The organism is Leifsonia poae (genome assembly GCF_020009625.1).
Classification (GTDB): Bacteria; Actinomycetota; Actinomycetes; order Actinomycetales; family Microbacteriaceae; genus Leifsonia; species Leifsonia poae_A.
Map to the genome: position 1 here is coordinate 115344 of NZ_JAIHLP010000002.1, position 55665 is coordinate 171008.

The window sequence follows — 55665 nt, forward strand, 5'->3', positions numbered from 1 at the left end:
GACGCCAACCAGCGCGCCGCCGCCGAGCGAGCGCTGGAATACATGGATCTCGAGGCCGGGACGCCGATGAAGAGCATCCCCGTCGATGCCGTGTTCATGGGTTCCTGCACCAACAGCCGAATCGAAGACCTGCGGGCATTCGCCTCGATCATCAAGGGGCGCAAGAAGGCCGACGGTGTTCGCGTCATGGTCGTGCCCGGGAGCGCCCGGGTGCGCATCGAGGCCGAAGCAGAGGGCATCGACAAGATCGTCGAAGAGTTCGGTGCCGAGTGGCGGTTCGCCGGCTGCTCCATGTGCCTCGGGATGAACCCGGACCAGCTCGCGCCGGGGGAGCGCTGCGCATCCACCTCCAACCGCAACTTCGAGGGCCGTCAGGGCAAGGGCGGACGTACCCACCTCGTGTCGCCGCTGGTCGCCGCGGCCACCGCGGTGCGCGGAACCCTGTCGAGCCCGTGGGATCTCGACGACGGCCCGCGCGGCGACACGCCCGGACAGGACTTCTCCGATACCCGCGCTGGAGAGAAGGTGGGCGCCTGATGGACAAGATCTCGACCGTGAGCGGCGTGGCCGTACCGTTCCGCCGCTCCAATGTGGACACCGACCAGATCATTCCTGCAGTGTTTCTCAAGCGCGTCACCAAGACCGGATTCGACGACGCGCTGTTCTACGCCTGGCGGCAGGACCCGGAGTTCATCCTGAACCAGGAGCCGTACCGGGCGGGCAAAATCCTTATCGCCGGCGCCGACTTCGGCACCGGATCCTCGCGCGAGCACGCCGTCTGGGCCCTCAGAGACTACGGTTTCACAGCGGTGCTCAGCCCCCGCTTCGCCGACATCTTCCGCGGAAACGCGGGCAAGCAGGGGCTCCTCGCCGGCCAGATCAGCGAAGAGGACGCCGAACGCCTCTGGGCTGTCATCGAGGCGGAGCCGGGAATAGAAGCGACAGTCGATCTGGTTGCGAAGACTGCAAGTGTCGGTGAACTCACGGTCTCCTTCGAGATCGACGATTACACTAGATGGCGTTTGCTCGAAGGGCTGGACGACATCGGCCTGACCCTGCGCGACGAGGCGCACATCACAGAATTCGAAGCCCGTCGCGAGAGCTGGCGGCCCAAGACGATACCGGTGAAACTTTGACCTCACTTCTTCAGGACGCCCAGGCGGCAGGAGCCCACGTCGGCCTCAAAGGCGATCGCATCGCGATCAACGGAGGCATCCCCCTCCGCGGCCGGATCGAACTGAAGGGGGCGAAGAACCTCGTCACGAAGGCGATGGTCGCAGCCCTCCTCGGAGAGGGGCCGAGCGTGCTGCGGGACGTCCCCGACATCAGTGATGTGCGCGTCGTACGGGGCCTGCTGGAGATCCACGGCGTCAAGGTCACCGACGGAGCGGACGAGGGCGAGCTGCTGCTCGACCCGAGCAACGTCGAGAGCGCCCACATGGCCGATATCGACGCCCATGCCGGCTCCAGCCGCATCCCGATCCTGTTCTGCGGGCCGCTGTTGCATCGCCTCGGCGAGGCGTTCATCCCGGACCTCGGCGGCTGCCGCATCGGCGACCGGCCGATCGACTACCACCTCGAGGTGTTGCGCAAGTTCGGCGCCATCGTCGACAAGCTGCCGACCGGCATCCGGATGACTGCGCCGAACGGGCTCACCGGCACCAAAGTCGAGCTGCCCTACCCGAGCGTCGGCGCCACCGAGCAGGTTCTGCTCACGGCGGTGCGCGCTGAGGGCATCACCGAGCTGAAGGGTGCGGCCATCGAGCCGGAGATCATGGATCTCATCAACATCCTGCAGAAGATGGGTGCGATCATCACGGTCGACACCGACCGCGTGATCCGCATCGAGGGTGTCAAGAAGCTCGTCGGGTTCAGCCACACCGCGCTGTTCGACCGCAACGAGGCCGCCAGTTGGGCCGCGGCCGCGCTGGCGACCGGTGGCGACATCTACGTGGGTGGTGCCCGCCAGCCCGAAATGCTCACCTTCCTCAACGTCTTCCGCAAGGTCGGCGGCGCGTTCGAGATCCACGACGACGGCATCCGCTTCTTCCACCCCGGTGGCGAGCTCAAGCCGGTCGTAATCGAGACGGATGTGCATCCCGGCTTCATGACCGACTGGCAGCAGCCGCTCGTGGTGGCCCTGACGAAGGCCAAAGGCGTGTCGATCGTGCACGAGACCGTGTACGAGCAGAGGTTCGGCTTCGTGGATGCGCTCGTCGAGATGGGCGCCACCATCCAGATCCACAAAGACTGCCTGGGCGGTCACCCCTGCCGGTTCGGTCAGCGCAACTTCAACCATTCGGCGATCATCGCCGGTCCTACGCCGCTGCACGGGGCCGACATCGTGGTTCCCGACCTGCGCGGCGGCTTCAGCCACCTCATCGCGGCGCTCAGCGCCGAGGGGCGGTCGACCGTCAGCAACGTGGGGATCATCAGTCGCGGCTACGAGAACTTCATCACCAAGCTGGAGCAGCTGGGAGCCGACTTCGTTCTCGAAGGATAATAGGGACGTGTCCCGACCCTCTTCAGAGCAGAAGCCTGCGCCCGCATCCGTGAAACTCCCCCGGAAAGAGACGAGCCGGCCCTCGATCTTCTGGGTGCTCGCCGGTATTGTCATCCCGATCATGAGCATCGCCGTGCGTTTCACGGTGATCGACGGCGAGAAGCTTCCCCGACGGGGCGCGTACGTCGTCTCGCCGAACCACTACAGCGAGATCGATCCCGTGATGATCGGTATGGTCAGCTGGCACCTGGGCCGGATGCCGCGGTTCCTCGCGAAGGGGAGCCTGTTCACAGTTCCCGTGGTCGGCTGGCTGCTCCGCAAGTCCGGACAAGTTCCGGTGGAGCGCTCGGGTGGTCGGGGGGCGGCGCCCCTCCAGGCCGCGCAGAAGTTCGTCGACGAGGGCGGGATCATCATCATCTATCCCGAAGGCTCGCTCACCCGCGACCCCGACCTCTGGCCGATGCGAGGCAAGACGGGTGCCGCGAGGATGGCCCTCGAACACGATATCCCGGTCATCCCCGTCGCCCATTGGGGAACACAGGCGGTCATGGCGCGCTACGGCAAGAAGATCAGCTTCTTCCCGCGTAAGACGGTCACGGTGAAGTTCGGCGATCCCGTCGACCTCTCGGCGTTCCGGGGACGCAACCTCGACGCAGCGACGCTGAACGAAGCGACGGCTGTAATCATGGACGCCATCACAGCGCTGCTGGAGGACCTCCGTGGCGAGAAAGCTCCCGAGACCCGGTGGAACCCTGCCGAGCACGACCAGAAGGAGACGGGCCGCTTTGAGAGCTAGCTCTGCCAGAAGGCCCGCGGTCGCGCCGCGCCGGGTCGCCGTTCTCGGTGCCGGCAGCTGGGGGACGACGTTCGCGAAGATCCTCGCCGACGGCGGCTCGGATGTGGCGCTGTGGGCGAGGAGACCTGAGCTGGCTCGGGAGATCAACGAGGTCAAACGCAACAGCGACTACCTCGAGGGGATCAATCTGCCGCGCAACCTGCGGGCCACATCGAAACTCGGCGACGCGATGAACGGCGCGGAGGTGGTGTTCATCTCCATCCCGAGCCAGACCCTGCGCTCCAACCTCGAAGCGATCACGCCTTATCTGGGACCGTCGACGATCGTCGTCAGCCTCATGAAGGGCGTGGAGAAGGGAACCGGCCTGCGCATGAGCGAGGTCATCGCCCAGGGGCTCCCGGTGGAGGCCGAACGCATCGCCGTCGCCTCCGGCCCGAACCTCGCTCTGGAGATCGCGCGGGAGCAGCCGACGGCCGCTGTCGTGTCGTCGGTGAGCCTGGAGACCGCCCAGACGGTGGCGATGGCGGCGACGAACCGGTATTTCCGCAGTTTCGTGAACACCGATGTGATCGGCACGGAGTTCGGCGGAGTGCTCAAGAACCTCATCGCCGTCGCGATCGGCATCGTCGACGGTGTCGGCTACGGCGAGAACACCAAGGCGTCGATCATCACCCGCGGGCTCGTGGAGATGACCGACTTCGCGGTCGCCTATGGAGCCGAGGCGGCGACGCTGTCCGGCCTGGCCGGTCTCGGTGACCTGATCGCGACCTGCGAGTCGTCGCTCAGCCGCAACAACACCGCTGGACGACTCCTCGGCCAGGGCTACAGCTTCACGGATGTGGTGAAGCAGATGAACCAGACCGCGGAAGGTCTGGCGTCGGTGGCGCCCATCCTGAAGCTCGCGGAGGCGCGCGGCGTCGAAATGCCGATCGTGCGACAGGTGAGCCAGGTGCTGGCCGGTACGCTCGACCCGAAAGACATCGCTCCCCACCTCACGACGGATTCGGGGGAGCCGCAGGGCGAAAGGACATTGGATGACGGACAAACTCGTGGTCGCGCTTCTCTTCGGGGGGCGATCAAGCGAGCATTCGATCAGCTGCGCGACGGCGGCCGGAGTTCTGGCCGCGATTGACCGCGCACGCTACGACGTCATCCCGATCGGCATCACCGCGGACGGCGCTTTCACCCTGCAGCCGGACGATGCGGCCCGGTTCGCACTGAACACCGAGGAGCTCCCGACCGTCGAAGACAACGCGACGCGGGTGCACTGGCCCGAGAACGCGAGCTCGCACGAGTTGACCGTGACCGAGGGTGGAGTAACGCGCTCGCTCGGCCGGGTGGACATCGTGTTCCCGATCCTGCACGGCCCCTGGGGCGAAGACGGCACTGTCCAGGGGATGCTCGAACTCGTCGACCTTCCGTACGTCGGAAGCGGCGTGCTCGCGAGCTCCCTCGGCATGGACAAGCACTTCACCAAGAGTGTGCTGCAGCAGGCGGGCATCCCCGTCGCGCCGTGGCGAACGGTGACCGCGTACGAGTGGCGTACCGATCCGGATGCGGTTCGGGCGGCCGCCGCCGAGCTCGGGCTTCCCTCGTTCGTGAAACCGGCGCGTGCCGGTTCGAGCGTCGGCGTGAGCAAGGTCAAGGAGGCCGCCGACCTCGACGCCGCCATCGAGATCGCCTTCGCCGAAGACGACCGCATCCTCATCGAGTCGGGTCTCGTGGGCCGCGAGGTCGAGATCGCGGTGCTCGGTGGCCGCCCCGGCGAAGCCACCCGCGCCTCGGTGGCCGGAGAGATCGTGATCTCCGGTCGGGACTTCTACGACTTCGCCGCGAAATACCTCGATGCCCCCGGGATCGACCTCGTATGCCCGGCCGACCTCAACGCCGAAGAGCTTGCGACGATGCAGGCCCTTGCGACGACGGCGTTCGATGCGATCGGCGGAGAGGGGCTGGCCCGGGTCGACTTCTTTCTCACGGCGGACGGTTTCGTCGTGAATGAGCTCAACACCATGCCGGGCTTCACGCCGATCTCGATGTTCCCCCGCTGCTGGCAGGAGTCGGGTCTCAGCTACCCGGCGCTGATCGACGAACTGATCTCGGTGGCGCTGGCCCGCGCGTAGGTCAGTTCGACGGCGTGGGCGTCGGCGTCTGGGTCGCGGTCGGCGAGGAGGCCGGGTCGGCATCCTTCGTCGCGAGGCACTTCTGAGTCTGTTTCACGGTCGCGATCGCGCTGGCCAGATCAGGGAGCACGACGGTGTCAGAGACGCCCGACACGTGATTGATGATCACCTCGGTCGCCGGGGTGCGACCGAAGGTCTGGTAGACGAGCGACTTGTCGGCCGGATCGTTCATCAGCACCCAGTCCACGCCGTTCACCGTGATGCAGGGTTTGGTGGTCGGCCCGATCGGGGGAACCCCGCACCGCAGGAGGATGACCGCCGGATCGCCCCAGGCGCTGGTGGCCTGCGCATCCGTCTCCCGCTGCGCTTCACCGCCGACCGTGTCCGGCAGGCGCACGCTGATCTCGGCGCAACCCACTGCGTTGGAGCCGGCCGCTGCGTCGAGCGAGACGATGGGGGTGCATCCGGTGAGGGCGAGTACGGCGGTGGCGAGGATCACTGCGAGGGCGGTGTGGCGACGGCGCGCGCGGGGGAAACTGGACATCGGATTCAGGCTACCGTTTGATGCATGACGATGTCTGGGAGTGCCGCCGGTGGAACGACGCTGGGGGAGGCATCGGAGCGCGAGACGCTGAAATGGATCTTCCCGCGGCTTCCCGCGGCGAAGTCCGCGCTGCTCGGCCCGGGCGACGACGCTGCCGTGCTCGCGGCGCCGGACGGACGATACGTCGTCACCACCGACATGATGATCCACGGCCCCGATTTCCGGTGGGCGTGGTCGGCGCCGTACGACCTGGGCTGGAAGGCCGCCGCCACCAACCTCTCCGATGTCGCGGCGATGGGGGCGGTGCCGACCGGTCTGGTGGTGGCCATCGCGGCGCCGTCGACGACCCCTGTCGACGATCTGCTCGCCGTGGCCGACGGACTCCGCGAAGCGTGCGCTGCGCTCGCGCCGGGCTGCGGCGTGGTGGGCGGCGACCTCTCTGTTTCAGACACGTTCACCATCGCGGTGACGGCGTTCGGCGATCTGCAGGGCCGCGCCCCGGTGCTGCGGAGCGGTGCCCGGCCGGGGGAGACCGTGGCGGTCTCCGGCGTGCTCGGTCAGGCAGCGGCCGGGCTGCGTCTGCTGTTCGAGCAGGCGGTGGATGCGTATGGTGAGCCCGATCGAGCGAGGTTCCACGCGGTGCTGCGCGCGTATCCGGGGCCGGTGACAGCCCAGCTCCGGCCGTCACCGCCGATCGCCGACGGCCCACTCGCCGCGGAGGCGGGTGCCACCGCCATGCTCGATCTGAGCGACGGGCTGGTACTCGACGCGCGCCGGGTGGCCGAAGCGAGCGGGGTCGGAATCGATCTGGATCCTGCGGCGCTCGGCGAGGACATCCGAACGGCGCTCAGTGGCGGCGAAGATCACAGTCTTCTCGCCACCTTCCGCCCCGGGACGCGGCTGCCGGGAGGATTCCGTGCCATCGGCCGAGTCACCGACGGTTCCGGTCTCACCGTCGCCGGGCGTCCGTTCGACGAGCGCGGCGGCTGGGACCCGTACGAGGGCTGGGACGGCAATGCAGGCTGACGGCACCACCGGCGGATGCGCGGCGACCGTGCGTCACGCGGGGGCGAGCCAATAGAGGGCGGTGTCGCCGTAGTCTTTGCGGCGGTCGAGTTCGAGGCCGGCGGGAAGCACCGGCTCCGGCGAACGGGTGCTGCGCTCGAGGCAGACGGTGGCGTGCGGACCGAGACGGGGGCCGAGCGCTGCGAGCATCGACTCGACCTCGTCCTCCGGAACGTCGTACGGGGGGTCGATGAAGACGAGGTCGTAAGTCGACCCGGAGCTGCCGAGGAAAGTCTGAGCGGCGGTGGCCCGGATCTCGATCTTGGGCTTCGAGTCGCGCGGGGCGGCCTTCAGCAGCGAAGACATGTTCTTGCGGCAGATGGTGGCGGCGGCGCCGTCGCGCTCCACCAGCATGACGGTCACGGCGCCGCGACTCGCGGCTTCGAGGCCGAGCGCTCCCGATCCGGCGTAGAGGTCGAGCACGCGCGCACCGACGAGCACATCGCGTGCCTCGAGAGCCGAGAAGATCGCCTCCCGAACCCGGTCGCTGGTGGGCCGGGTTCCGCTCTTCGGCACGTGCAGGGCGAGCGATCCGGCGAACCCGGCGATGATGCGTGTCATGGTGGTGCTGAGCCTACCGGGAGCCGGGGCCGGCCACGTCGACCGAGCGGAGACGAACGGATCGCCGCGCCGACGGGGGTCGCCGGTACGATCGAAGCATGAGTTCCGTGGCGGTTCCGGCAGGCGAGGGCGCGTCGGTCGACACAGTCACGCTCGACTCCCGGCTGACCGGCGTTCTGGGTGCACGCACCGCGGCAGCGTTCGAGAAGGCGTTCGGGATGCGCACGGTCGCGGACCTGCTCAGCCACTATCCGCGCCGCTACGCCCGCCGCGGAGAACTCACCGCACTGGCGAATCTGCCGATCGACGAGAATGTCACGATCGTGGCCGAGGTGATCCGGGTGCAGGAGCGCTCGATGCGGGCGCGGCGGGGGTCGATCCTCGAGGTGAAGATCTCCGACGGCGAGGGGATCCTGACGCTCACCTTCTTCAACCAGGCCTGGCGGGCGAAAGACTTGGTGCCCGGTGTGCGCGGCATCTTCGCGGGCAAGGTCTCCGACTACCGGGGTGCGCTGCAGCTCGCTCACCCCGACTATGAACTCTTCGACGCCGACGACGCTGCGTCGGCCGCCGTCGGAACGGAGGCCGCGAAGAACTGGGCCCAGACTCCGATCCCGATCTACCCCGCGACTGGAACCGTCGCCAGCTGGCAGATGCAGAAGGGTGTCGAGCTCGCGCTCGACGCGCTCGGGCCGGTCGCCGATCCGGTGCCCGGCGAGATCGCCGCGCAGCGTGGATTGCTGCCGTTTCGCACGGCGCTGGAGCGCATCCATCGCCCTGAGAAGGATTCCCACTGGCAGCGGGCTCGTGATGCACTGCGTTTCCAGGAGGCATTCGTGCTGCAGACGGCCCTCGTGCAGCAGCGGGCCGCGGCGCGCCGGGTTGCCGCCACGCCGCGGGTGCCGACGCCGGGCGGGTTCCTCGAGAAGTTCGATGCCGCCCTGCCCTTCTCGCTGACCGACGATCAGGATGTGGTCGGCGGTGAGATCGCGCGCGACCTCGCCGAGTCGGCCCCGATGAACCGGCTCGTGCAGGGTGAGGTCGGGTCGGGCAAGACGCTCGTCGCTCTGCGGGCGATGCTCGCGGTGGCCGACTCGGGCGGGCAGGCGGCGCTGCTCGCTCCGACCGAGGTGCTCGCCTCACAGCATCTGCGTTCGATCGTGAAGGTGCTCGGTCCCGATCTTGCGGCGCGGCTGATGCCGACGCTGCTCACCGGCCAGCTCACGGTCGCTGAGCGCAAGAAGGCGCTGTTGCGCACGGTGTCGGGGCAGGCGCGCATCGTCGTCGGAACGCACGCGCTGCTCGGTGACGCGGTGACGTTCTTCGACCTGGGTCTCGTCGTGGTGGACGAGCAGCACCGGTTCGGGGTCGAGCAACGGGAGGCGCTGAGGGCGAAGGGGGGAGTGCCGCCGCATGTGCTCGTGCTCACGGCCACGCCCATCCCGCGCACCGTCGCGATGACCGTGTTCGGCGATCTCGACGTGTCGACGATCGCCCAGCTGCCGGCAGGCCGTCAAGGGATCGAGAGTTTCGTGGTTCCCCTCGCCGACCGCCCGGGCTGGGAGAGGCGGATCTGGCAGCGTGCCGCCGAAGAGATCGGCAAAGACCGGCAGGTCTTCGTGGTGTGCCCGGCGATCAGCGGCAAGGAGACCGAAGACGACGGGGAGGAGCCCGGCGAGGCACCGACACGGCCGGTCGCGAACGTCGAGGCGGTCGCAGCGCAGGTGCGCGCCGATCCTCTCTTCGCCGGCGCGCGCATCGGGGTGCTGCACGGCCGGCTCGCGGCCGATGTCAAGGACGAGGTCATGCGCGCGTTCGCCGCAGGCACGCTCGACCTCATCGTCGCGACAACGGTGATCGAGGTCGGTGTCGATGTGCCGAACGCCTCGGCGATGGTGATCCTCGACGCGGATCGTTTCGGTGTCTCGCAGCTGCACCAGCTGCGCGGCCGGGTCGGCCGGGGCGGTGTTCCCGGTCTCTGCCTGATGGTCACCTCGGCCGAGCAGGAGACGCTCGCCCGCGAGCGGGTCGAGGCCGTCGCGGCGACCCTCGACGGCTTCGAACTCGCCACCGTCGACCTCGAGTTGCGTCGGGAGGGAGATGTGCTGGGCAGTCGGCAGTCCGGTGGCCGATCGTCGCTGCGGCTGCTCCGCGTCGTGACAGACGGTGAACTCATCGCCGAGGCCCGCGAGGTCGCGCGCCAGACGCTGGAGACCGGCGGGGGACTGGCAGACCATCCGGCGCTGGCGGCCGCGCTGGCGAGGCGTCTCGACGCGAGCGAACGGGCGTTCCTCGCGAAATCCTGACCGGACGATCGGTTCGCGACACGCCGGTTGCATTTTGGTAACAGATTCACAACGAAATGCCGGGTGCGGCGGGATAGTCTGAAGTTCTATGAACAGGATCGCCGTTGTCCCTGGATCGTTCGACCCGGTCACGCTCGGGCATCTCGACGTGATCGAGCGCGCCGCCGGCCTGTTCGATGAGGTGCACGTCCTCGTGGTGCACAACCCCGACAAATCTGCGTTGCTGCCGATCGCGCAGCGGGTGTCGCTCATCGAGCGCTCCATCCAGGATGCGGGCATAGCGGGCACCATCGTCGTCGCGTCGTGGAGTGTCGGGCTGCTCGTCGACTACTGCACGGATGTGGGAGCGCATGTGCTCGTCAAAGGCATTCGGTCGCAGGTCGACGTCGCCTACGAGACGCCGATGGCGATCGTGAACCGCAATCTCGCGGCGGTCGAGACGATCTTCTTGCTCCCCGATCCGGCGAACGCCCACGTCTCCAGCTCGCTCGTGCGTCAGGTTTCCGCGCTCGGCGGTGACGTGAGCCCGTACGTCCCTTCCGCCGTCTACGAGTATCTGCAGGAGACATGAACAGTTACGCGACACGACAGCCGACGGAGTCGTCCGTCGCACCCGCCCAGGCGGAGCAGAGCGCGACTCCGGCCATGCAGCTCGACGAACTGCGTCGTGCGGCCGAGCAGATCACCACCAATGTCGAATCGGTCATCGACGGCAAACACGACGCTGTTCGCACGGCGCTGACGGTGCTGCTCGCCGAGGGCCACCTCCTCATCGAGGATGTTCCAGGCGTCGGCAAGACCATGCTGGCGAAGTCGCTGGCGAAATCAGTGGACTGCACTGTCAGCCGCATCCAGTTCACACCCGACCTGTTGCCGAGTGATGTGACTGGCGTGTCGGTCTACAACCAGGTGGAGCGCCGGTTCGAGTTCAAGCCGGGCGCGATCTTCGCCAACATCGTCATCGGCGACGAGATCAACCGGGCGAGCCCCAAGACCCAGTCCGCGCTTCTGGAGTGTATGGAGGAGCGGCAGGTGACCGTTGACGGTTCCACCTACCCGCTCAGCGCACCGTTCATCGTTGTTGCCACCCAGAACCCGATCGAGATGGAGGGAACCTACGCACTGCCGGAGGCGCAGCGCGACCGGTTCATGGCCCGCATCGCGATGGGCTACCCGGACGACGAGTCGGAGCTCGCCATGCTGACGACCAGGGACACATCGAGTCCGCTCTCGCGGATAGGCCCGGTTGTGACGTCCGTGGAACTGCGGGCGATGATGACGACGGCACGGGGCGTGTTCGCGTCCAATCCGGTGAAGCAGTACGCCGTCGACCTCGTGCGAGCCACCCGCGAAGACCGAGACCTGCGCCTGGGTGCCAGTCCGCGGGCGACCCTCCAGCTCGTGCGTGCGGCGAAGGCGAAGGCTGCCCTCGATGGGCGCGACTTCGTGCTTCCGGACGACATCGACGCGCTGGCCGTGCCCGTGCTCGGTCACCGTCTGCTCCCGACCAGCCGCGCGCTCGGCCACCACCACGAGAGCGCCCCGGTGATCGCCGACATCGTGCGGCGCATTGTGGCGTCGACTCCGGTGCCCGTCGGGTCGGGGGCCATCGGCGCCGGCGCATCCGGCCAAACCAGAGTCGGCGCGGCGGGCTGAACCGTGGCCCGGCATCCGCGCTCGTCGTCGCCGGTGCGCAAGCCGCGCCCGACGCTTCGGGGCGGGGCGCTGTTCGCCGTCGGGGTCGTCGCCTTGGCCGCCTCCGCATATTTCGGCCGAACCGATGTGCTCTTCGTCGGGCTGTTCCTGACGATCCTTCCGCTGGCGGCGATGATCTCGGTGACGGTCGACCGTCCGCGACTCACGGTGACGCGGAGCTTTCACCCGGATGTCGTCGCCGTGGGGGAGACCGCAACGGTCGTCACGACCGCGCGCAACGAGTCACCGCGCCCCAGCCCCGCGGCCCGGTGGCGCGAGTTCGCAACGCCCGCAGTCGGCGTGCAGCCCTCCGCACCCTTTCCCCGTCTGGGCGCGCACCAGGCGAACGTCTCGCACGGGCGTGACACGATCGTGCTGCGCCAGGATGTGCGCGCGCTCCGTCGGGGAGCGCATCCGGTGGGCCCGCTCATCGTGAGTCGCACCGACCCGTTCGGGCTCGCCTATGCGGAGTATGCGCTCGGCCAACCCCGCCAATTCGTGGTGACGCCGCGGGTGAGCGCGCTCTCGAAAGGCGACCTCGACGTCGCGCGGAGCGAAGGCACGGAGCATGAGCTGCTTCGGCACAGCATCCCGAGCGCCGATGAACTCATCGCCCGCGAGTACCGGCCGGGTGACCCGTTGCGTCGCGTGCACTGGCGGGCGACAGCGCGCCACGACAAGCTCATGGTGCGCCAGGAGGAACGTCGGAGCAACCCCGAGGCATGGATCCTGTTCGACACGCGTACCGCCCCCGCGGGCACCGAGGCCGAGTTCGAGACCCTGGTCGACCTCGTCGCCTCGGTGGGCGTGCATCTGCTGGATGAGTCGTTCGTCGTCAGCGTGGTGGAGAGCGGGCCGCGCCAGCTCTCCGGCCGGAGCGGGGCCGGGCGAACCGGGACGCTGGGCTCGGCGACCCCCACCTACGATGTCGGTGGCGCCGACCGGATGCTCCTCGCCGATCTCGCCGCGGTCGAGCGAGACGACGAAGGACGGGACGAGTCGGTGGCCGAGCTGGCCGCCGGTCTGCGTCGCTCCGGTCGAGCCGTCCCGGTGTTCGCGATGATCATCGGAGGATCGATCGACGAGCTGGGAGCCTTGGGTGCCCTGCGATCCATGTGCGATCCCGCTGTGGCCTTCATCGCGGCCTCGGCCCCTCCCGTCGTCGCGGAGGTGTTGACCGACTCCGGCTGGCTCTGCGTGCCCTTCACCGCCGGCGACGACCCGGCGGAGTGCTGGCAGCGTGCCCTCCGAGGGCAACGGGTGGTGGTGCAGCATGGCGAGTGAGACCGCGGCCGGTGTCGTGACGCTGCCGGCGGTGCGATCGGACCGCACCGGCTATTGGCGCATCACCGCAGCCCTCCTGCTGCAGGTGTTCGCGGTCAGTTTCGGCCTGATCGGGTTGATCGACGGCCCCGGCTGGTGGTTCGCGCTGCTGTTCGCCGCCTCGCTCATCCTCGTTGCCGGCGCCGGGCTGCGGATGCTCGGTGTCCCGCGCCCCATCGTCCCTGTTCTGCTCGCGGTTGAAGCACTGATGATCATGACGGTGACGTTCGGCGCGGGCACCGGACTGCTCGGGCTCATCCCGATGCCCGCGACCTTCGCCCGCTTCGCCGAGCTCGGCAACCAGGCGATGGTGTCCATCGCGCAGCAGGGCACACCGGCGGAGGAGTTGCCGGAGTTCATGTTCCTCGTGGTCGGGGGTGGATGCATCCTGGCGATCCTGCTCGATCTCGCTGCGATCGCGTTCCGGGCGCCGGCCTTCACCGCGGTCGCCGTCGGGCTGGTCCTCCTCGTGCCCGCCGCCCTGCTCGGGGACGGACTCGACCCGATGCCGTTGGCGCTGTCGGCGCTCGCCTTCCTCTGGCTGCTCCGATGCGATGTGCGCACGCGACGGCCGGGAACGCCGAGATCGACGGCCGCGCTGTCGATCGCTGCCTCGTCGGTGGTCGTCGCGCTTGTGATCGCGGGCACCGCACCCGGTTTCGTGCGCGGCGGCGCGACGTCGTTCACAGCCGGCGGCATCTCGATCGGCGGCACAGTGACACCGCTCATCGACCTGGGCCGTGACCTGCGCCGGCCGGCCGCCGTGCAGACGCTCACCTATACGACGACGGCGCCGACCGGCCAGTACCTCAAGCTCGCTTCCCTCGACCAGTTCACCGGGGCGGTCTGGAACCATCACGAACGCGACACAAAACGTCTGCCCGCCGGCAATACGATCGGCCCGGTCTTCGGACTCTCCGCCACGATCAAGACGACCAAGATCACCACCGACGTCCAGATCGACAACATGCAGAGCAGGTGGCTTCCTGTTCCGTACCCGGTGCAGGGCGTCAAAGGGCTGAGTGGAACCTGGTCATGGGATCCGGACGACCTCACGATCGGTGGCATCAACTCGTCGACGCAGGGGCAGCGGTACACCGCGACCAGTCTCATCCTGGAGCCGACGGCCGCGCAGCTGCAGGCGGCTGGGGGGTTCATTCCCGCCTCGATCAAACGCGACCTGTTCCTGCCGCCCAACCTGCCGGCCATCATCACGTCGACGGCGCGCACCGCCACGGCCGGCGCCGTCTCGGAGTACGACAAAGCCGTCGCCCTGCAGGACTACTTCCGTGACAACGGGTTCGTCTACTCGACCGAGACCCCGCTCAAGCAGGGCTATGACGGTGACGGCGCCAAGGTGATCGCGAAGTTCCTGGAGGTCAAGAGCGGCTATTGCGTTCACTTCGCGTCGGCGATGGCGCTGATGGCGCGCGCCCTCGGCATCCCGTCGCGTGTGGCGGAAGGCTATCTTCCCGGTACCGCCAGCGGCGGCACCACGGGAACTTCCGGTCAGTACACGGTGACCAGCGACGATCTGCACGCCTGGCCCGAACTGTATTTCGCCGGCGTCGGCTGGGTCTCGTTCGAGCCGACGGTCGGGCGCGGAACGATTCCGAGCTACACGCGGCCCGAGGCCACAACACCGGTGACCGCACCGCTTCCGGGATCCTCCTCCACTTCGGCTTCGCGCCCCGTGGTGCCGAAGGACCCGACGAACGTGCCGAACCCCACCGGGTCGGCCGACACCTCGCCGGTGCAGCCGGTGGCCACCGGGTTCGGCGTCGCGGTACTCATCGTCGCACTGCTGCTGACCCCGGCGGTACTGAGGCGGGTGAGGCGCCGCAACCGGCTGCGACGGCTGGGCGACGGGTCTGCGGGCGCCGCGGAAGCCTGGGACGAGTTGCGCGATACGGCGCGCGATCTCGGGTGGGCGGTTCCCGACACTGAGACGCCGCGAGCGTTCGCCGGCCGAATAGCGTCGGCCGTCGCTGGAACACCCGGCCAAGAGGCCATCACGAGTCTGCTGGAGATACGCGAACGGGATGCGTTCGGTCCGCCCACCCGGGGGACCGTGACGGGCCTCGGCGATGATCTTGCGCAGGTTCTCGAGGCGCTCGAACACCAGGCCGGCCGCGCCTTGCGGGTGAAGGCAGCCCTCGTACCCGTGTCGTTGATCCCCTCCGATTGGTCGCCGGGGGCAACTGTCAGGAGCTGAAGCGTAAAATGGTTGACCGTGACCAAGTTCAGAACCACGCCGTACACCGTCAATGTGTACGACCTCGTGCACCGTCCCGGCGAGATGCGCGAGCTCGACCTGACCCTTCCGGTCGACGAGAAGCTGGGCGAGGGTCTGGTGAGCGTTCCGGACGGAGCGACCATAGATCTCGCCCTCCGTCTGGAGTCGATGCATGAAGGCATTCTGGTCTCCGGAGAGGCCCGAACCACGGCGAGCGGTGTCTGCGGGCGATGCCTGATCGACATCGAACAGCCTGTCGAAGTCGATATCCAGGAACTTTTCGCGTATTCTTCTGACGAAGCTTTTGATTTTGAGGTTCACGATGACCACGTGGATCTTGAACCTCTGATCAGGGACGCGGTGGTGCTAGCACTGCCGTTTCAGCCGGTGTGCCGGCCAGACTGCCCGGGACTCGACCCCGAGACCGGGGAGCGGCTGGCGGATGTACCGGAGCGCAAACCCCAGCAGACCACCGATCCGCGGTGGGCTGCGCTTGCGGCCCTCCAGGCTTCCGACACCAGTGCTGGTTCCACCGAGAACCTGAAGCAGGATGTTCCTGCCGACACCGACAGAGACAGAGAAGAGAGATAGTCATGGCTGTTCCCAAGCGGAAACAATCGCGCGCCAACACGCACGCCCGTCGTTCGCAGTGGAAGGCTGAGGCCCCCACCCTCGTCAAGACCATCGAGAACGGCAAGGTCACTTACAGCCTGCCGCACCGCGCCAAGGTGGTCGAGGACTCGGCGGGCACCGCCCTGTTCCTCGAGTACAAGGGCCGCAAGGTCGCCGACGTCTAAGCAGTCGGTTGCCAAGCCACCGCTCGTCTGGTCAGCGCTCGTCGAGCACGGGCGCCCCGGCCGGAGTCGACGTCTCTACTGAGGCGGGCGCCGACCGCAGCGTACTCATCGAGAAGCTCGGGGTCGATATCGACCCCGAGCTTCTCGAGCTTGCGCTGACCCACCGCTCGTACGCGTATGAGCACGGCGGCATCCCGAACAACGAGCGCCTCGAGTTCCTCGGCGACTCGATTCTGGGTCAAGCCGTCACAGTGAAGCTGTTCCGTGAGAATCCGCTCCTCGACGAGGGCGATCTCGCCAAACGCCGTGCCAGTCTCGTGAGCTCAGTGGCGTTGGCCGAAGTGGCCCGCACGATCGGGCTGGGGGAGCATCTCAGGCTCGGCCGGGGGGAGAACCAGAGCGGCGGCCGCGATAAGGCGTCGATCCTCGCCGACACGGTCGAAGCGATCATCGGCGCAACCTATCTGGACGCCGGAGGCGAGGTGGCGACCGCATTGGTGCTTCGGCTCGTCGAACCGCTGCTCGACGACCCGCAGCGTTTCGGCGCCGCGATGGATCCGAAGACGAGTCTGCAGGAGGCCGCCGCGCACCGCGGAGCCGGTGTTCCGGTGTACACAGTCACCAACAGCGGGCCCGACCACAGCAAGACCTTCCACGCAACCGTGGAGGTGAACGGTCTGGTGACCGCCAGCGGCGACGGCACGAGCAAGAAGCAGGCGGAGATGTCTGCGGCGCTCACCGCCTGGACCGAACTCACCCAGCGCCGTGCCCGAGCTTCCCGAAGTTGAGGTCGTGCGGGCGGGGCTCGCCCCCGCCGTGCGCGATGCGACCGTACTCGGTGTCGACGTGTTCGAGCCGCGTTCGTTGCGTCGGCACGACCCCCTGACGGGTTCGTTCGAGGCACTTGTCACAGGGCGTGTGCTCGCGATGCCTGTGCGGCGCGGCAAGTTCCTCTGGATCCCGCTCTCGGCGACGGGCGTTCCGCAGGCGATCGTCGCCCACCTCGGGATGAGCGGGCAGATCCTGCTGAGGGAGCCGGGCTTCGCCGAAGACGGGCTGCTGCGCATCCGGCTGCACATCGAAGCGCCGTCGACCTCCCCGGGCGGGCGGCGCGAGTTCTGGGTGAACTTCGTGGATCAGCGCATCTTCGGGTCGATGGCGGTCGACGTTCTCGTGCCCACCGCGGACGGTGCTGCGGGTGGTCTCGGCACCGATGCGCCGCTGGTTCCCTCCCAGGTGGCGCACATCGCCCGTGACCCGCTCGACCCGGCGTTCGACGACAGCGCGTTCGCGGCCGCGCTCCGCCGCAAGAACACGGGGATCAAGCGTGCCCTGCTCGACCAGACCCTCATCAGCGGCATCGGCAACATCTACGCCGACGAGGCGCTGTGGGCCGCCTGCCTGCACTATGCGCAGCCCGCCGCGTCCCTGAGCGAGCGACAGGTCACCACTCTGCTCGCCGAGGTGCGTCTGGTGCTGTCGAAGGCACTCGCGGAGGGCGGGACCAGTTTCGACGCCCAATACGTGAACGTGAACGGCGCCTCCGGCTACTTCTCACACAGCCTCAACGCCTACGGTCGGCAGGGAAAGCCGTGCCCACGTTGCGGAACGACCATTGTGCGCGAGCAGTTCATGAACCGCGGCTCCCACTTCTGCCCGCGCTGCCAGCGTCCGTAGTCGCCGTTTGCGAGATCACGGGAGAGACTTCTGCCAGGTGCCGGTGAGCCCGTGCTGGCGGAAACCGAAGGCGTCGTTGACCGCGAGCATGGGGGTGTTCTCGGCGGCGTTCCAGGTGAGCAGGCGACGGATGTGCGGCGCGACTTCGGCCAACCGGTCGAGGTTCTCGAGTTTGAGCAGCGTGCCCAGTCGATGTCCGCGGTGGGCCGGCGCGACGAGGGTGTCGTACTGCTCGGCCTTGTCGCCGTCTTCGGGCACCGCGATCTCGGTGTACCCCACGAGGGTTCCGCTCGGGAGGTGCTGGGCTGCGGTTACGAGCAGCGGCTCGCCCCGCGCGATGAGTTCGTTCTCGTGTTCCCGCACGCGGGCCGTCGTCCAGGTCTCGGTGTCGAGTTCGATGCCGCTCTGCGGAACGTCGACCGTCATCCGTGCCTTGAGAGCGGCGAAGTCGGCGATGAGGTCGTCGGGGACCGTGCGCCACCAGGTGATGGTTCGATAGTCGGCGGACTGCGCTCTAGCGTCGGCGACGAGCCGGCCACGCCGTTCCGCGGCCAGCGGGAGGGCCAGCTCGCTGGAACGCTCCACCTGCCCGAGACGGTAGCCGTGGCGGAGTGCGAAGGCCACCTCCGGCGACCCGGCCGGCAGCCCGTCCCTGCCGATGGGTGCGTGCACGCGGCCCCTGTCGTGGGCCGCGGCGGCACGGAGGGCGGCAGCGGGATGCTCCGTGTACGCCGAGATGACGGTGCGCCCGCCGTCGGCGACCAGATCTTCCCCTTTCGCGAGCAGGGCTGATCCGATTCCGCGCCGCCGGAGCGCAGGGACGACGTGGACGAGCAGAGTGGCGGTCACTGCGTTCTCTTCGAGGGGAAGATCGCGAGCACCCGGCCGACGATGGCGCCGTCGACGACCGCGACGAACGCCATGAGCTCGCGGAACTCCTGCGCCCGGAAACCGGCCAGTTCGGCTTCGGCTGTGACCACGAAGTCCTCGTTGTGCCAGAGTTCCACGGAGATACCGTTGAGAACAGCGACCATCTCCTCGAAGGCGGCCGACTCCGGGGTGCCGAGACGCGACGGGACGGGGAGCTCAGCGATGACGGTGCGGCCGGCTTCGGTCATCCGTCGGCACCTCCCCGCCCTCCCGAAAGCCTCAGCCTACTTCCGGTTGTTCGCCATCGCACCCGGTTCGTCGGGACGCTTTCCGGGCCGGTCTGACCGGCTTATCAGGCTCGTGCGGGGTCCGCGGGCGTTGCTGGCGCTGTGATCGCGGTCGCGTCGGGTAAATTTGGCGCAGGTGTTCGAGGGACGAAAGAGATGAGGGGCGCCGGGTGTATCTGAAGAGCCTGACGCTCAAAGGGTTCAAATCCTTTGCGACGGCGACGACGTTCGCGTTCGAACAGGGCGTGACCTGCGTGGTCGGCCCCAACGGTTCCGGCAAGTCGAACGTGGTGGATGCGCTCGCCTGGGTGATGGGGGAGCAGGGGGCGAAGACGCTGCGCGGCGGCAAGATGGAGGACGTCATCTTCGCCGGCACCTCCACACGCGGCCCGCTCGGCCGCGCCGAGGTCACCCTCACCATCGACAACTCCGACGGTGCTCTGCCGATCGAGTACTCCGAAGTCACCATCTCGCGCACGCTCTTCCGCAACGGCGGAAGTGAGTACGCGATCAACGGCTCCGCGTGCCGCCTGCTCGATGTGCAGGAACTGCTCAGCGACTCCGGTCTGGGGCGCGAGATGCATGTGATCGTCGGGCAGGGGCAGCTGGACGCGGTGCTGCACGCCAGCCCGGAGGACCGCCGCGGGTTCATCGAGGAGGCGGCGGGGATCCTGAAGCACCGCCGGCGGAAAGAGAAGACCCTCCGCAAGCTGGAGGCGATGCAGACGAACCTGACGCGGCTGAGCGATCTCGCGGGAGAGATCCGGCGCCAGCTGAAGCCGCTCGGGCATCAGGCCGAGATCGCGCGCGAAGCCCAGTCGATCGCGGCGATCGTGCGTGACGCGCGGGCCCGCCTGTTGGCGGACGAGGTGGTGACCCTGCGCACGGCGCTCGACGACCACGGGCGGACCGAATCGGAGCGGCACAGCGAGCGGATCGTGCTGCAGGAGCAACTGGAGCAGAAGCAGCTGCGGGTTGCCCGGTTGGAGCAGGCGCAGGTCGGCGACGAGGTGGATGCCGCCCGGCGCACGGCGTTCGGGCTCGAGTCGGTGCAGGAGCGACTGCGCAATCTGTACACGATGGCCAACCAGCGGCTCGCGCTGCTCGGAAGTCAGGCCGAGGCACCCGAATCCCGTCCCGGAGTGAGCCCGCAGATGGTCGAGGACGCGCGGGACGAGGTGGAGCGTCTGCGCACCGTGGTGTCGACGGCGGAGGCCGCCTGGGTCACCGCACAGTCGACCACCCGGGCCGCGCGGTCTCGCCTCGACGCTGTCGATGAGGAGATCGCCGCGCAGAGCGCCCTCGTCTCCCGGCACGACCTGGAGATCACGAAGCTGAGCGGGCAGGCCGACGCCGCCGCCCAGCGGCTGGCGGCGGTTCGCGGCGAGGTCCTTCGGCAGCAGAACGCCTTCGATGCCGCCACCGAGCGGCGGGAGAAGGCGCGCGCCGAATTCGCCGCGCGGGAGGCGGAGGCGGCGACCGCCGACGTCGGCGAGGGCAACCTCGACGAAGCCTACGAGCTCGCGCAAGCCGATGTGTTCGAGGCCGAAGGTGAGATCGAACGCCTGCGCGAAGACCTGCACACGCTGGAGCGGGAGCGCGACGCCCTCGCCGCCCGCACCAGTGCGCTCTCGCTCGCCCTCGATCAGAAGGACGGTTCGGCCGCCCTGGTCGCCGCCCGACTGCCCGGGGTCACCGGTCTCGTCGCGGAGCACATCCGCGTGCATCCTGGCTTTGAGACGTCGATCGCGGCCGCCCTCGGCACTCTGGCGGACGCGGTGCTCGCGCACGACCGAGACGGCGCGTTCGCGGCCATCGCCCACGCCACCGCCGACGAGCTCGGCCGGGTCGAAGTGATCATCGCCGACGCGGTGGCGTCGGATGTCGACCTGGGGGGCATCGACGGGGTCGTCGCAGCCCGGTCGGTGGTCGAGGCGCCCGGTGGTGTGCTCGGCATCCTCGGGTTCACCGCCATCGCGGACGACCTGCCCTCAGCGCGGGCGGCGGCCGCTGCATATGGCGGGCGGCGGCTCGGCGGCCCGGTGACGATCATCACCAAGACCGGCGAGGTGCTGACCGATTTCGTGCTGCGCGGCGGATCCGGTGCCAAGCAGAGCCGCATCGAGCTGATCGCGGATCGCGACGCGACCGACGACCGGCTCGCCGAGGTCACCTCGCTGATCGATCGCGCCAGGTTCGCTCTCGCCGAGCAGCGCGGTGTGCTGCAGGTGGCGAAGGAGCAGTCGCAGGCTGCCCTGTCGTCATTGCGCGAGTTCGATGCCCGGCTGGCCGCCCAGACGGAGCAACTGAACCGGCTCAAGGTTCAGTTGGAGGCTTCACAGGCAGAGTTCGAGCGGCTGAACACTGCGTTGGCGTTGGCGGGCGACCGCGTGGCCGAGGCCGGGGCCGCAGCCGAGAAGGCCAAGGCCGAGCTCGAGACGGCACGGTCGCGACCGCGGCCCATCCTCGACGTGAGCGCGCGCGACACGCTGTCCGTCGAACTGGAAGCCACGCGGGAGGCCGAAGTGGAGGCACGGCTCGGCGTCGAGACCGCCAAGGAGCGTGTGCGTGCCGAGCAGGCCCGAGGAGAGGCCCTCGCCCGGCAGCTCGACGCTGAGCGGGCCGCCGCGGAGGAGGCCGCACGGCGTGCCGTTATCCGTCGTCGCCAGGTGGAGGCCGCCACAGGGGTCATCGACGCGCTGCCGGCCGTGCTCGATTCGGTCGACCGGTCGGTCGCGCAGGCGCGTGTCGAACTCGCCGGCGCCGAGGCGCGGCGGGCGACCCAGAACGAGGAGCTCTCGGCTCTGCGTCGCGAGGAGAACGCGCTGCGTGAGCGACTTCAGGTGATCACTGAGAGCGTGCACGGGCTCGAACTGCAGATCTACGAGAAGAAGCTGCACCTGTCCAGCCTCCTGGAGCGCGCGGGAAGCGAGCTCGGACTCGTCGAAGACGTGCTCGTGGCAGAGTACGGGCCCGAGGTGCCGATCCCGGTGGACATCGACCGACGGGAGGCGGCGGAGCCCGATGCTGATGACCGGGACGGACCCGGCGACGCATCCCAACCCGCCGCTGCGGTGGAGACCGTTCCGTTCGACCGCGAGCGGCAGCAGAAGCGGCTGGCGGCCGCCGAGCGCAAGCTCGCCCAGCTGGGCCGGGTGAACCCGTTGGCCCTTGAAGAGTTCGCGGCGCTCGAGCAACGGCACAAGTTCCTCACCGAGCAGCTCACCGACCTCAGCAACACCCGCAAAGACCTGCTCACGATCATCGAAGAGATCGACGAGAAGATGCAGGTGATCTTCGAGTCGGCCTTCGAAGACACCAAGGAGGCGTTCGGCTACGTCTTCCCCATCCTGTTCCCGGGCGGCACCGGGAGCATCTCGCTGACCAACCCCGACGATCTGCTCACGACCGGCATCGAGGTGTCGGTGAAACCGGCCGGCAAGAAGATCGAGCGCCTCTCATTGCTCTCCGGCGGTGAGCGTTCGCTGGCGGCGGTGGCGCTGCTGATCGCGATCTTCAAGGCCCGCCCCAGCCCGTTCTACATCATGGACGAGGTGGAGGCGGCACTCGACGACGCGAACCTCGGGCGCCTGCTCACCATTTTCCAGGATCTGAGGGAGACGAGCCAGCTCATCGTCATCACGCACCAGAAGCGCACGATGGAGATCGCAGATGCGCTCTACGGCGTCTCGATGCGGCAGGACGGCGTCTCGGCGGTGGTCGGCCAGCGCGTCGCTCAGGAGCAGGCTTCCTGAGCCGCCGGCCGCCACTCGGCTAGCGTTCCGCGGATTCCACCGGGTCGGCGTACCCCCGCCTGGTCAGCTGGTAGCGGGCGCTCGAGGCTATTTTGACGGTCATCCGGTTCTGCCCGGCCGTTCCCGCGTAGTCGTACACCTGGAACGGTCCGCAATCGATCACGGCCGACGGGGTTCCGAGCAGGCGGATGGCGAGCGCGCGGCGGGAGGGCGCATCCACGATGAAGTACGACGGCGCTCGATCGCGGAACGAGGCGAGGTTCGTCATCCACGCGCGGGCGCCGAGGGTGCTGTCGACCTGAAGAACGTCGACGCGGCCCGTTCCGTACACATCGAGGGCGCGTGACGCCCAATAGGAGCCTTCCCCGACGATGTTCCGGTCGCCGATCCACCTCTGCAGGCAGCTCAGCCCGGGACTCGCGCTCTGCGCGGTGATGGTCGTCAGCGTGGCGATAGCCGGGGTGGCGACCATGGCGGAGGCGAGGAGTACCGCGGCGCCGGCCACGGTCGCAGTGATCCGCATGACGCGATGCGCGCGCTTGGCGCTCCGGCGCCAGAGCGCCGGAGCGAGGAGGACGAGGAGCGGGAACACGAAGACAGGACCGAGATAGCGTGTGGCCGTGCTGCCGACGAGCACGCTGCCGACCACTGTCACAAGCACCGAGCCGATCACGAACACCGGGATCACGACGCCGGAGGGCGAGCGGTGCGGCTCGCGGAGAGACCGGATGCCGGTGGCGACCGCCGCGCCGAGGAGGAGCAGCAGGAGCACGGCCTCGGTGATCCCGAGCGGGGTGCTGACGAAGGTTCGCAGCACCCCGGCGAAGAACGACAGGCTCTCCGGAATCTGCGAGAAATGCACATAGGAGCCGGCATTCGGCAGCAGGTAGCGTGACAGCGCGAAGCGGGCGAGATAGCCGGCAGCGCCGCCGGCGAGGAGCGGCGCGGCGAGCAGTACCGTCATCCGCCAGGGCAGCACGTGCAGGAGGGAGGCGAAGGCGAGGGCGCCCAGGAACGGTACCGCGAACTGCAGGAGCACGAGGGGGTTCGACACGGTCTGCACGCCGAGCAGCAGCGCCGAAGCCGCGGCGAAGACTCCATACCGAGGGGATCGCACCGGGGTCGTCCGTTGAAACGCCCGAGTCAGCCACAGTGCGAGTGCCAGCAAGGCGAGCGCGGTCATCGTCGCGCCGTAGTAGTACGTGGTGAGCAGGGTGAACGTGGCGACGGAACCGTTCGTCTGGGTTCCCCGGATCTCGAGCGCCACGAACACGAGGAACACCAGCGAGGCCAGCATCGGCGCGGCGATCCGGTGCCAGCGGCGTGGCCAGCCGATGTGCGCGGCGCAGGCCCGGAAGAGGGCGTAGAGCAGAACCGAGTTGAGGATCGCGTTGAGCGCGAGAGCGGCTTTGACCGAGCCGCCGACGATCGCCGAGCAGAGCAGGTAGAGCGGAAGCTCCGGCAGCAGGAAGAGCTGCGACGACATCACCCATTCCATCGGCTGGCCGGCTGCGATGGACTGACGGAACAGGGGGAGGACGAGAGAGTCGCCGTCGTAGAAGAAGATCTGCTGCCCGTGGGCGGAGAGCGCGACGGCCAGCACGGCGGCGGTCAGGAGGCCGATGGCCACGGGAGCGGCGATCTCTGACGCCAGCACGCTCACAAGGGACCGGACTCTCACACCCCAACGCTAGAAGGTCACACTGATCCGGTGCTGGACGAGCGTGTGGACTTCCTCAGGCGGCGGTGATGGCCGTGAACTGTTCGGGGAGTGTGCTCAGGATGCCGGCCGACTGCGCGGCACAGTCGGCCGCGAGGCGCGTGAGCGCCTCCGCTTCCCCAGAGTGCATCGCGGGTGCCGCGGCCCGGCGCACGAGGAACTCGGACAAAAGCTGAAGGTCGCGCGCCCTCCCCAGCGACTCCTGCAGGGATTCGGCCGCGGCAGCGAGCCTCACGGCCGAACGCCCCAGTACATCGACGGATGCCTCGGCAGCGTAGCGGAGTCGCCGCGCGGCCTTCCGCGCTTCATGCAACCGGTCGGCCGTGTCGTCGGGGCCAAGCGGCTTGATCGCCGCTGCCGCTCGGGCCAGTGCGCGACGTGCGAACCGGCGTGGGTGCTTCTGCCCGTGCTCGCCCAGCGGCGGCGCGGATGCGAACGCCTCCAGCTCGGCGAGGAGTTCGCGGCGATCGGCTCGGCGGAGGTCGGCGAGCAGCGAGAGACGGGCGGATTCGGCGGCCGAACCGGACTCGTCGGCGATGCGGAGTAGCACATCGTCGCCGTCGTTCCCGGTGCCGGCCGCAGCGAGCCCGGAGAGAGCGCTCGCCCTCACCTGCAGGTCGCGGACCTCGCCGAGGGCCGTGCTGAGCTCGCGAAGCCGCTGTCGCAGGCGACGGGCCGCCGTGCTTTGGAAGGCGCGGCGGTAGACCTGGAGCACACTGCGCAGGCGCCGCACCCGGGTGCGCGCCTGGTGCACCGCGTCGTCACCCGTCTCCTGCACGGCGACGAGCTGTTCGGCCAGCTCGGCCGACAGCGCCACGAGGGAGAACATGGTCACACCGTAACAACTAGGCTCGTGCCCATGGCAGAACGCACTCCCTGGTCGCTGTCGAGCGCGCTTCGCGGCATGTTCTCGAAGAAGACGATCGATGAAGACACCTGGGACGACCTCGAAACGGCGCTCATCACCGCGGACTTCGGACCGGATGTGACGGAGGCCATCGTCGCCGACCTCCGCGCGAAGGTCGAACGGTACCGCACCACCGACCCGGCCGATCTGCAGCGGATGCTGCGCGAGAGCCTGGAGGAGCGGCTTTCGAAGCTCGACACCACTCTCAAGCTCAGCGAACGTCCTGCGGTCGTGTTGGTCGTCGGGGTCAACGGCGTCGGCAAGACCACGACGATCGGCAAGTTCGCGAAATTCCTGCGCACCTACGACCGCACCGTCATCGTCGGAGCCGCAGACACCTTCCGTGCGGCGGCCGTCGAGCAGCTCGCCACCTGGGCCGACCGCGCCGGTGCGCAGATCGTGCGCCCGCAGCAGCAGGGGCAGGATCCGGCCTCTGTCGCCTTCCAGACCGTTGAGCGCGCCAAACAGGAGGGGATCGAGATCGCCATCATCGACACCGCCGGTCGCCTGCAGACCAAGGGCGGTCTGATGGATGAGCTCTCGAAGATCAAACGCGTCGTCGAGAAGCAGGCCCCGATCTCGGAGGTGCTCCTCGTGCTCGACGCGACGACCGGCCAGAATGGGCTCTCCCAAGCGGAGGCTTTCATCGAACACGCCGGTGTGACCGGGCTCGTGCTCACCAAGCTCGACGGGTCGGCCAAGGGCGGATTCGTGCTCGCCGTGCAGGAGAAGACCGGCATTCCGATCAAGCTCGTCGGGCAGGGCGAGGGGATCAACGACCTCACCGGTTTCACGCCGCACGTCTTCGCGCAGCAATTGGTGGGGTAGGGAGCGACATGGCCATCGAACACGACTATTTCGGGATCATCGACGAGACGGCGAGCGGCGGTCTGGCCTGGTCCGACAGCATCGACGTCACCGAGCAGGTGGTGGAGGTCGACCTCCTCGCCGACGATGAGGCCGCAGTTCCGGCATTCGCACTGGATGCGGCGGCCTCGCTCATCCATGCGCTCGACGGCTTCGACGCCCGAGCCCGTGATGCGCTGATCGCCGAGCTCAGTTCGCGGGCGTCGGCGACGACGACCTACATCGACAGCCACGTGGAGAAGCTCGGCGACAGCCTGGTGGAGCTCCTCGTGCACAATTCGGGCGACATCGCTGTCGATGTGCTCCGCTCGCTCCAGCTGCTGCGCGTGGTCATCCAGCCCGACCACGCCGACGAAGACGAAGTGTTCGCCACCTTCGACTATTCGATCAGTCCGGACGAGACGGATGCGCTGCTCACCGTGAGCTTCGACTTTCGCGGGGATGTCGTCTCGATCGACACGCAGGACGAATGAGCGCCTTCGTGCCCATCGAGGATCAGCGTCCTCGCGATGAGCCCTGGCAGGAGTTCGGTTGGCCGCTCGACCCGAACGCGGAGCTGCACGGTCGGGTCGTGACGCTCACCGGGGTCCACGATCCCGAGAAGGACGCCGCCGAGCTGTTCGCCGCGCTTGACGATGATCGCGTCTGGGCTTTCCTCGCGGGCCGGCCCGCCTCGCCGGCGGCGCTGGCCGAACAGCTGGCGGCTCTCAGCGATCCCGGGCCCCAGTTCCAGTGGCTCGTGCGCACTTCCGTGCCCATCCGCGGCCTCGCCGTCGGGACCGTGATCGGCAAGACCTCCTATCTCGACATCGTCGCCCAGGATGCGCGCCTCGAGATCGGGTCGACGGCGTATGCGCCCTCGGTGTGGGGGTCGGCCGTGAATCCGGAGACCAAGCTCCTGCTTCTCGGCTACGGGTTCCAGACGCTGCGAGCGGGGCGGATCCAGCTGAAGACCGATGTGCGCAACGAGCGCTCGCAGCGCGCGATCGACCGCTTGGGGGCGCGTTTCGAGGGCGTTCTGCGTCGGCATATGCGGCGTGCGGACGGAACCCTGCGCGACACCGTGCTGTTCTCGATCCTCGCCGAAGAGTGGCCGGAGGTACGCGGGCGGCTGAATGAGCGCGTGCTCTCAGCATCCGACCGTTAAACTGGCTGGATCATGGCTACTTTCGGATCGCTGTCTGACCGCCTCGCAGACACCTTCAAAAACCTCCGCACCAAGGGAAAGCTGTCGGCCGCCGACGTCGACGGCACCGTCCGGGAGATCCGGCGCGCGCTGCTCGACGCCGACGTCGCGCTCGATGTCGTCAAAGACTTCACCGGCAAGGTGCGCGAGCGTGCGCTGAGCGACGAAGTCAACAAGGCGCTGAACCCGGCCCAACAGGTCGTGCAGATCGTCAACGAAGAGCTCGTCGCCATCCTCGGTGGCCAGCAGCGACGCCTGCAGTTCGCGAAGAAGCCGCCGACCGTCATCATGCTCGCCGGCCTCCAGGGCGCGGGTAAGACCACCCTCGCCGGCAAACTGGCCAAGTGGCTCGTCAAAGACGGGCACACGCCCGTGCTCGTGGCCGCCGACCTCCAGCGCCCCAATGCCGTGACCCAGTTGCAGATCGTCGGCGAGCAGGCGGGCGTTCCGGTGTTCGCGCCCGAACCGGGCAACGGCGTCGGCAATCCGGTGAAGGTCGCCAAGGAGGCGCTGAAGTTCGCCGAGACCAAGCAGTACGACACGGTCATCGTCGACACGGCCGGTCGTCTCGGCGTGGACGCCGAGCTGATGAAGCAGGCCGCCGACATCCGCAAAGCCGTCGACCCCGACGAGGTGCTCTTCGTCATCGACGCGATGATCGGTCAAGACGCGGTCGCCACGGCGAAGGCGTTCCAGGAAGGCGTCGACTTCACCGGTGTCGTGCTCTCGAAACTCGACGGTGACGCCCGCGGTGGCGCCGCCCTCTCCGTGGCCTCGATCACCGGCCGGCCGATCATCTTCGCCTCCACCGGCGAGGGGCTCGACGACTTCGAGCCGTTCCACCCCGACCGCATGGCCAGCCGCATCCTCGACCTGGGTGACATCCTCACCCTCATCGAGCAGGCGCAGGACGCGTTCGACGAAGACGAGGCGCGCAAGGTCGCCGAGAAGTTCGCCACCGACAGCTTCACGCTCGACGACTTCCTCAAGCAGATGCAGCAGCTGCGCAACATGGGCTCCATCAAGAAGATGATGGGGATGCTGCCGGGTGCCGGCGCCATGAAGCAGCAGCTCGACAACTTCGATGAGAAGGAGATCGTGCGCACCGAGGCGATCATCCAGTCGATGACCTCGGCCGAGCGCACGACGCCGAAGCTGTTGAACGGCTCCCGCCGGTTGCGCATTGCGAAGGGGTCGGGCAGCACGGTCACCGAGGTGAACCAGCTCGTCAACCGCTTCGAACAGGCCGCGAAGATGATGAAGACCGTCGCGAAGGGCGGGGTGCCGCAGGTTCCGGGCATGGGCCCGATCCCTGGCGCCGGCTTCAGCGGCGGCCGTGGCAAGCAGCAGGTGAAGAAGAAGGGCTCCAAGTCTGGCAACCCGGCGAAGCGGGCGGCGGAGAACGCCGCGATCGCCTCCGGCGCCAAGCCGGCTTCCGGCGGTGCCGCCGGCTCGGGCTTCGGCCTCGGAGCGGCCGGCGCGAATCCCGGAGGTCCGAGCGAGGAAGAGCTCGCCTCGCTTCACAAGCTCCTCGGCCGCTGATCGGGTTCGCGCCCGCTCGGGCGCGGCCGATCAGCGCGCTTCGTGCTCGGCCCTCTGCTTCTCGTATTCGGCGCGGAGCGGCTCCATGTCGAGCGCGCGCAGCTGGCCGATGAGGTCTTCCACAGCCTCTGCCGGCAGCGCTCCCGCCTGGGAGAACAGCGGGATGCCGTCACGGTATGCGACGAGCGTCGGGATCGACTGCACGCCGTAGGAGGCAGAGAGATCCCGCTCGGCTTCAGTGTCGACCTTTCCGAAGGTGATGTCGGGATGCTGCTCGGACGCCTTCTCGAAGACCGGAGCGAACATCCGGCACGGGCCGCACCAGCCTGCCCAGAAGTCGAGGAGGACGATGCCGTCGGCGACGGTGTCGTCGTGGTTCTGCAGGGTGATCTCTGTGGTTGCCATGCCGGGTCCAACACACGACGACGCCCGGGTGTTCCCGAGGTCGCATCCGGTGAAATGTCGGACGCTAGAGCGTCGGTGTGACCGAGGCGAGTTTCGAGTCGATCACTTTGGCCACCACATCCTGCCCGCCGGCGTTCGGGTGGATGTGGTCGGATTGCACCCACTCCGGGTGCCCGACGAGAGGGAAGCCGATGTTGAGGTAGGTGCCGCCGACCCCGTCGACGGCCTTGCCGACGATGCCGTCGACGCGGGTCATCGTCGTCGGGGGCCGATCGTCGCCCCAGATCGCGGTGATCCCGATGATGTGGGCCTTCGGAAAGGCGGAGTGGAGTGTCGCCAGCATCTCTGCGCTCTTCTGCTCGACGACGGCCGGATCTTCGTCGCGGTCGTTACGGGTGGCGGCGATGAGAATGTAGTCGGGGTGGGCGTGCAGTGCACGCTCGACCTGCTGCTGGTACGTCGTGCCGTTCCAGCCGGGATGCACGAAGCCCGAACCGCTGACGGCCAGATCGGTGAGTCGCCACTTGTGGGCTGCCGCGACGAGGGCAGGCCAGGCCTCGTCGGGTCGCACACCCTTCCCGAAGGCGATCGAGTCGCCGATGGCCACCGCTTCCGGCCGGCCCTCGGTGAGGGCGGGACCGGGCGCGCCGACAGCGGCGACGGGATGCTGCACGGGTGCCGACGAGCAGCCGGCGAGCAGGAGCGCCGCAGCGGCCGCCGCGATGAGCGCCGCAGGCCGGAGGGTGCGGATCAGGACGTTCACCGGGGGAGTCCGTTCCGCAGCTCATGCGTGAGGGAGCTGACCACCGCCTGAAGGCTTCCGCCGTTCGTCTCGGCGACCGCCAGCTGGCGCTGGTAGCTCGCGCCATCGCGCACGATCACGTCGACGGTCTCCAGCTCGGCCACGCATCCGAGGCGCTCCGCCACCGGCGAGAGGTCGACGACGAGGTCGCGCAGGTCGTCGGTCACGTTCCGCTGTCGTCCGTCGGGGGCGACGATGATGTCGGCGTCGAGGCCGTAGCGCGCGGCCCGCCACTTGTTCTCGCGCACGAACCACGGTTGCAGGGTCACCGGTTCCTCCCCGCGGTCGAGTTGCTCCGACATCCGGTCGGTGAGGCAGTGGATGAGGGCGGCCACCGCCCCCACTTCGTCGGCCGTGGAGAGACCGTCGCAGGCGCGCATCTCGACGGTGCCCCATTTCGGAGATGGGCGAATGTCCCAGCGGACCTCAGAATGGTCGGTCACGACCCCGGTGGTCACCAGATCCTGAACATACTCCTCGTAGTTGGCCCAGCTCCCGAACTGCCACGGGAGCCCCGCCGTCGGGAGCTGCTGGAACATCAGGGCGCGATTGGAGGCGTACCCGGTCTTCGCTCCGCCCCAGAACGGGCTGGAGGCGCTCAGAGCCTGCAGATGGGGGTAATAGGTGAGCAACCCGTTGACGATGGGCAGCGCCTTGTCGCGTTCGTCGATGCCCACATGCACGTGGATGCCCCAGATCATCATCTGGCGGCCCCACCACTGGGTGCGGTCGAGGAGACGTTCGTAACGCTCGTTGGGGGTGACTTTCTGGTCGTACCACTGGGCGAACGGATGCGTACCCGCGCACATCAACTCGACGCCGAGCGGGTCGGTCACGTCGCGCACCAGCGCGATCAGCTCCTGCAGATCGACGATCGCCTCCGGAACGGTGTGGTGCACGCGGCTCACCAGCTCCACCGTGTTCAGCAGCAGCTCATGGGTGATCTGCGGGTGTTCCACGCCGTCGTCGGTTCCCAGCTCGCGCAGCACTTCTTCGGCGATGTGAACGAGGTCTCCGCTCGCCGCGTCGACGAGCCCGAGCTCCCACTCGATCCCGACGGTGGACCGTTCGGATTCCGAGAATTCGATCTGCATGCGGGTCGTCCCGTTCATCCGATTATTCAAGGGCGGCGATATCTGACAGAATAGCTAGTTGAGTTCCGTCCCGCCCGACCCTCTAATCAGGTTGGATGGAAACCCTAGACCTCCTGCCGAGTGTGCCCCCACGCTCACGGCAGTCAGTTCGTCGAACATCTCATACAACACAGGAGAATTGTGGCTGTCAAAATCCGTCTGAAGCGCCTCGGCAAGATTCGCGCACCGTACTACCGCATCGTCGTCGCCGACTCGCGCACCAAGCGCGATGGTCGTGTCATCGAGGAGATCGGTCTGTACCACCCCACCGAGGAGCCTTCGGTCATCCAGGTCGACTCCGAGCGTGCGCAGTACTGGCTCGGCGTCGGCGCCCAGCCGAGCGAGCAGGTTCTCGCCCTGCTCAAGCTCACGGGCGACTGGGGCAAGTTCAAGGGCGACAAGGACGCCGTCAGCACGGTGAAGACCAAGGAAGCCAAGGTCGAGTTCCAGGTCGACGAGAAGAAGAAGCCGGTGCTGAAGCCCAAGGCCGAGAAGCCGGTCGAGAAGGTCGCCGAGGCCGTCGTCGAAGCCGAGGTCGAGGCCGAGGAGGCCGCTGAGGCCGAGGTCGTCGCCGAGGCCGAGGTCATCACCGAGGCCGCTGCCGACGGCGAGAAGGCGTAGCCTTGCTCGCTCCCGCACTGGCGCACCTCGTGAAGGGGATCGTCGATCACCCGGACGACGTGCACGTCGTTGCAAAGAGTTCGCCCCGCGGCGAGGTCCTCGAGGTTCGTGTGAACCCCGAGGACCTCGGCCGGGTCATCGGCCGGGCCGGCCGCACCGCCAAGGCGCTGCGCACGCTCGTTGCCGCGCTGGCCGATGGACGTCGCGTTCGCGTCGACGTCGTCGACACCGACGACTGAGGTGGCCGACCACAAACTGCCCCCGAAGGATGCGGCGCGGTCCGACCAGACGCAGCTGCGTGTCGGCCGGCTGAACAAGGCGCACGGGTTGAAGGGCGCCATCAAGGTCGAGTTGTACACGGACGAGCCTGAGAAGCGATTCGTTCCGGGAGCGGTCTTCACCCTGCAGGTGCCGACCGCATCCAAATGGCACGGCAAGACCCTGGAGCTCGTTGAGCTCCGCTGGTACAACGGCCACGCCGTCGGGTTCTTCAAGGGAGTCGACGACCGTTCCGAGGCCGAGACGCTCGTGAAGGCGATCCTCTGGGTCTCACAAGACCCGAAAGAGCTGCCCGAGGAGGACGACGCCTGGTATGACCACCAGTTGGTCGGCCTGGATGCGTTCCGCGACGGCGTGAAGGTGGGTCTGGTGGCGCGCGTCGATCACCTTCCCGCGCAGGATCTATTGGCGATCAAGACCGCTGATGGCGAGGTCCTGGTCCCGTTCGTCAAGGCGATCGTTCCGGAGGTCGACCTGGCCGCCGGGACCCTCACGCTGACGCCGCCCGCCGGCCTGTTCGAGGAGCTTCCCGATGAGGAACTCCCCGATGAGGAGCTCCCCGGCGACGAGCTTCTTGAAGAGGGGCTCGACGGGTCGCCGGACGCCCAGCCCGAGTAGCGTTCCGCTGATGAAAGCCCCGACACATGTCGGGGCTTTCATCGTTCGGTCAGCCGATGATCGCGAGCCCGCGCGCCCGCAGGGAGCGTGTGTCTGCTCCGAGCGCCGCCAGCAGTCGTTCATGTGTCGCGACGATGTGGTGGTGGATGCGGTCGGCTGCAGCCTCGGCGTCCCGGGCCGCCACGAGGGCCACGATGTCGCGATGCTCCTCCCAGGCCGTGCGCCGTGTCGTCTCCGTGCGCACTTCGAGCCAGCGGGTGCGCGCCAGTCGGGTCATCGCCGAGTCGACCGTGTCGGCGAAGAAGTGGTTGCCCGACAGGCTCGCGAGGTCGACATGGAAGTGGGTGCCCGCGCGCACGCCGTCCTCGTTCGCGCCGTGGAGGCTGTCGTCGTCGAGACGGAGTTGCAGGGCCGCAATGGCGTCGTCGGTCGCGCGGGCGCAGCTGAGGCGGACGGCGGCGGTCTCCACCGCATCCCGCAGTTCGCTCAATCGTGTGATCTCGCCGAGGTCGATCGGGGAGACCTGCCAGGCGCGGCCGTCCCTTTCCACGAGGCCGTCGGCTTCGAGGCGCATGAGGGCGGCTCGCAGCGGGGTGCGGGATGCGTTCAGTTCGGTCTCGAGGCCGCGTTCGGTGAGCCGACCTCCCGGCACTCGTTCGAGGTCGAGGATCTGCGCGCGCAGCCTGTCGTAGACGTGCGTCTGTTCGGGCATCCGGGAGCCTCTCGTTTGGTATACCGCCGTGGTATACCGCTAGGGTATACCACGTGACCTCCACCCTGACGCGAACGCCCCGACCCTGGCTGATGCTCAGCTTCGGTGTTGTGGCCCAAGCCAGTTCGACCGTCTTCGTCAGTACGCCGGCCTTCCTCATCCCGCTGCTTCACACCGAGCGCGGGCTCTCGTTGGGAGAGGCAGGGCTCCTGGCCTCCGCCCCGACCCTCGGGCTCGTCATCACGCTCATCGGCTGGGGTGCGCTCAGCGACCGCATCGGGGAACGCCGGGTGATCGCCTCCGGTCTCGCCATCACGGCGCTTGCCGCATTCGCCGCGATGTTCGTGAGCGACTACATCGGCCTCGGCGCCCTGTTCCTGATCGGCGGGATGGCCTCGGCGAGCCCCAATGCGGCGAGCGGTCGCGTGGTGATCGGCTGGTTCCCGAAAGAGCGGCGCGGGCTGGCGATGGGGATCCGGCAGATGTGCCAGCCGCTCGGCGTCGCCGTGGCGGCGCTGACGATTCCGCAATTGGCCGCCTCCGGTGGGATCGCATTGGCGCTGGTCGTGCCGGCGGTGCTCTGCGCCGTCTCCGCCGTACTGTGCGCGATCGGGATCGTCGACCCGCCGCGACCCCCACGACGCGCCGCAGACGGGGACGGTGCGCATCCCCTCGCCGTCTGGCGACCGTATCGGGAGACATCGCTGCTGTGGCGCATCCACGGAGTCTCGATGCTGCTCGTGGTGCCTCAGTTCACGCTTTCCACCTTCGGCCTGGTCTGGCTGGTCACACAGCTGCAGTTCTCGTCGCTCGCCGCCGGTATCGTGATCGGCGCGAGCCAGTTCGCCGGTGCGATCGGCCGCATCGGCGTGGGGGTTCTGAGCGACCGGGTGGGCAGCCATCTGCGCCCGCTGCGCTGGGTGTCCCTGGCAGCCGTGGCGGTGATGCTGCTGATGGCGGCAGCCGCCTCCCTCGGCATGGTCTGGGCAGCGGTGATCCTCATCGTCGCCGCGATAGTGACCGTGGCGGACAACGGACTCGCGTACACTTCGGTGGCCGAGATCGCCGGGCCGTTCTGGTCAGGCCGCGCCCTCGGCGCCCAGAACACCGGCCAGTTCCTCGCGGCCTCGGTCGTCGGCCCGGCCGTCGGCGGACTCATCACCCTCATCGGCTACCCGTTCGCATTCGCCGCCGTCGCACTCTGCCCGGCGATCGCCGTACCGCTCGTCCCTCACGACAAAGAGCTGGCGGTCGTGACGCACTAGGCTTTTCGTCATGCGCATCGACATCGTCACGATCTTCCCCGAGTTCTTCGATGTGCTCGACATCTCGCTGCTCGGAAAGGCGCGTCAGACCGGGATCATCGACCTGGGCGTGCACAATCTGCGCGACAACGCGCACGATCGGCATCGCACAGTGGACGACACGCCGTACGGCGGCGGCGCTGGAATGGTGATGAAGCCGGAGCCCTGGGGCGAAGCGATGGACGGCATCCTGGCGGAGAGCCCGGGGATCCGCTCGTGATCTTCCCCTCGCCCGCCGGCGATGTGTTCACCCAGGCAATCGCCCGCGAGCTCGCCGCCGAGAGACATCTGGTCTTCGGCTGTGGTCGCTACGAGGGCATCGATCAGCGTGTGTTCGACGACACCGCGTCCCGGGCCCGAGTGCGGCTCATGAGTATCGGAGACTACGTGCTCAACGGCGGAGAGGTGGCGACGATGGCGATGATCGAGGCGATCGGCAGGCTCATTCCGGGGGTCGTCGGCAACCCCGAGAGCCTGGTGCAGGAATCCCACGAGGACGGTCTGCTGGAATACCCGAGCTACACCAAGCCGGCCGTCTGGCGGGAACGCGAAGTGCCCCCCATCCTGCTCTCCGGCCACCACGGCGCGATCGCATCCTGGCGCCGCGAGCAGCAGCTCGCCCGCACGCGCGCCGTGCGCCCCGACCTCCTACCGCCTGACCGACCCGAGTTCTGACCGCTGCGGTCAGCGGATCTCGTGCGTCAGCGCTCAGTGACAGCGCTTAGAGACAGTGCTCTGAGCGACAGCGCTCTGAGTGACAGCGCTCTGAGTGACAGCGCTTGGTGTCAGCGCGCGGTGAGGACGAGGGGGCCTTCGGCGGTGATGGCGACGGTGTGCTCGGAGTGGGCGCCGCGGGAACCGTCCGCGCTGCGCAGGGTCCAGCCGTCGGAGTCGGTGACGATCTCATCGGTCGTCTCCAAAAGCCAGGGCTCGATGGCGATGACGAGACCGGGCCGCAGCGGATAGCCGCGACCGGCGCGGCCCTCGTTGGGCACATGGGGATCGCCGTGCATCGTGCGACCGACACCATGGCCGCCGAACTGGGTGTTGACCGAGTAGCCCTCGGAGTGCGCGACGGCCGCGATCGCCGCCGAGATGTCGCCGATCCGCCCGCCGGGCCGGGCCGCATCGATGCCGGCGGTCAGCGCGCGTCGCGTCGTCTCGATGAGACGCAGATCCTCGTCGCGGGCCGAACCGACCACGATGCTCACGGCCGAGTCGGCCACCCAGCCATCGACGGATGCGGCGAAGTCGAGACTCACGAGGTCTCCGTCGCGCAGACGGTAGTCGTGGGGGAGGCCGTGCAGTACGGCGTCGTTCACCGAGGTGCAGATGACTTTGCCGAACGGGCTCGCCCCGAACGACGGGTGGTAGTCGATGTAGCACGATTCGGCGCCGGCGCCCCGGATGAGGTCGTGCGCCAGGCGATCGAGCTCGAGCAGGTTCGTCCCCACCTTCGCCGCCGCGGCGGTTCGCGTCAGCACATCGGCCACGAATCGGCCGGCCGGCCGCATCTGCTCGATCTCGGCGGGGGTCCTCAACTCGATCACGGGTTCTCCTTCGGTCGCCTCCAGCATTTCACGCCCTCGGCGAACCCGCAGCCGCTGCACAGGCGCACGCGGATACGCTGAAGTCGTGTTCATCCGCAAGGCGTTCTATTGGTGGCTCTTCCCGTCCGCCGTCGTTCTGCCTGTGTGGCTGCTGATCGGATGGGCGATCTTCCATCCATCCGGGTGGACCTTCCTCGGGCTCCTCGTCATCTGCCCGATCCTGTTCGTGGCGCAGCTCGCGATCGGTGGCATCATCGCCGCGCGTAAGACGGCGCGCGAGGAGCGGGCCGTCTCCTGGATCGACGTGGGTCTGCTCACCCTGTGGCACGCCTCGATCGTCGTGTTCGGCTGCTTCCTGCCGGGCGTCTCGGGCTGGATCGCCGTCGTCGGCGTTCTGCTGGGGCTCGCGACGTTCTGGGTCTCGCTCTGGGAGCTGGTGACCGAGGCGCGCCTGCGCGTGAAGCAGACGTTCGACGCGTACGAGCGCGCGGCTCAGCCGAATACTGCCCGGTCTGCGAGCGTCGTCGACGGCGGTGAGTTCATCGTGATCGAGGAGCGTCGGGACGAACGCTGAGCGGGATCGCTTTGGCAAACCAAGCCGGTTCATGGCAGAATCGTTGTTTGTGCCGCGGCCACGCTCTGCCACAGGGGAGCCAGCTCTTCTCGCGGACACTCCTCAACCGATAACGTCGGTCGTCACCGCTGCGTGAACGACCCCAAGTCCGTCCTCGACCTGTGGCGGGTACAGAGAGCGAACCAGCCATGCATATCCTCGACCAGGTCGATGCCGCTTCCCTGAAGCAGGACATCCCGGCCTTCCGCGCCGGAGACACCGTCAAGGTGCACGTCAACATCATCGAGGGAACCCGCTCTCGTGTCCAGGTCTTCCAGGGCGTCGTCATCGGCCGCTCGGGCGAAGGCGTCCGCGAGACCTTCACCGTCCGCAAGGTCAGCTTCCAGGTCGGCGTCGAGCGCACCTTCCCGGTGCACTCCCCGGTGATCGACAAGATCGAGATCGTCACCCGCGGTGACGTCCGCCGCGCCAAGCTGTACTACCTGCGCGAGCTTCGCGGCAAGAAGGCGAAGATCAAAGAGAAGCGCGACAACCACTAAGGCGAACGCGCCTCGACTCGCTGTTCGCAGCCAGCCGCCCCTGAGCTCCCGGTCCCCTACACTGGACCGGGAGCTCAGGCGGTTAAATGACGGAAGAAGCAATGCCCACCCGATCCGACAGGGTGGCGAAGGAGCGGCGCGGAAAGCGCCGGAGCGCGAAACTGTTCGTGCGGGACATCCTCATCATTTTCGTGGTGGCGGTGCTGGTGTCGTTCCTCATCAAGACGTTCGTGGTGCGGTCTTTCTACATCCCGTCAGCGTCGATGCAGAACACGCTGCAGATCAACGACCGCATCATCGTGAATGAGCTCGAGCCCGGCCTGGTGCCCATCAGCCGTGGCGATATCGTCGTCTTCCGCGACCCGGGCGGCTGGCTTCCCCCGCAGCCGCCGAGCACCCAGAGCCCGATCTCGGCCGCCATCGACTCGGCGCTGACCTTTATCGGTCTCTCCGCCTCCGACAGCAACGACCATCTGATCAAACGGGTCATCGGGCTGCCGGGCGACCACGTCAAATGCTGCAACGCCCTCGGCCAGGTCACGGTAAACGGAACGCCGCTGAAAGAGCCGTACATCGTCATCCCACCCGGCCAGACGAACGCGGCTACACTCAGCTTCGATGTCACTGTGCCGAAGGGCGAGCTCTGGGTGATGGGGGACAACCGCTACAACTCGCAGGACTCGTCGCGCAACCAGAATCTGCCAGGAAAGGGCTTCGTGCCCGTCGACCATGTCGTGGGTCGTGCCTTCGTGATCAGCTGGCCTGTGAGCCGGTGGACCTGGCTCGGCAACTACCCGGACACCTTCCGCGGCATCGAGAACGAGCAGAAATGACCCCGATCAGCCCGACTCTGCGATACGAGCGCTCGCTCTATCGCGAGGGCGTGACGTCGATCATCGCCTGTGACGAGGTCGGGCGCGGCGCTCTCGCCGGTCCGGTCGCGGTGGGCATGGTGGTCATCGACAGTACGGTCAAGCGGATGCCGACGGGACTGCGCGACTCGAAGCTGCTGCCGGAGCCGGCTCGGGAAGCACTGGAGCCTCTCTGCCGAACCTGGGTGCTTCACTCCGCCGTCGGACTGGCCTCGGCCGCCGAGGTGGACTCGCTCGGGATTATGCGCTGTCTCGGCCTGGCGGGCGCCCGCGCCTTGGCGCAGTTGGAAGCCGACGGCGCCCCGACCGCCCGGAGCACCCTCATCCTCGACGGAAACCACGACTATCTGAACCCCGCTCTGACACGACCCGCGCGAGTGGTGACCCGGGTGAAGGCAGACCGCGACTGTGCGTCGGTGGCAGCGGCATCCGTGATCGCCAAGGTGCACCGGGACAGGATCATGATCGGCGCCGATGGCGTGCACCCCGGCTACGGATGGGTGTCGAACAAGGGATACGCGAGCCGTGTCCACCTCGACGCGATCGCCGAGCTCGGCCCCAGTGCGCTGCATCGCCTCACCTGGCTGAAACAGTCGGCCACGCTGCCCATGCCAATATAAGGCGGCGCGCAGCATAGACTTGTCGAACGATGGATGAAGACGAGTTCGACGACTACGACCGTGAGGTCGAGTTGGCTTTGTACCGCGAATACCGGGATGTCGTCTCGCAGTTCAAGTACGTGATCGAGACCGAGCGCCGGTTCTACCTCGCCAACGAGGTGGAGTTCGTGCGTCGGGACACCGAACACGACTTCTACTTCGAGCTGACGATGAACGACGTTTGGGTGTGGGATGTCTACCGCTCCGATCGGTTCGTGAAGTCGGTGCGTGTTCTGACGTTCAAGGATGTCAACATCGAGGAGCTCTCCAGCAAGGAGTTCGAGCTCCCGAAGGAGCTCGCGCTCGACGAGTAGTCGTGGAGGTCGAGGCATGAGCGCGCCCCGGGGGTTCAGCGCCCGCTTCGTCGCTCCTGTTCTGATCGGTCCGATGCTCAACCCGATCAACACCACGATGATCTCCGTCGCGCTGGTGCCGATCGCCCACGACCTGCAACTCTCCTCCTCGGTCGTCATCTGGCTCGTCGCCGGGCTGTATCTTGCCAGCGCGATCGCCCAGCCCACTCTGGGAAAGCTCGCCGACATCATCGGTCCTCGCACGGTGTATCTCGGCGGTCTCGTCGTTGTGCTCATCGGCGGTGTTCTCCCGGCATTCCTCGGCGGATTCGGCGGTGTGCTGGCCGCGCGGGTGCTGATCGGGATCGGCACTTCCGCCGCCTATCCGTCGGCTATGACGCTGCTGCGCGACCGCTCGACCGTGCTGGGGCGGCCGACGCCTCCCGCCCTTCTCTCGGGGCTCTCCATCGCCAGCCTCAGCACGGCGGCGATCGGACCGGTGCTCGGGGGAGTCCTCATCGCCCTCTTCGGCTGGCACTCGATCTTCCTCGTGAACGTCCCGCTCGCGCTCATCGCCCTCGGGATGTCGATCGCCTGGCTCCCCTCCGATCGGCTGCGTCCGCCGATGTCCGATCGCGCGATCGGCGTGGTGGGCGCGCTGAAGGCTCTCGATGTTCCCGGAATCCTTCTGTTCGCGCTCGCGATCGCGAGCCTCCTCGTCTTCCTGCTCGACCTCCGCTCCGGTCTGTGGTGGCTTCTGGCGCTCGCGCTCGTGCTGAGCGGCGCGCTCGTCGCCTGGGAGCTGCGCACCAGAACCCCGTTCCTCGACCTCCGGATGCTCGCCGCCAACCGGCCGCTCACCCGCACCTACCTGCGGCTCTTCCTCGTCTATGTCGCGGCCTATTCGATGTTGAACGGTTTCAGCCAGTGGCTCCAGGGTGCCGCGGGCTTCGGGAGTGAGATCGCCGGCCTCCTGCAGCTGCCGACCGTGCTCCTCGCCGGGGTCGCATCCATCGCCGTCGCGAAGAACACCGCACTCCGATTGCCGCTCGTGCTGGCAGGGGTCCTCCCGTTCGCCGGCGGTGCGCTCCTGCTGACCATCACATCGCAGTCGCCGATCTGGCTGCTGCTCCTCGCGGCCGGGCTCTTCGGGATTCCGCAGGGGTTGGCATCCGTCTCCAACCAGGCCGCGCTCTACCGTCAAGCTCCGCGCGAACAGATCGGGGTCGCAGCCGGCCTCTCGCGCACCTCCGTCTACGTCGGGGCGATCGTGGCGAGCGCGGTCATCGGGCTCGCCTACGGCGAATCGCCGACGGATGCGGGATTCCATGCCATCGCTGTCGTCGTGCTGGTCGCGGCGGGCTCGGCCGCACTGCTGGCGTTGTTCGACCGGTCGCTCTCCTGGAGACGCGCCGACTGACGATCGCGCATCCTTCCTCCACAGGTAGCGCATCCCGCCGGTTCTCCCCAGACCCGTTTCCGAGCGGCCGGCGGCGCGGCCCGCCGACGAAGCTGGTGTCGGGAGGAAGACATGGCAGCGAAAGACGATCTGGGTCGCCGCGGCGAGCTGGTGGCAGCGATGTGGTTCGAAGAACACGGATACACCGTGATCGAGCGCAATTGGCGGTGTCGCATCGGTGAGGTCGACCTCGTCCTGCGCCGAGGCGCCCTCACGGTGTTCGCCGAGGTGAAGACACGCGCCTCCGTCGCCTTCGGGCATCCGTTCGAGGCGATCACCCCCGTGAAGTCACGGCGGCTCCGTTTGCTGGCCGTCGAGTGGTGCCGGGTGCACGAGATCGGTCCCGGCGACATCCGCGTCGACGCGATCGCGGTCATCGACGCATGGAGCGCGACACCGCAGGTCGAGCATCTGAGCGGAATCGCCTGATGTCGCTCGCGCGGACCTTCGCGGTCGCCCTCACCGGCCTGCACGGCGACATCGTTGAGGTCGAAGCCGACATCGCCGCCGGACTTCCCGCCTTCGTCCTGATCGGGCTACCCGACCTGGCGCTCGGTGAGTCCCGAAAACGTGTGGTCGCCGCTGCTGTCAATGCCGGATGCCCGCTCACCCAGCGCAAACTCACGGTCAATCTCTCGCCGGCCGCGCTGCGAAAGCAGGGCTCGGCTTTCGACCTGGCGATCGCCGTCGCCGCTCTGGCGGCGGCCGGTGACATCGCGGCGGAGTCCGTCGCACGGGTCGTGCATCTGGGGGAGCTCGGCCTCGACGGCCGGCTGCGGGCGGTGCCCGGCATCCTCCCCGCGGTCGCCGCCGCCCGCACGGCCGGATTCGATCGCGTGATGGTCCCCGCCGCGAGCGAAGTCGAGGCGCGGCTCGTCGAGGGGATCGAGGTGACCGCAGTGGCTTCATTGCGCGCCGCCGCGATCTGGCACGGCGGAGATCTTCAGCCCGACGCCGTCGAACCTGCCCCGCTGTTCCGATCGTCCGCATCGGAACCCGATGATGACGCCGTCGATCTCGACATGGCCGATGTCGTGGGAAACGACGAGGTCGTCGACGCGCTCGTGGTGGCCGCAGCGGGTGGTCACCACGTGTCGATGGTGGGTCCGCCCGGAGCAGGCAAGACGATGCTGGCGGCCAGGCTGCCGACCATCCTGCCCGACCTCACCGACGAACAGGCGCTCGAGGTCACCTCCATCCGTTCTCTCACCGGCTCCTGGATCGGAGGCGAGCTGGCCCGGAGACCGCCGTTCGAGGCACCGCACCACACGGCATCACCCGCCTCCCTCGTCGGGGGCGGTTCCGGTCGAATCGTACCCGGCGCCATCGTGCGCGCCTCCCACGGTGTTCTGTTCCTCGACGAAGCGGCGGAGTTCCCTGGTCGCGTTCTCGATGCGCTGCGGCAGCCGTTGGAATCGGGGTCGATCACCATCCATCGAGCGAACGGCCGCGCCACGTTCCCGGCACGGTTCCAATTGGTGCTCGCCTCGAATCCCTGTCCATGTGGTCGCTACGGCTCCGTCGACGATGAGTGCACGTGCACGCCGATCGCGCGCCGCCGCTACTTCGGGAGGATCTCTGGTCCTTTGCTCGACCGGGTAGACATCCGGCTCACGCTCCGCCGGCTCGGCCTCGCGGCCCTGCGTGGCGCGAACAGTCGATCGGAGACCCTCCCTCCCGGTCAGTCCAGCCTCGACCTCCGGCACCGAGTCGTGCAGGCGCGCTGCGTAGCAGCCGAGCGCTTGTCCGGAACGCCCTGGCGGCGCAACGCCGACGTTCCAGGACAATGGCTGCGCTCGGCCGGCAGGCGGCTCGCCCCGAGCACTCTGGCCGTGCTCGACCGAGCGCTCGAACGGGGCTCCATCACCATGCGCGGGTACGATCGCACGCTCAGACTGGCCTGGACGCTCGCCGATCTCGACACCGCCGCCAGCCCCGGTGCCCACCACATCGGCGCTGCGCTCTTCCTCCGTCGGGGATGAGCGCATGACGGATCACTCTTCCGCAGGCGAGGCAGTCGCCGGCCCTTCCGAGCGACGACCGGCCGGATCGAAGCCGTCGACACCGACCTATCTCGGCCTGGATCTCGGATCGATCGCCGCGCTCCTCGAACCGGTCACACCGGCGGGGCTCGGCATCGAGAACGGGTCGTCGTCGGCAGCGACGACGTTCGCCCGGTTCGCATTCGCCACGTTCTCCACCCTCGTCGAGCCGGGAGACGTAGACGCGGCGGCCTTCCTCGCCGCGCTCGGGCCGATCGTCGCCCTGCAGTCGGTCGTCGAGCGCTGGGAGGCGGACCGCATTCTCGATGCCGTTCACACAGTGGATGCGGCAACATCGGCCGCCTTGGCCGACAGAATGAGCGACGCCGTCGAACGCTGGCGGCCTCGTGTCTCCCGGCAGAGCGCCATTCGTTCGCTCGAATCAGCGGCGCGAGTGGGTGCGACCCTGGTGACGCCGCTCGACGAATTGTGGCCGGGTGGATTCCAGGCCTTGGGTGACGGCGCGCCGCTGGCCATCTGGGTGAGAGGCGATCCGGCTCGCCTCACCGCACTCGATCGTTCGATAGCGCTCGTCGGTGCCCGCGCCGCCACAGGATACGGCGAGCATGTCGCCTCGGAATCCGCGGCAGGGCTGTCCGACCGCGGTTTCGCGATCGCATCCGGTGGGGCATACGGCATCGACGGTGCCGCGCATCGCGCGACGATCGCCAGCGAACAGATCACCATCGCCTTCCTTGCCGGGGGAGTCGACCGTCTGTATCCCGCAGGCCATGCAGACCTCCTCGGCCGAATCGCCGACACAGGCCTCTTGATCGGCGAGCTCCCGTGTGGTTCTGCGCCGACCCGCTGGCGCTTCCTGCAACGGAATCGACTGATCGCGGCCGCCAGCCGCGCCACCGTCGTCGTCGAGGCCGGGCGCCGTTCGGGTTCGCTCAACACCGCAGGGCATGCGGCGGCGATCGGCCGACCCCTCGGTGCCGTACCGGGGCCGGTCACGTCGCCGGCGTCGGCCGGATGTCACCGCCTCATCCGCGAATACGACGCCGTATGCGTCACGACGCCGGGCGAGATGGCGGAACTCACCGGGATCACCGACGCGACGATCTCCGGTTGGCCGGAGGAGCGAGGCGACCCGATCAGCGCCGACGCCAGGCTCGGCGAGCAGACGCGGGTGCTCGACGCTCTCTCGGCCGTTTCGCGACGCACCATCCGCGAGGTCGCCCAGCGGTCGGGCCTGTCGGAACGCGGCGTGGTCTCCACCCTGGGGATGCTCGAACTCGACGGGGCCGTGACCGAGCGCGAAGACGGCTGGCACAAGGTCCGTCGCTGAGCCCACCGACATGCCGGTACGGGGCGTCGCTACAGGGAATCCGCCTGGGGCACGCGAGGCTAGATGCGTGGAGATGGAACGCGCGATCGAGCGGTACACCGTGCACCTCGCGGTGGAACGGGGATACTCGCCGCAGACGGTGCGCGCCTACCGGTCCGATCTGCACACCCTCGCTGACTTCGCCGCCCAACGCGGGGTCACGGCAACGGGGGAACTGACACTGGACCTCCTTCGGGACTGGCTGTGGGCGGCGACCCAGGCCGGGCTGTCGAAGGCCACGCTGGCCCGCCGCTCAGCGACCGCGCGAGGGTTCACGGCCTGGACGTCGCGAGCGGAGACGACCGTCGCCGACTCGGCGGCCCGGCTCCGCTCGCCGAAACCCGACAAGACCCTCCCGCGCGTGATCAACCGGCAACAGATGGCCGGGCTGCTGGATGCGCTGGAGGCTCGTGCGGTTGACGGGCAGCCGTCTGCGCTGCGGGACCGGGCGGTGATCGAGCTTCTCTACGCTTCGGGCATCCGGGTATCCGAACTCACCGGCCTCGACGTCGACGACGTCGACCTCGAACGGCTGACCGTGCGCGTGCTCGGCAAAGGGTCGAAAGAGCGCGTCGTACCGTTCGGTGTGCCAGCCCAGACGGCCCTCGTGGCATATCTGCGCCGGGCGCGTCCGCTGCTCGCCAACGAACGGTCAGGGGCCGCGCACTTTCTGGGCTGGCGCGGTGGACGCCTCGGCACGCGAGCCGTCTACGAACTCGTGGCCGGACTCCTGGCCGACCTGCCCGGAGGGGGACCGGCCGGACCGCACGCGCTCCGCCATACGGCAGCGACGCATCTGCTCGACGGTGGAGCCGACCTGAGGGCGGTGCAGGAACTGCTCGGTCATGCGAGCCTCGGCACGACCCAGATCTACACCCACGTCTCCACAGAACGACTCAAAGAGAGCTACCGGATCGCGCACCCCCGGGCCTGATCGGTCACGCCGTTCTCTGCCGCATCGTGCACCGTCGCCGGTCACTCCGTCGAGCAGGTGCGAGAGTTCGCGGGTGGAGCGGAAGAAGAACGGCGCGAGGCACGCGGGCGAAGAACAGGAGCGGCGAGACATATTCGCCGTCGATCCGAACGCCCACGTGCAAGCACGAGTCTGCGCAGTGGCCGCCGCTGGCGACCGCGCCGAGGATGGCGCCCGGGGCGACCATGTCGCCGGCCTCGAGCTCGGAGCCGATCGGTTCGTAGCTCGAGAGCACTCCGGCACCGTGGTCGATCGTGAGCACGGGGCGATCGACGACGACACCGGCGAAGCGCACGGTACCGCTCGCCGGCGACAAAACCGGCGTTCCGACGGTCGCCCGCAGGTCGATTCCCCGGTGACCGGGCGAGTACGCGGTTGCCGGCGCCTCGAATCCGCGGACCAGCTGCACCGGACGCACAGGCCAGAGCCACCGATCGCCGGTACTCGCCGCCCGGCTGTGCTCGCGCACAGGGGGCGAGACGCGCACATCCCCGTGTGTGAGGCCGCGGGTGGCACGAGGAGTCGGCACGAGCGACGACGGAACGAGCAAACACGACGCGACGAGAGCCGCGACGACCGCCCGCAGCGCATCCTCGATTCTCATGGAGACCTCCTGCCCCCACCCTCGGCCGGTCTCGTCCGGCACGGAACGGGTGGAAAGGAATCTGTGGAGAGAGGAGATCTGTGGAGATCCGCGCTCCAACGCCCGCTGGGGAGGAGAACTCGGGGAAGCGTCCACATCCGCGCGGCCGCGCATCCCTTGTCGGTCGATCACTCTGGAGTACCGTGTGATTCGCCGGCCACCGGGGGCGGCCACCCGCGGTCTTCGCGATCGCTGACAACTGCAAAGGTTCTCATGTCTCAGAATCAGAGTGAATCGACCGGGTCGCCTACGAGTGAGGGGGCACCGCACTACAGCCCTCAGATGCGGCGCAAGGCCACCGGGCTGGCCATCGCGGCGGCCGTCGGCGGGTTCCTCTTCGGCTTCGACTCGTCGGTGATCAACGGCGCCGTCGACTCGATCGGCTCCCATTTCGAGTTGAACGCCTTCGTCAAGGGCTTCGTCGTCGCCATCGCCCTGCTGGGCTGCGCGCTGGGCGCCTATATCGCCGGCCGTCTCGCCGACCGGCTCGGCCGGCTCAAGGTCATGCTCATCGGTGCGGTGTTGTTCCTCATCAGCTCGATCTTCGCCGGCCTCGCATTCTCGGTCTGGGATCTTGCACTCTGGCGCGTGGTCGGCGGCCTGGGCATCGGCATCGCGTCCGTGGTCGCGCCGGCGTACATCGCCGAGATCGCGCCCCGGCAGCGGCGGGGAGGGCTGGCATCGCTGCAGCAGCTGGCGATCACGCTCGGCATCTTCGCCGCCCTGCTGTCGGACGCGCTGCTGGCCGACGGCAACCCGTCTCGGAGCATCCTGTTCGGGCTGGAGGCGTGGCGTTGGATGTTCATCGTCGGCGCGGTGCCCGCCATCGTCTACGGCATCATCGCGCTGACGGTGCCGGAGTCTCCTCGCTATCTGCTCGCGACCGGCCGGCATGACGAGGCGAGGGCCGTGTTCGCGACACTGGTCCCCGCGGAAGACCTCGACCGTTCGATCAAAGACATCGAGGACTCGATCAAGACCGACAAGGAGGGTCTGAAGGCGACGCTGCGCGGCAACGTGCTCGGTCTGAAGGGCATCGTCTGGATCGGCATCATCCTGTCGGTGTTCCAGCAGTTCGTCGGCATCAACGTGATCTTCTACTATTCGACGACCCTGTGGAGCGCTGTCGGGTTCACCAAGGCCGATTCGCTCGTGATCAGTGTGATCACCTCGGTGACGAACGTCGCGGTGACGGTGGTGGCGATCCTGCTCGTCGACCGTGTCGGTCGCCGGCCCATCCTGCTGACCGGTTCCATCGGAATGGCGGTCTCGCTCGGCACGATGGCTCTGGCGTTCGCGTTCGCCGACAAGGGCGCCGGGGGAGCGGTCAGCCTTCCCGGGGCGTGGGGGCCGATCGCTTTGGTCGCCGCCAACGTCTTCGTCGTCTGCTTCGGTGCATCCTGGGGCCCGCTGGTCTGGGTTCTGCTCGGGGAGATCTTCCCGACGAAGATCCGTGGCAAAGCGCTCGGTCTGGCCGCCGCCGCGCAGTGGATCGCGAACTTCCTCATCACCGTGTCGTTCCCGCCGATGGCGGACTTCTCGCTCGTCTTCACCTACGGCATGTATGCCGCTTTCGCGGCGCTGTCGTTCTTCTTCGTGTTCTTCAAGATCCCGGAGACCAACGGGATGGCGCTGGAGCACGCCGAAACCCTGTTCGCCAACGCCGGGAGGAACCGCGGCGTTCAGGTGCGCTCGAGCGGCGACTCGATCAAGCCCCGTTCCTGATAGGATGTCTGCAGCACTCCGCTTGTCGGAGTGACTACGCGTGCCCATTCGGGTCAGCGCACATCCAACGGTCTTCACAATCGAGCAGGTTCGTCCTGCGCGGTGGGGGAGCGGATGTGGGCGCCGGGCACCAGGAGTGGTGGCCGACCGGCCGCCGCAGTCAACCGCAACAGCATCCTCCTGCCACGGCACCGGATGCGAGAAAAGGAGAACGGCACAATGGCCGTTGTAACCATGCGCCAGCTGCTCGACAGCGGCGTCCACTTCGGACACCAGACCCGCCGCTGGAACCCGAAGATGAAGCGCTTCATCCTGACCGAGCGTTCGGGCAGCTACATCATCGATCTGCAGCAGTCGCTCGCGTACATCGACAAGACCTACGAGTTCGTCCGCGAGACTGTCGCCCACGGTGGCACCATCCTGTTCGTCGGCACGAAGAAGCAGGCCCAGAACGCCATCGCCGAGCAGGCGACCCGCGTCGGCCAGCCCTACGTCAACCAGCGCTGGCTCGGTGGTCTGCTGACCAACTTCCAGACGGTGTCGAAGCGTCTCGCCCGCATGAAGGAGCTCGAGGAGCTCGACTTCGAAGGCACCACGAGTGGCTTCACCAAGAAGGAACTCCTCATCAAGAAGCGCGAGCTCGACAAGCTGCACAAGTCGCTCGGCGGTATCCGCAACCTGACGAAGACGCCGAGCGCACTCTGGGTCGTGGACACCAAGAAGGAGCACCTCGCGATCGACGAGGCCAAGAAGCTCGGGATCCCCGTCATCGGCATCCTCGACACCAACTGCGACCCGGACGAGGTCCAGTACCCGATCCCGGGTAACGACGACGCCATCCGTTCCGTGGGTCTGCTGACCCGCATCGTGGCCGACGCCGCGGCCGAGGGTCTCATCCAGCGTCACCAGAAACCCGAAGAGGGCGCCGAGCCGACCGAGCCGCTCGCCGAGTGGGAGGCCGAGCTTCTCCAGGGCTCCTCCGCCGAGGTCCAGGCCAGCGCCGAGACCGAGAAGGCCGCCGACGCCGACCTCGCCGAGGCCAAGGCGGACTCCGCCGAGCTCGTCGCCGAGGGTGAGGCTGTGGCCGAGGCCGTCGCCGAGACCGAGGCTGCCGACGAGGCCGCCGTGGTCGCGACCGATGACGCCACCGAGGCTGTCGTCGAGGCCGAGGCCGAGTCCAAGTAATTTCCGGCCAGTACATTTTCGACAGAAGGTTCTCAACGAACATGGCAAACATCAGCATCGCTGACATCAAAGCCCTGCGCGAGCAGCTCGGCACGGGCATGGTCGACACCAAGAAGGCGCTCGAGGAGGCCGATGGCGACATCGAGAAGGCCACCGAGATCCTGCGTCTGAAGGGTGCGAAGGGCAACGCGAAGCGCGCCGACCGCTCGACGAGCGAAGGCCTCGTCGCGGCGAAGGAGAACGGCGCCAGCGCCACGATGATCGAGCTCGCCTGCGAGACCGACTTCGTGGCCAAGGGCGACAAGTTCATCGCGCTCTCCGAGAAGGTGCTCGACGCGGTCACCGCCGCGGGCGCCACCACCGTCGAGGACGCCCTCGCTGCCCCCGCCGGCGGCAGCACCGTCGCCGAGCTCATCGGTGACGAGGCCGCCATCCTCGGCGAGAAGGTGGAACTCCGCCGCATCGCCGTCGTGAACGGTGAGCACTTCGCGATCTACCTGCACAAGACCTCCAAAGACCTGCCCCCGCAGGTCGGTGTGGTGCTCGGCTACGCCGGTGACGACGCGGAGACCGCGCGCAGCATCGCCCAGCACATCTCGTTCGCCAACCCGGAGTTCCTCACCCGTGAGGACGTTCCGGCCGAGGCCGTCGAGAACGAGCGTCGCATCGTCGAGGAGATCTCGCGCAACGAGGGCAAGCCGGAGGCTGCGCTGCCGAAGATCATCGAGGGTCGCCTCGGTGCCTACTTCAAGCAGGTCGCGCTCCTGGAGCAGGACTACGCCAAAGACAACAAGCTGAGCATCAGCCAGGTCGTCAAAGATGCGGGACTGACCGTGTCGGGCTTCGCCCGGTTCAAGGTCGGCGCCTAAGCACCGCATGAAGGAGTCCGGATCGTCTCGTGCGATCCGGACTCCTTTTCTGTGTGCCCAACCCGTGCGCACCCACTAACTTTTAACGAGATCGCTCAACGGAAGGGCACCCTACGCATGCCGGAATCGAACAAGAGACGCCGCGTTCTCCTCAAATTGTCGGGTGAGGCCTTCGGCGCAGGACAGCTCGGGGTCAATCCCGACATCGTCAGTGCGATCGCGCGGGAGATCGCCCAGGCAGCGACCGACGTGGAGGTGGCGATCGTCGTCGGTGGGGGGAACTTCTTCCGCGGAGCGGAGCTGTCTCAGCGCGGCATGGACCGCGGGCGCGCCGACTACATGGGCATGCTCGGAACCGTCATGAACGCGCTCGCGTTGCAGGACTTCCTGGAGCAGGCCGGCGCCGAGACACGGGTGCAGTCGGCCATCGCCATGACCCAGGTGGCCGAGCCCTACATCCCCCGCCGGGCGGAGCGCCACCTGGAGAAGGGACGCGTCGTGATCTTCGGCGCCGGGGCCGGTCTGCCGTACTTCTCGACCGACACGGTCGCCGCTCAGCGCGCGCTCGAGATCGAGGCGGATGTCGTACTCGTCGCCAAGAACGGCGTCGACGGCATGTACGACGACGACCCCCGCACGAACCCGGATGCGCGCAAGATCGACCAGATCAGCCACCAGCAGGCCCTGCAGCAGAACCTCAAGGCAGTGGACTCCACCGCACTCAGCCTCTGCATGGACAACGGGATGCCCATGCGCATCTTCGGCATCGAGCCGGCCGGCAATGTGACCGCCGCCATCCTCGGTGCTGAAATCGGCACTCTGCTCGGCTGAGCGCGGCGGCAGGGGGCCGCAGCCGGGCGGCTCTAGACTAGACACCGATTCACCGAATGAAGGAGAGACCGTGATCGCGGATGTGATTTCCGACGCCACCGAGCGTATGAGCAAGACCGTGGATGCGGCGAAGGACGACTTCGGCACCGTGAGTGCCGGCCGTGCCAACCCGGCACTCTTCCTCAAGGTGCTCGTCGACTACTACGGCTCTCCGACGCCGCTCGCACAGCTTGCGGGCCTGCAGAACCCGGAGGCGCGTGTGCTGCTCGTCACGCCCTACGACAAGAGCGCGCTCAAAGAGATCGAGAAGGCGATCGTCGCGATGCCGAACCTGTCGGCGAATGTCGGCAACGATGGTGACATCGTGCGAGTGACCCTGCCCGAGCTCACCGAGGACCGTCGCAAGGAGTTCGTCAAACTCGTCCGGAGCAAGGGCGAGGACGCCAAGGTCGCAATCCGCAACATCCGTCGTAAGGCGAAGGACGAGCTGGACGCGCTGAAGAGCGAGGTCGGCGACGACGACGTCGCCCGCGGTGAGAAAGAGCTGGAGAACGTCACCCGCGCGCACGTCGACGCGGTCGACGACGCGTTGAAGCGCAAGGAAGCCGAACTCCTCGAGGTCTAGTCAGGAACCCCATGAGCAACGGCACGTCCGGCGAGCCGGGCACACCGCTCCCGCCCAAGCGCGGGAGGTCGGCCTCGAAAGCGGAGTTCAAAGCCCAGGTGCAAGCCACCCGGGCCGATCTTGAGCGCCAGGTGCAGGCGCGCAAGGCGCAACTCGATGCGACGAACGAGCGCATCGCGGCGCGGACCGGGCGCAACCTCATCCTGGCGATCCTCATCGGGCTCGTCTTCGGCCTGCTCATGTTGTTCAGCCTGATCTTCGTCAAGCAGCTCTTCCTGATCTTCGGTGTCGCCACGGCCGGGTTCGCTGCGTTCGAGCTCACGCAGGCGTTCCGCGGCGCCGGCCGCATGGTTCCGCGCATCCCGACTGTCGTAGCCGCGGTCGCGATCGTGCCCGCCTCGTACTATTTCCACGCCGACGGGCAGCTCACTTCGTTGGCCGCCGGCATCCTGCTCGTCTGGGTCTGGCGACTCGTCGAGGAGGCCGTCCGACCCGCGAAGGTCGGGCGCACGCAGTTGCTGAGGGATCTGGGTTCCAGTGCGCTCGTGCAGCTCTACGTGGTGCTTCTGGCCAGTTTCGCCATTCTGCTCCTCGCCGAAGACGGCGGCGAATGGTGGGTGCTGGCGTTCATCGTGCTCGTGGTGGCCGTGGACACGGGCGCCTACGTCAGTGGTCTCTCGTTCGGCAAGCATCCGATGGCGCCGACGATCAGCCCGAAGAAGACCTGGGAGGGTTTTGCGGGCGCCGCGGTGACGAGTGTGATCGCCGGGGTGCTGTTGTCGGTGTTCATGATCGACCGACCGTGGTGGTTCGGCGTCATCTTCGGGCTCGTACTTCTGCTCACCGCGACCCTCGGAGACCTGGCGGAGTCGTTGATCAAACGCGATCTCGGTATCAAAGACATGAGCTCGTGGCTGCCCGGTCACGGCGGCTTCCTCGACCGGCTCGACTCGATCCTTCCGTCGGCGGCGGCGACCTACGCGCTGTTCCTCATCTTCGGATGACACAATGGGGGCGTGAGTACTTTCCCCCGAGCCCGGAAATCGAAACTCGGCTACGACAGCGAGCAGGTCGACGAGTTTCTGCAATCCGCGCGTCGTGCATATGACGGCGACGGCGCGGAGGCGACGCTGACGGCAGCCGACATCCGGCAGCTGGCGTTCGGCATGGCGAAGGGCGGTTATTCGACGACGCATGTCGATGCTGCTCTGGAGCGCCTGGAAGACGCCTTCTCGGCCCGCGAACGTGAGCAGGCTCGGGCGGTCCAGGGCGACGCTGCCTGGTTCGAGGAGGCGCGTACGACCGCGCAGGTGGTGGTCAATCGCCTCGATCGTCCGATCGGGCGCCGCTTCGACCGAGTGAGCGTCTTCACCTACGGCTACAATCGCGCGGATGTCGACCGGTTCGCGACCCGGCTGGTGCGCTATTTCCAGGATGCTCGCCCGATGAGCGTCGACGAAGTCCGTACGGTGACTTTCCGCCCGCAGCGCGGCGGATACAAGGAGCTCCAGGTCGATCTTCTGCTCGATAGCGTGACGGATGTGATGCTGGCTGTTCGCTGAAAGAGGGCGTCGTGCCTTGGCAGTTCGCGATTTGTTCGTTATGGTTCTGTGATCGTGGGTAGACGAGTAGCAGAGCCAGCAGAGATTGTTCCGCTGACTCCGGCCAACCCGGTCGGCGTCGCATTCCGGCGACCCCATGTGCGTTCCCGGGCACTTCTCTACAGCTTCGCTTTCACCGCTGCCGTGGGGTTCGCCCTGGTGAATGTGGTCGATCCGTATTCGGGCTCCGCCGCCACGCCGGCGTACGCCGACACCGTGCAGACGACGTCGCGCTACGGGGATGCCCCGGTCCAGACCCTCACGGCGGACGGTTCGTACACGACCGACATCACCCGTGATGCGACGACCATCAAAGAGAAGCCGAAGCCGGTCATCGTCGCGACGCCCAGCACGACCAGTGGGGGCAGCAGCAGTGGCGGCAGCAGTGCCCCCGCCGCCGGCACCCCGGATCCGGGTTCGGCGCAGGCCGCCGGCTACGCGGCCGTGAAGGCCCGTGGGTGGGGCGACGACCAGTACAACTGCCTGGTCTCGCTCTGGAACCGTGAATCGCATTGGAACGTTTACGCCTACAACGCCGGAAGCGGTGCCTATGGCATTCCGCAGGCGCTTCCGGGCAGCAAGATGGCGTCCGCCGGTGCGGATTGGCAGACCAACGCCGCCACGCAGATCGCCTGGGGTCTCGGTTACATCCAGGGTCGGTACGGTACGCCCTGTGGGGCATGGGCGCACTCGGAGAGTTCCGGCTGGTACTGATCGTCTCCGGGCGTTCGACCTTCGACGCGATGACGCCGCCGGCGTAGCGCGAAGAGGATGCTCGGACCCACGACCTAGACTTGAGGCATGCCGCGCAGTAATCGCCCCCGGGGTCGTCAGGGTCGCGCAGACCCCGACGAGGAGGCGCTGGACCTCTCCCGTCTTCAGACCGGATGGCGGCGCACGGAGGTGCGGCGCGGCGTGACGTGGAATGTGCAGCCGGTGTCAGCCCTGCAGGCCCAGAAGAGCTACATCTGCCCGGGCTGCGGTCAGGAGATCGTGCCGGGCCTGGCCCATCTCGTGGCCTGGCGGGCCGACGGGGTGATGGGCGATGCGGCCGACGTCGCCGGCCGCCGGCACTGGCACGGTCACTGCTGGAAGATCAGTTGAGAAGAGAGACCGACGTGACCACAGCCCCCCTCGAGATCCGTGGCGCCATCGAGCTGCCTGCCCGGCGTGAAGAGATCGAACTGCACACCAGGGATGGGCTCACCCTCGTCGGGGAACTCGCCAGCCCGCTCGATCGTCCGCCGGTCGCGACGCTGGTGACTCTGCATCCGCTGCCTACCGGCGGCGGTTTCATGGATTCCCACATTCTGCGGAAGGCGGCAGGACGGCTCCCCGCCCTGGCCGGCATCGCGGTCCTGCGGTTCAACACGCGAGGGACGACGTCGCCGCGAGGGACGAGCGAGGGCGAGTTCTCGCACGGCGTGGAGGAACGGTACGACGTGGAGGCCGCGATGGCTTTCGTCGCCGGGCGGGGGCTCCCGCATCCGTGGCTCGTCGGATGGTCGTTCGGAACGGAGCTCGCACTCATGTACGGGCGGCAGTACCCGGTAGACGGCGTGATCCTGCTGTCACCTCCGCTGCATCGGGCGAAACCTGACGACCTCGCTGCGTGGGCGGGGGACACCCGCCCGATCGTCGCGCTGATCCCTGAGCACGACGACTACCTGCAGCCGGCCGCAGCGGCGGAACGGTTCGCTCCTCTGCCGCAGATCGAGCTTGTCGATGTGGCCGGCGCAAAACACCTGTGGGTGGGGGAGAACCAGACGAAACGGGTGCTCGACGAGATCGTCGCCCGTGTCAATCCGTCGGCATTGCCGCTGCCGACCACGTGGCCGGCGGTCTGACCGGTTACAGCTCGTTCTGCCGCGGGATGACGACCTGTTTGATGATCAGAAGCACCGCGGCGGCGAACGGGATGGCGATCAGCGCACCCAGGATCCCGAGCAGAGTCCCGCCGGCGAGGGCGGCGACGACGACGAGCGCTCCGGGAACCGCGACGGCGCGGTTCATGATGCGGGGGCTCAGCACGTACGCCTCGACCTGCATGTAGACGATGTAGTAGATGCCGGCCGTGATGGCCGTCGCCGGTCCGGCGAGCAGGCAGACGAGGGTGATGATGACCGACCCCGTGATCGTGCCGACCAGCGGGATGAGGGAGAAGAAGAATGCGACGGAGGCGAGCAGGATCGGGAACTTGGCTCCGATGATGCTGAGGAAGATCGCGCTCAGGACCCCGTTCACGAGGGCGAGCGAAACCTGGCCCATCACGTATTTGCCGACCGAGTCGGTGATCTGGTCGCCGAGGTCGGAGAACCGCGCGCGCTTGGAGGCGGGAACCAGCTGGTACGAGGCGCGCTTGATGCTGGGGAGGGAGGCGGTGAAGTAGATGGTCAGGATGATCACGATGATCCCGCCGAACAGTCCGCTGACGATGCCGAGACTGGTCTGCACGACCTGATTCGTGATGCTGGGCAGGTTGCCGGTGAGCCAGTCGGTGACGGTCTTGATGTTGTCGTCGTTCACGACCGCGGGGAACTGTTTCTGCAGATCCTCGAACCAGGTCTGTGCCTGCCCGTGGTTCACCCAGTTGACGATGTTGCTGATGAGCTGGGTGAGCTGGTCGACGGCCACTGGGACGATGAGGCTGATCAGGCCGCCGAAAGCGCCCAGGATGACCACGAGCGTCGCCGTGAGCGCTGCCCAACGGGGGAACCGGCGTCGCTCCAGGAACGAGACGAGCGGTTCGATGCCGAGCGCGATGAACAGAGCCGCACCGATGTAGGTGAGGATCGTCGAGAGGTTGACGATCGAGGTGAGGATCAGGAACCCGAGGCCGACACCCAACGCGCCGATGAGGCCGACACGGAACGGGTTCAGGATCTTCATGCGGCCCCCTAGGCGGTGTTAACCGTTTTTGTCGGCCGAGACCTTCTCCGCCTGCTGCAGCACGCCGCGCAGATTCTCGAAGTACCCGGCGACGGCTTCGCGCTCAATCCTAATCTGGGCGAGGCGGTCCTCCGCGTCGGCGACGAGGCGTTGTGTTCGTGCCTCGGTCTCCTCGTGATGGGCAGCGGCCCGCTCCTCCGCGTCGGCGACGATCTGGGCGGCCACCTTCTCGGCGTCCTTCCTGGCCGATTTCACGGTCGTCCGGGCTTCGGACTCGAAGGTGTCGGCCTCTGTGCGTGCCTGCGTCGTGCGTTTGATCGCTTCGGCCAGCTGCTGATTCGCCTCGTCCAGGTACTTCTGGGTCTGGGCGAC

At 67.7% G+C, this 55665-nt stretch carries 59 protein-coding genes and 1 pseudogene (2 of these 60 running past the window's edge); 46 read left to right on the forward strand and 14 right to left on the reverse strand.

From position 1 onward, the window contains the following. The 6 genes in view from leuC to K5L49_RS01240 are tightly spaced (at most 7 nt apart) and all read left to right on the forward strand, a layout consistent with a single transcriptional unit that may run on beyond the window. On the forward strand, positions 1-537 hold the final stretch of the coding sequence (gene leuC / locus K5L49_RS01215) for a 3-isopropylmalate dehydratase large subunit (protein ID WP_223690223.1). Its footprint begins 978 nt before the window's first position; only the last 537 of its 1515 coding nucleotides appear in the window; its start codon lies off the left edge, out of view; its stop codon occupies positions 535-537. Beyond that, the gene (leuD, locus tag K5L49_RS01220) at positions 537-1136 is read left to right on the forward strand and encodes a 3-isopropylmalate dehydratase small subunit (RefSeq protein ID WP_223690224.1); all 600 of its coding nucleotides are present in this window, start codon (positions 537-539) and stop codon (positions 1134-1136) included. The genes leuC and leuD overlap by 1 nt, the downstream gene beginning before the upstream one ends. Then, positions 1133-2503: a UDP-N-acetylglucosamine 1-carboxyvinyltransferase gene (gene murA / locus K5L49_RS01225; RefSeq protein WP_223690225.1), complete on the forward strand. Its 1371-nt coding sequence runs from the start codon at positions 1133-1135 to the stop codon at positions 2501-2503. Before leuD ends, murA begins: the two co-directional genes overlap by 4 nt. A gap of 7 nt (positions 2504-2510) precedes the next feature. Further along, the gene (locus K5L49_RS01230; protein WP_223690226.1) at positions 2511-3299 is read left to right on the forward strand and encodes a lysophospholipid acyltransferase family protein; all 789 of its coding nucleotides are present in this window, start codon (positions 2511-2513) and stop codon (positions 3297-3299) included. Then, complete coding sequence (locus tag K5L49_RS01235) at positions 3289-4431, forward strand: NAD(P)H-dependent glycerol-3-phosphate dehydrogenase (protein WP_223690227.1); 1143 nt, start codon at positions 3289-3291, stop codon at positions 4429-4431. The genes K5L49_RS01230 and K5L49_RS01235 overlap by 11 nt, the downstream gene beginning before the upstream one ends. Then, the gene (locus K5L49_RS01240; RefSeq protein ID WP_223690228.1) at positions 4334-5422 is read left to right on the forward strand and encodes a D-alanine--D-alanine ligase family protein; all 1089 of its coding nucleotides are present in this window, start codon (positions 4334-4336) and stop codon (positions 5420-5422) included. The genes K5L49_RS01235 and K5L49_RS01240 overlap by 98 nt, the downstream gene beginning before the upstream one ends. 1 nt (position 5423) lies before the next feature. Here the strand turns inward: K5L49_RS01240 and K5L49_RS01245 are convergent, their stop codons facing one another. Next, entirely contained in the window at positions 5424-5966 is a 543-nt protein-coding gene (locus tag K5L49_RS01245; protein WP_223690229.1) for a DUF3515 domain-containing protein, read from the reverse strand. Positions 5967-5990: 24 nt separating this feature from the next. On the opposite strand from K5L49_RS01245, the gene thiL reads away from it, so the two are divergent. Next, positions 5991-6992: a thiamine-phosphate kinase gene (gene thiL, locus K5L49_RS01250; RefSeq protein ID WP_223690230.1), complete on the forward strand. Its 1002-nt coding sequence runs from the start codon at positions 5991-5993 to the stop codon at positions 6990-6992. 33 nt (positions 6993-7025) lie between these two features. Here thiL and rsmD read toward each other — a convergent pair whose 3' ends face one another. Continuing rightward, positions 7026-7592: a 16S rRNA (guanine(966)-N(2))-methyltransferase RsmD gene (gene rsmD, locus K5L49_RS01255; protein WP_223690231.1), complete on the reverse strand. Its 567-nt coding sequence runs from the start codon at positions 7590-7592 to the stop codon at positions 7026-7028. 98 nt (positions 7593-7690) lie between these two features. Between rsmD and K5L49_RS01260 the strand changes: the two genes are divergently transcribed. From K5L49_RS01260 to mutM, 9 genes are all read left to right on the forward strand, one after another. After that, a complete protein-coding gene (locus K5L49_RS01260) occupies positions 7691-9898 on the forward strand; it encodes an ATP-dependent DNA helicase RecG (protein ID WP_223690232.1) in 2208 nt (735 codons plus the stop codon). An 88-nt stretch (positions 9899-9986) separates the two neighbouring features. Then, on the forward strand, positions 9987-10469 hold the full coding sequence (gene coaD, locus K5L49_RS01265) for a pantetheine-phosphate adenylyltransferase (protein ID WP_223690233.1): 483 nt from the start codon (positions 9987-9989) through the stop codon (positions 10467-10469). Beyond that, positions 10466-11554, forward strand: coding sequence for an AAA family ATPase (locus K5L49_RS01270; protein ID WP_223690234.1), 1089 nt, complete (start codon positions 10466-10468; stop codon positions 11552-11554). The genes coaD and K5L49_RS01270 overlap by 4 nt, the downstream gene beginning before the upstream one ends. Before the next feature lie 3 nt (positions 11555-11557). Continuing rightward, the gene (locus K5L49_RS01275) at positions 11558-12877 is read left to right on the forward strand and encodes a DUF58 domain-containing protein (protein WP_223690235.1); all 1320 of its coding nucleotides are present in this window, start codon (positions 11558-11560) and stop codon (positions 12875-12877) included. After that, entirely contained in the window at positions 12867-15131 is a 2265-nt protein-coding gene (locus K5L49_RS01280; protein WP_223690236.1) for a transglutaminase family protein, read from the forward strand. Before K5L49_RS01275 ends, K5L49_RS01280 begins: the two co-directional genes overlap by 11 nt. An 18-nt stretch (positions 15132-15149) precedes the next feature. Further along, positions 15150-15743 (forward strand): YceD family protein, encoded by a 594-nt coding sequence (locus tag K5L49_RS01285; RefSeq protein WP_374107667.1) that lies wholly within the window; start codon positions 15150-15152, stop codon positions 15741-15743. A gap of 2 nt (positions 15744-15745) precedes the next feature. Beyond that, positions 15746-15949, forward strand: a complete 204-nt coding sequence (gene rpmF, locus K5L49_RS01290) for a 50S ribosomal protein L32 (protein WP_223690237.1) — start codon at positions 15746-15748, stop codon at positions 15947-15949. Between the two features lie 107 nt (positions 15950-16056). Further along, entirely contained in the window at positions 16057-16737 is a 681-nt protein-coding gene (gene rnc, locus K5L49_RS01295) for a ribonuclease III (protein WP_223695211.1), read from the forward strand. After that, the gene (gene mutM, locus K5L49_RS01300) at positions 16715-17626 is read left to right on the forward strand and encodes a bifunctional DNA-formamidopyrimidine glycosylase/DNA-(apurinic or apyrimidinic site) lyase (protein ID WP_223690238.1); all 912 of its coding nucleotides are present in this window, start codon (positions 16715-16717) and stop codon (positions 17624-17626) included. The genes rnc and mutM overlap by 23 nt, the downstream gene beginning before the upstream one ends. 15 nt (positions 17627-17641) lie before the next feature. Here mutM and K5L49_RS01305 read toward each other — a convergent pair whose 3' ends face one another. Together K5L49_RS01305 and K5L49_RS01310 are read right to left on the reverse strand one after the other, a co-directional pair. Beyond that, positions 17642-18475 (reverse strand): GNAT family N-acetyltransferase, encoded by an 834-nt coding sequence (locus K5L49_RS01305; RefSeq protein ID WP_223690239.1) that lies wholly within the window; start codon positions 18473-18475, stop codon positions 17642-17644. Then, positions 18472-18744 carry a hypothetical protein gene (locus K5L49_RS01310; RefSeq protein WP_223690240.1) on the reverse strand — a complete coding sequence of 91 codons (273 nt, stop codon included), beginning with the start codon at positions 18742-18744 and terminating at the stop codon, positions 18472-18474. Before K5L49_RS01310 ends, K5L49_RS01305 begins: the two co-directional genes overlap by 4 nt. A 209-nt stretch (positions 18745-18953) precedes the next feature. Here K5L49_RS01310 and smc point away from each other — a divergent pair, with 209 nt between their 5' ends. Further along, positions 18954-22538: a chromosome segregation protein SMC gene (gene smc, locus K5L49_RS01315; RefSeq protein WP_223690241.1), complete on the forward strand. Its 3585-nt coding sequence runs from the start codon at positions 18954-18956 to the stop codon at positions 22536-22538. Between the two features lie 19 nt (positions 22539-22557). Here the strand turns inward: smc and K5L49_RS01320 are convergent, their stop codons facing one another. Together K5L49_RS01320 and K5L49_RS01325 are read right to left on the reverse strand one after the other, a co-directional pair. Further along, positions 22558-24219 carry a hypothetical protein gene (locus K5L49_RS01320; RefSeq protein ID WP_223690242.1) on the reverse strand — a complete coding sequence of 554 codons (1662 nt, stop codon included), beginning with the start codon at positions 24217-24219 and terminating at the stop codon, positions 22558-22560. A 55-nt stretch (positions 24220-24274) separates the two neighbouring features. Beyond that, positions 24275-25087 (reverse strand): CHAD domain-containing protein, encoded by an 813-nt coding sequence (locus K5L49_RS01325; protein WP_223690243.1) that lies wholly within the window; start codon positions 25085-25087, stop codon positions 24275-24277. A gap of 30 nt (positions 25088-25117) precedes the next feature. Here K5L49_RS01325 and ftsY point away from each other — a divergent pair, with 30 nt between their 5' ends. From ftsY to ffh, 4 genes are read left to right on the forward strand one after another with little or no spacing between them, the layout of a single operon-like run. Continuing rightward, a complete protein-coding gene (gene ftsY / locus K5L49_RS01330) occupies positions 25118-25993 on the forward strand; it encodes a signal recognition particle-docking protein FtsY (RefSeq protein ID WP_223690244.1) in 876 nt (291 codons plus the stop codon). An 8-nt stretch (positions 25994-26001) separates the two neighbouring features. After that, positions 26002-26505, forward strand: a complete 504-nt coding sequence (locus K5L49_RS01335) for a DUF2004 domain-containing protein (protein ID WP_223690245.1) — start codon at positions 26002-26004, stop codon at positions 26503-26505. 8 nt (positions 26506-26513) lie between these two features. Continuing rightward, positions 26514-27179 (forward strand): GNAT family N-acetyltransferase, encoded by a 666-nt coding sequence (locus K5L49_RS01340; protein WP_223690246.1) that lies wholly within the window; start codon positions 26514-26516, stop codon positions 27177-27179. Between the two features lie 12 nt (positions 27180-27191). Continuing rightward, a complete protein-coding gene (gene ffh, locus K5L49_RS01345) occupies positions 27192-28760 on the forward strand; it encodes a signal recognition particle protein (RefSeq protein ID WP_223690247.1) in 1569 nt (522 codons plus the stop codon). Positions 28761-28790: 30 nt separating this feature from the next. Here ffh and trxA read toward each other — a convergent pair whose 3' ends face one another. The 3 genes from trxA to K5L49_RS01360 form a co-directional block, all read right to left on the reverse strand. Further along, entirely contained in the window at positions 28791-29165 is a 375-nt protein-coding gene (gene trxA, locus K5L49_RS01350) for a thioredoxin (protein ID WP_223690248.1), read from the reverse strand. 64 nt (positions 29166-29229) lie between these two features. Continuing rightward, the gene (locus K5L49_RS01355) at positions 29230-29928 is read right to left on the reverse strand and encodes an SGNH/GDSL hydrolase family protein (protein ID WP_223690249.1); all 699 of its coding nucleotides are present in this window, start codon (positions 29926-29928) and stop codon (positions 29230-29232) included. Then, positions 29925-31061 (reverse strand): glutamate--cysteine ligase, encoded by a 1137-nt coding sequence (locus tag K5L49_RS01360; RefSeq protein ID WP_223695212.1) that lies wholly within the window; start codon positions 31059-31061, stop codon positions 29925-29927. Before K5L49_RS01360 ends, K5L49_RS01355 begins: the two co-directional genes overlap by 4 nt. Before the next feature lie 180 nt (positions 31062-31241). Here K5L49_RS01360 and rpsP point away from each other — a divergent pair, with 180 nt between their 5' ends. The 3 genes from rpsP to rimM are packed head-to-tail and all read left to right on the forward strand — an operon-like array spanning position 31242 to position 32618. Beyond that, positions 31242-31721 (forward strand): 30S ribosomal protein S16, encoded by a 480-nt coding sequence (gene rpsP, locus K5L49_RS01365; protein ID WP_223690250.1) that lies wholly within the window; start codon positions 31242-31244, stop codon positions 31719-31721. A gap of 2 nt (positions 31722-31723) precedes the next feature. Further along, positions 31724-31960 carry an RNA-binding protein gene (locus K5L49_RS01370; RefSeq protein WP_223690251.1) on the forward strand — a complete coding sequence of 79 codons (237 nt, stop codon included), beginning with the start codon at positions 31724-31726 and terminating at the stop codon, positions 31958-31960. 1 nt (position 31961) lies between these two features. Next, entirely contained in the window at positions 31962-32618 is a 657-nt protein-coding gene (gene rimM / locus K5L49_RS01375) for a ribosome maturation factor RimM (RefSeq protein WP_223690252.1), read from the forward strand. 49 nt (positions 32619-32667) lie between these two features. Here the strand turns inward: rimM and K5L49_RS01380 are convergent, their stop codons facing one another. After that, positions 32668-33330, reverse strand: a complete 663-nt coding sequence (locus K5L49_RS01380) for a GntR family transcriptional regulator (RefSeq protein WP_223690253.1) — start codon at positions 33328-33330, stop codon at positions 32668-32670. A gap of 92 nt (positions 33331-33422) precedes the next feature. Here K5L49_RS01380 and K5L49_RS01385 point away from each other — a divergent pair, with 92 nt between their 5' ends. Both K5L49_RS01385 and trmD read left to right on the forward strand, forming a co-directional pair. Then, on the forward strand, positions 33423-34595 hold the full coding sequence (locus K5L49_RS01385; protein ID WP_223695213.1) for an MFS transporter: 1173 nt from the start codon (positions 33423-33425) through the stop codon (positions 34593-34595). 10 nt (positions 34596-34605) lie between these two features. After that, positions 34606-35309 (forward strand): annotated as a pseudogene (gene trmD / locus K5L49_RS01390) (tRNA (guanosine(37)-N1)-methyltransferase TrmD). Positions 35310-35419: 110 nt separating this feature from the next. On the opposite strand, the gene map reads toward trmD, so the two are convergent. Then, positions 35420-36184, reverse strand: coding sequence for a type I methionyl aminopeptidase (gene map / locus K5L49_RS01395; RefSeq protein WP_223690254.1), 765 nt, complete (start codon positions 36182-36184; stop codon positions 35420-35422). Between the two features lie 85 nt (positions 36185-36269). On the opposite strand from map, the gene K5L49_RS01400 reads away from it, so the two are divergent. The 10 genes from K5L49_RS01400 to K5L49_RS01445 all read left to right on the forward strand — a co-directional run bounded on the left by K5L49_RS01400 (position 36270) and on the right by K5L49_RS01445 (position 44886). Next, the gene (locus K5L49_RS01400) at positions 36270-36758 is read left to right on the forward strand and encodes a hypothetical protein (RefSeq protein ID WP_223690255.1); all 489 of its coding nucleotides are present in this window, start codon (positions 36270-36272) and stop codon (positions 36756-36758) included. A gap of 188 nt (positions 36759-36946) precedes the next feature. After that, entirely contained in the window at positions 36947-37297 is a 351-nt protein-coding gene (rplS, locus tag K5L49_RS01405) for a 50S ribosomal protein L19 (protein ID WP_223690256.1), read from the forward strand. A gap of 86 nt (positions 37298-37383) precedes the next feature. Further along, a complete protein-coding gene (lepB, locus tag K5L49_RS01410) occupies positions 37384-38130 on the forward strand; it encodes a signal peptidase I (RefSeq protein WP_223690257.1) in 747 nt (248 codons plus the stop codon). Further along, positions 38127-38789 carry a ribonuclease HII gene (locus K5L49_RS01415; RefSeq protein ID WP_223690258.1) on the forward strand — a complete coding sequence of 221 codons (663 nt, stop codon included), beginning with the start codon at positions 38127-38129 and terminating at the stop codon, positions 38787-38789. The genes lepB and K5L49_RS01415 overlap by 4 nt, the downstream gene beginning before the upstream one ends. A 29-nt stretch (positions 38790-38818) precedes the next feature. After that, positions 38819-39142: a DUF2469 domain-containing protein gene (locus K5L49_RS01420; protein ID WP_055893100.1), complete on the forward strand. Its 324-nt coding sequence runs from the start codon at positions 38819-38821 to the stop codon at positions 39140-39142. Positions 39143-39158: 16 nt separating this feature from the next. After that, the gene (locus K5L49_RS01425; protein WP_223690259.1) at positions 39159-40541 is read left to right on the forward strand and encodes an MFS transporter; all 1383 of its coding nucleotides are present in this window, start codon (positions 39159-39161) and stop codon (positions 40539-40541) included. 111 nt (positions 40542-40652) lie between these two features. After that, positions 40653-41009: a YraN family protein gene (locus K5L49_RS01430; RefSeq protein WP_223690260.1), complete on the forward strand. Its 357-nt coding sequence runs from the start codon at positions 40653-40655 to the stop codon at positions 41007-41009. Then, positions 41009-42562, forward strand: a complete 1554-nt coding sequence (locus tag K5L49_RS01435; RefSeq protein WP_223690261.1) for a YifB family Mg chelatase-like AAA ATPase — start codon at positions 41009-41011, stop codon at positions 42560-42562. Before K5L49_RS01430 ends, K5L49_RS01435 begins: the two co-directional genes overlap by 1 nt. A 4-nt stretch (positions 42563-42566) precedes the next feature. Then, positions 42567-43913, forward strand: coding sequence for a DNA-processing protein DprA (dprA, locus tag K5L49_RS01440; protein ID WP_223690262.1), 1347 nt, complete (start codon positions 42567-42569; stop codon positions 43911-43913). Positions 43914-43980: 67 nt separating this feature from the next. Then, a complete protein-coding gene (locus K5L49_RS01445; protein ID WP_223690263.1) occupies positions 43981-44886 on the forward strand; it encodes a tyrosine recombinase XerC in 906 nt (301 codons plus the stop codon). 4 nt (positions 44887-44890) lie between these two features. On the opposite strand, the gene K5L49_RS01450 is transcribed toward K5L49_RS01445, so the two are convergent. Continuing rightward, the gene (locus K5L49_RS01450) at positions 44891-45529 is read right to left on the reverse strand and encodes a M23 family metallopeptidase (protein WP_223690264.1); all 639 of its coding nucleotides are present in this window, start codon (positions 45527-45529) and stop codon (positions 44891-44893) included. A 321-nt stretch (positions 45530-45850) separates the two neighbouring features. Between K5L49_RS01450 and K5L49_RS01455 the strand changes: the two genes are divergently transcribed. From K5L49_RS01455 to K5L49_RS01500, 10 genes are all read left to right on the forward strand, one after another. Beyond that, positions 45851-47293 (forward strand): sugar porter family MFS transporter, encoded by a 1443-nt coding sequence (locus K5L49_RS01455; RefSeq protein WP_223690265.1) that lies wholly within the window; start codon positions 45851-45853, stop codon positions 47291-47293. Positions 47294-47512: 219 nt separating this feature from the next. Beyond that, on the forward strand, positions 47513-48478 hold the full coding sequence (rpsB, locus tag K5L49_RS01460; RefSeq protein WP_223690266.1) for a 30S ribosomal protein S2: 966 nt from the start codon (positions 47513-47515) through the stop codon (positions 48476-48478). A gap of 41 nt (positions 48479-48519) precedes the next feature. Continuing rightward, positions 48520-49347, forward strand: a complete 828-nt coding sequence (tsf, locus tag K5L49_RS01465; protein WP_223690267.1) for a translation elongation factor Ts — start codon at positions 48520-48522, stop codon at positions 49345-49347. 117 nt (positions 49348-49464) lie between these two features. After that, positions 49465-50178: a UMP kinase gene (gene pyrH / locus K5L49_RS01470; protein ID WP_223690268.1), complete on the forward strand. Its 714-nt coding sequence runs from the start codon at positions 49465-49467 to the stop codon at positions 50176-50178. Positions 50179-50248: 70 nt separating this feature from the next. Next, positions 50249-50803 (forward strand): ribosome recycling factor, encoded by a 555-nt coding sequence (gene frr, locus K5L49_RS01475; RefSeq protein ID WP_223690269.1) that lies wholly within the window; start codon positions 50249-50251, stop codon positions 50801-50803. A gap of 11 nt (positions 50804-50814) precedes the next feature. Beyond that, complete coding sequence (locus K5L49_RS01480) at positions 50815-51807, forward strand: phosphatidate cytidylyltransferase (protein ID WP_223690270.1); 993 nt, start codon at positions 50815-50817, stop codon at positions 51805-51807. A gap of 12 nt (positions 51808-51819) precedes the next feature. After that, complete coding sequence (locus tag K5L49_RS01485) at positions 51820-52365, forward strand: DivIVA domain-containing protein (protein WP_223690271.1); 546 nt, start codon at positions 51820-51822, stop codon at positions 52363-52365. Between the two features lie 54 nt (positions 52366-52419). Continuing rightward, entirely contained in the window at positions 52420-53118 is a 699-nt protein-coding gene (locus K5L49_RS01490) for a lytic transglycosylase domain-containing protein (protein WP_223690272.1), read from the forward strand. Between the two features lie 87 nt (positions 53119-53205). Then, a complete protein-coding gene (locus tag K5L49_RS01495; RefSeq protein ID WP_223690273.1) occupies positions 53206-53508 on the forward strand; it encodes a hypothetical protein in 303 nt (100 codons plus the stop codon). Positions 53509-53522: 14 nt separating this feature from the next. Further along, on the forward strand, positions 53523-54251 hold the full coding sequence (locus K5L49_RS01500) for an alpha/beta hydrolase (RefSeq protein ID WP_223690274.1): 729 nt from the start codon (positions 53523-53525) through the stop codon (positions 54249-54251). 4 nt (positions 54252-54255) lie between these two features. Here the strand turns inward: K5L49_RS01500 and K5L49_RS01505 are convergent, their stop codons facing one another. Together K5L49_RS01505 and K5L49_RS01510 are read right to left on the reverse strand one after the other, a co-directional pair. Then, positions 54256-55293 carry an AI-2E family transporter gene (locus K5L49_RS01505; protein ID WP_223690275.1) on the reverse strand — a complete coding sequence of 346 codons (1038 nt, stop codon included), beginning with the start codon at positions 55291-55293 and terminating at the stop codon, positions 54256-54258. Positions 55294-55311: 18 nt separating this feature from the next. Further along, a protein-coding gene (locus tag K5L49_RS01510) for a hypothetical protein (RefSeq protein ID WP_223690276.1) crosses the window boundary here: on the reverse strand, positions 55312-55665 show its 3' portion. It continues 2286 nt past the right edge of the window; only the last 354 of its 2640 coding nucleotides appear in the window; its start codon lies beyond the right edge, outside the window — the gene reads right to left on this strand; the stop codon is at positions 55312-55314.

What these genes read in the sequence shown, in the direction of transcription:
- leuD (WP_223690224.1), top strand. Translation starts at nt 537, where the DNA reads ATGGACAAGATCTCGACCGTGAGCGGCGTGGCCGTACCGTTCCGCCGC.
- K5L49_RS01240 (WP_223690228.1), top strand. Translation starts at nt 4,334, where the DNA reads ATGACGGACAAACTCGTGGTCGCGCTTCTCTTCGGGGGGCGATCAAGC.
- K5L49_RS01245 (WP_223690229.1), bottom strand. Translation starts at nt 5,966, where the DNA reads ATGTCCAGTTTCCCCCGCGCGCGCCGTCGCCACACCGCCCTCGCAGTG.
- thiL (WP_223690230.1), top strand. Translation starts at nt 5,991, where the DNA reads ATGACGATGTCTGGGAGTGCCGCCGGTGGAACGACGCTGGGGGAGGCA.
- rsmD (WP_223690231.1), bottom strand. Translation starts at nt 7,592, where the DNA reads ATGACACGCATCATCGCCGGGTTCGCCGGATCGCTCGCCCTGCACGTG.
- K5L49_RS01260 (WP_223690232.1), top strand. Translation starts at nt 7,691, where the DNA reads ATGAGTTCCGTGGCGGTTCCGGCAGGCGAGGGCGCGTCGGTCGACACA.
- coaD (WP_223690233.1), top strand. Translation starts at nt 9,987, where the DNA reads ATGAACAGGATCGCCGTTGTCCCTGGATCGTTCGACCCGGTCACGCTC.
- K5L49_RS01270 (WP_223690234.1), top strand. Translation starts at nt 10,466, where the DNA reads ATGAACAGTTACGCGACACGACAGCCGACGGAGTCGTCCGTCGCACCC.
- K5L49_RS01280 (WP_223690236.1), top strand. Translation starts at nt 12,867, where the DNA reads ATGGCGAGTGAGACCGCGGCCGGTGTCGTGACGCTGCCGGCGGTGCGA.
- rpmF (WP_223690237.1), top strand. Translation starts at nt 15,746, where the DNA reads ATGGCTGTTCCCAAGCGGAAACAATCGCGCGCCAACACGCACGCCCGT.
- K5L49_RS01310 (WP_223690240.1), bottom strand. Translation starts at nt 18,744, where the DNA reads ATGACCGAAGCCGGCCGCACCGTCATCGCTGAGCTCCCCGTCCCGTCG.
- K5L49_RS01325 (WP_223690243.1), bottom strand. Translation starts at nt 25,087, where the DNA reads ATGTTCTCCCTCGTGGCGCTGTCGGCCGAGCTGGCCGAACAGCTCGTC.
- ftsY (WP_223690244.1), top strand. Translation starts at nt 25,118, where the DNA reads ATGGCAGAACGCACTCCCTGGTCGCTGTCGAGCGCGCTTCGCGGCATG.
- K5L49_RS01335 (WP_223690245.1), top strand. Translation starts at nt 26,002, where the DNA reads ATGGCCATCGAACACGACTATTTCGGGATCATCGACGAGACGGCGAGC.
- ffh (WP_223690247.1), top strand. Translation starts at nt 27,192, where the DNA reads ATGGCTACTTTCGGATCGCTGTCTGACCGCCTCGCAGACACCTTCAAA.
- trxA (WP_223690248.1), bottom strand. Translation starts at nt 29,165, where the DNA reads ATGGCAACCACAGAGATCACCCTGCAGAACCACGACGACACCGTCGCC.
- K5L49_RS01360 (WP_223695212.1), bottom strand. Translation starts at nt 31,061, where the DNA reads ATGCAGATCGAATTCTCGGAATCCGAACGGTCCACCGTCGGGATCGAG.
- K5L49_RS01380 (WP_223690253.1), bottom strand. Translation starts at nt 33,330, where the DNA reads ATGCCCGAACAGACGCACGTCTACGACAGGCTGCGCGCGCAGATCCTC.
- K5L49_RS01385 (WP_223695213.1), top strand. Translation starts at nt 33,423, where the DNA reads ATGCTCAGCTTCGGTGTTGTGGCCCAAGCCAGTTCGACCGTCTTCGTC.
- rplS (WP_223690256.1), top strand. Translation starts at nt 36,947, where the DNA reads ATGCATATCCTCGACCAGGTCGATGCCGCTTCCCTGAAGCAGGACATC.
- lepB (WP_223690257.1), top strand. Translation starts at nt 37,384, where the DNA reads ATGACGGAAGAAGCAATGCCCACCCGATCCGACAGGGTGGCGAAGGAG.
- K5L49_RS01415 (WP_223690258.1), top strand. Translation starts at nt 38,127, where the DNA reads ATGACCCCGATCAGCCCGACTCTGCGATACGAGCGCTCGCTCTATCGC.
- K5L49_RS01420 (WP_055893100.1), top strand. Translation starts at nt 38,819, where the DNA reads ATGGATGAAGACGAGTTCGACGACTACGACCGTGAGGTCGAGTTGGCT.
- K5L49_RS01425 (WP_223690259.1), top strand. Translation starts at nt 39,159, where the DNA reads ATGAGCGCGCCCCGGGGGTTCAGCGCCCGCTTCGTCGCTCCTGTTCTG.
- K5L49_RS01430 (WP_223690260.1), top strand. Translation starts at nt 40,653, where the DNA reads ATGGCAGCGAAAGACGATCTGGGTCGCCGCGGCGAGCTGGTGGCAGCG.
- K5L49_RS01435 (WP_223690261.1), top strand. Translation starts at nt 41,009, where the DNA reads ATGTCGCTCGCGCGGACCTTCGCGGTCGCCCTCACCGGCCTGCACGGC.
- dprA (WP_223690262.1), top strand. Translation starts at nt 42,567, where the DNA reads ATGACGGATCACTCTTCCGCAGGCGAGGCAGTCGCCGGCCCTTCCGAG.
- K5L49_RS01450 (WP_223690264.1), bottom strand. Translation starts at nt 45,529, where the DNA reads ATGAGAATCGAGGATGCGCTGCGGGCGGTCGTCGCGGCTCTCGTCGCG.
- K5L49_RS01455 (WP_223690265.1), top strand. Translation starts at nt 45,851, where the DNA reads ATGCGGCGCAAGGCCACCGGGCTGGCCATCGCGGCGGCCGTCGGCGGG.
- rpsB (WP_223690266.1), top strand. Translation starts at nt 47,513, where the DNA reads ATGGCCGTTGTAACCATGCGCCAGCTGCTCGACAGCGGCGTCCACTTC.
- tsf (WP_223690267.1), top strand. Translation starts at nt 48,520, where the DNA reads ATGGCAAACATCAGCATCGCTGACATCAAAGCCCTGCGCGAGCAGCTC.
- pyrH (WP_223690268.1), top strand. Translation starts at nt 49,465, where the DNA reads ATGCCGGAATCGAACAAGAGACGCCGCGTTCTCCTCAAATTGTCGGGT.
- K5L49_RS01480 (WP_223690270.1), top strand. Translation starts at nt 50,815, where the DNA reads ATGAGCAACGGCACGTCCGGCGAGCCGGGCACACCGCTCCCGCCCAAG.
- K5L49_RS01495 (WP_223690273.1), top strand. Translation starts at nt 53,206, where the DNA reads ATGCCGCGCAGTAATCGCCCCCGGGGTCGTCAGGGTCGCGCAGACCCC.
- K5L49_RS01505 (WP_223690275.1), bottom strand. Translation starts at nt 55,293, where the DNA reads ATGAAGATCCTGAACCCGTTCCGTGTCGGCCTCATCGGCGCGTTGGGT.